Raw genomic sequence first — 49,581 nt, forward strand, 5'->3', positions numbered from 1 at the left:
CCGTACCGATCAAGAAGCAGTCGGGCGGAGGCACGCTGAAAGCGATGATCGGCATAGCGTTGACCATCGCGGTGGTCTTCTGGTTTCTCGCGAACGCGAGCCGCCTTGTCTGAGCGGTTTCAACGCTTTCGCGGTGTTTTGACCGCGAGGGCGGTCAAGGTGAGGACCGACGCGGCGACGCCCACCGCGCGGGCGAGCCGGACGGCCGGCCGCACGTCGCCCACCCCGGGCTTGCGGCCGTCGCCCATCGTGGGGCGGTGCTCGGTCCTGCCGCCGTAGACGTTCGCCCCGCCGAGTGTGACACCGAGCGCCCCGGCGAAGGCCGCCTCGCAGCGTCCCGCGTTCGGACTCGGATGCCGACGGCCGTCCCGCAGCAGGACGGCCAGCGCCCGGCCCGGCGCCGGAGCGGCGAGCACGGTCAGCAGTCCCGTGATCCTGGCCGGCACGTAGTTGGCCACGTCGTCGAGCCGCGCCGCCGCCCACCCGAACCGCTCGTAACGCGGGGAGCGGTGTCCCACCATCGCGTCCAGCGTGTTGACCACCCGGTACGCCAGCAGCCCCGGAACCCCCGCGACGGCCCCCCAGAAGAGCGGGGCCACGACGGCGTCGGAGGTGTTCTCGGCCAGCGACTCCACCGTGGCACGGGCCAGCTCGGGCGCCTCCAGCTCCGACGGGTCGCGCCCGCACAGGTGCGGCAGCCGCTCGCGGGCCCGCTCCAGGTCGCCGTCCTCCAGCGCTTCGGCCATGAGCTCTCCCTCACGGGCCAGCGTGGTGCCGCCGAGCACGGCCCAGGTGGCGGCGGCCGTCAGCACAACCCGCGCCGCCGGACGGGACACCCGCTCGGCCGCCACCCCCAGCGCTACGGCCCCGCCGACGCAGACGGCGACGTGGGCGACGCCGTTCACACGCGCGTCGCCGTACAGGCGGCGCTCCAACGCGGAGGCGGCCCGCCCGAACAACGCGACGGGATGCCCGGCCCGCGGGTCCCCGACCAGGGCGTCGACGACAACCCCGGCCGCGACCCCGGCCACCCGAGCCCACCTGCCCGCCCGCCCGTTCACCCGCCCGTTCGCATGTCCGTGCGCATGACCCCGGCCCGAGCCCGCACGACCGACCCCGCCCATACCGCCCGCCCTCTCACCTGTGAACCCATCACCGCCCCATCGCCCGAAACCCCGGCGCGCACCGGGACCCCGACGCGCCCAGAAGCCGCCGCCCGGCACCCGAACCCGACGCCACCGGACACGCCGGACCGGCGGTCAGAGCCGCGAACCGGCAGCCGGGGCTGACACGACCAGTCGACTGCGCAGCTGATCCTCGTGGGCGTCCAGCCAGGCGGCGGCCCGGCGGATGCGCTCTCCGGCCCCTCCGGCCCACATGCGCGCCCATCCGCCGCCGGTGGCGGCCCGCGCGCGCATCACCTCGTACGACCGGTGGAACCGCAGCCGGGCCAGGTCCAGCAGCCGCCGCCGGTCGCGGGCCGGCAGGCCGTACGCGTCGCAGAACAACCGCAACCGCCCGCCCACGTCCAGCCCGCGCAGCAGCGGGGGAGTGTCCACGGGATCGGCGATCGGAGCCCAGTGGCGGAGCGTGGTGACGACGTCGAACAGCCGTGTCGTGGGCCGCGCCAGCTCGAAGTCGATGAAGGCCCGCGGGCACCCGTCGCGGAAGACCACGTTGTCGGGCGTCACGTCACAGTGCCCGACGATCTCGGGGGCGGCGTCGTCGTTCGACCCGGCCTGCCACCCGCGCGTGCTCAACGGGAACCCGGCGGTCGCGTCGTGCAGCTCCCGTAACAGCTCGGCCACCCCGACCAGAGCCTCGTCGGTGGCGGTCACGGCGTTCAGCCCGGTCGTACCCGGAACATAGGTGAGGATCTCCCGCCCCAGCCCGTCCATCCCCACGACCCGCGGCGCCCCCGCGAACCCTACGTCCTCAAGATGGCGCAGGAGAGAGTGGACGGCGGGGGTGAACGATCCGGCGGGCCTGCGCACGGTGTCCCCGACGCGCACCACCCCGTCGGTCACGTCCCCGCCCTGCAAGGGAATCTCGTGCAGGAGCGTCGCGACCATGCCACGACAGCTTAGACCCATTTGTACGCCCCCCGCCTGCCATTTCGGTCGGCAACATCCCCCGGGACTGCCGGGTTGGGCGGACGAACACGGGGAAAACGTGTGCATGACAGGTCCTCGGATCATGCACAATAAGGCGGGAGCGCCCTTAGCTCAGCTGGATAGAGCACCGGACTTCTAATCCGACGGTCGCAGGTTCGAATCCTGCAGGGCGCGCTTTGATCAAGGCTTCGACCTGCGGTTCCGGGGAGACCCAGAATCCGATGGTCCATCCGAGCGGATCGGGGAGACCGAAGGGAGACCGTCAGTTTCAGACGGTCCCCCCACAACAACCGCACGGGGGACCAGAGAGACGCTCGCCTCCGCCGCCGCGCGCGCCAACTCCGGCAGCACGTTTGTGTACGTGTCCGACGTGATCGCCAAAGACGAGTGCCGCAACATCGAGCTCGTGGTCTTCATGTCGTTGCCCGCCGCGAGGCTGAGCGTCGCCGCACCATGGCGAAGATCATGCAGTCGAATCGGGGGCAGGCCGGCCGCGAACGCCAACCGCTCGAAGTACTCGCTCACCCAGTCGGGCTTCAGCTCGCTGCCGTCCTCGCGGGTGAAGATGCGGCCCGTCTCCGTCCACGAGCCGCCCCACGCCAGCTTCTCCTTCTTCTGGCGCTTACGGTGCAGCCGCAGCACCTCCAGCGTGGCCTTGTCGAGCGCAACCGGCGCGTCGCTGGACTGCGTCTTCGGCTGCCCCTCCTTCACTTCGCGATTCACGATCGTGAGCTGCCTGGCAACCGACAACACGCCGTCGTCGATGTCGAGGTCCACCCAGCGGGCGCCACACGCCTCGCCGCGGCGCAGACCCCGGAAAGCCACCAGGTGGAAGAGGGCGTACAGGCGGTCGCCGGCGGCGTGGTCGAGGAACACGCCGAGCTGTGCCGGCGTCCACACCATCACCGGCGACGGCCGCAGATCCGTGGCGCTCCACACGGCCACCGCCGACGTGGACGGCAGGTTAGGGTCCGCCCGCACCGCGGCCAGTCGCGCCTGGAACGCCTCGTTGAACGCCGCGACACGTGCCTTCGTCCACACGACGCCCTTCGGCCGGGGCGCCGACTCCAGCGCCACTAGCGCCGCCGCGTTGAACGTCACCAGGTGCTCCCGCTTCGCGTCCGACAGGACCGTCCGGATCGTCGCCTTGATGCGCTGCTTCGTCGCCGGACCCGTGAGGCGCTTGCCCCGTACCGAGGCGCGCACCGCCGGATCGTCCGACGCGCGCGCGGTCAGGATTTCCTCGTTCTTCTCGTCGATCCGCTGGAACACCCGCTCAACCGTCGGCGCGAACAGCTTGTCCAGCCGCACGCCGTCGAGCACCTCGCCGAAGTGGGCGTCGTGGTGGGAGATGTAGCCGACCAGCGTGGACTCGCGGACGTCACGCAGGCGTTTGCGCCGGGCCACCCACGTCGCCCAGTACTCGCCGAACGTCATCGACTGCAGCGGCTGCCCGGCCTTGAACTTGCGGTGCAGCTCCTCGAACGAAGGGAGCGGCGCCTGCTTCTTGTGCGCGGCCCGGATCATCTCCAGGATCTCCATGCGCGCCTCGTGGCCGTCCGGTCCGGCGTCCGGGATGTCGAGCAAGCGGTGCGCGGCCGAGTAGAACAGCTCCAGGTCCGTCACGCTTTTGAAGCCGCCCGCCCGCAGGTAAATCCTCTTCCCGTCCGGGCCGGGCGGCACCTCCGACTTGCCGTACCAGGAACCATGGGACGGATTCCAGCTCCCGTCCCTCCGGCGCAACCGTGGGCACGTGGCGCCCAGCTCCCGGCCGTTCTCGCGGCACTTGCAACGCTTGCCCATCATCATGGCTGGCCACCTCCTAGCCGCCGACGCACACCTTCGGCAGCGACTTCAGCTCCACGTCCACGAGTCCATCACAGTTGCCGGTTCTGAGTGGGGGCTCCGGCAAGGACACCCGCACGCTGGGCACCGGGCCGGACAGTCTCGTCGTGGGCTGCTCTACCTCTGGAAGCGAGGTGTCGACGTCCGGCGGGTCAGGCCGCCGCGTGACCGTGGCCAGCGGTTCCGGCCGCCGCGTGCGGGTCGCCGGCGCCACCTTCTCGGAGCCAGCGACGGCCGCTTCGTGCGTCTTCGGCGGGTTGGTGTGGCGGACTGCTTCCTGCGTCGAGCGAGTCCTCGTCGGTGTCGAGCTTGGGCGCGCCGCCTTGGGCGTCGCCCTGGCGGCCGAGCGGGTGGGATGGGGACGCGCCGGCCCGGCGGTCGCGGCCCGTACGGCTGGCCGCGCCGACGGAGTCGGGCGGGTGGTGGCGCGGGCCGGGGTCGAGGCAATAGGCGGCGGCGTGGTCGCTCTCGCTTCGGCAGTGGCCGCCGGCATCGCGAGGCGCGCACCCGGGCGCGGCCGGTGGTCCTCGTCGATCCACATCGGCGTGGAAGCGGCCAGCGACATCGCCATGGCACCGCCCGCGAGCATGACCGCCGGGCCGCGAGCGACGGGCGCGCACTCCCGTAACCGCTGCACCCACTCGGCGACCGCGGCGGCCGGAATGAGGATGTGGGTGCGCCGCTCGCGCAGCATGTGCATGCCCACCTCACGGGCCCGGCGGCGCTCCACGCGTGTCAGGCGCGCGTTGACGACGATGATGTCGCGTCCGTCCTCCTCCCTCAGCGTGACGCTGAGCCCCTCGGGGAGGTCTTCATACACGACGATCGGGATCATATTCCGTTTCCCCCTCTAACTGCTTGATGTGCTCTACCTGCTCATTCACCTTCCGGAAGATCGCTTTTAGCTGTTGCCAGTCATGCCATTCCTGAACGGGATTCGGAATGCGCGGCGCGCTGTCCACGACGACGATCCATTCGACGCCGTCGACGTCAACGGGCACAGGGGTGTAGGTCTGACTGCCGGTGTGCCAGGCGATGACGAGTTCGGCGGGCGGCGCCTCGGCCGGGTCGAGGCCCAGGGCGAACTGATACGACTGGATCAGGTGGTAGGCGGCGGTGAGATCGGCGCGCAGGCCGGCGTTCTCGGCCTCGGCCGCGGCGAGCGCCGCGCGCGTGCGCTCCTGCCACGCGAGCATGCTGTTGATCGTGCGGAGACGGTCCTGCAGACGGTGGAGCGTGTCGTGTTCTGGCTGGGGGGCGGGCACGGACATGGACTGGCACCTCGGGACGAAACCGAAAACCTTTCGGGAGCCTCCCCCACAGACGCCCCTTTTTACATCAGTGTCCCATTGTGTACCTGGCTACCGCTTTTTGTCTGCTGTTATCGGACTGTGATCCGCCGATTTTCTGACGGACCGGTTAACTGGCGTTGCGGTGCCGTGGTGAATCCTGCGTCGTGGGGGGCGTCTGGCCACTCGCTGCGGCACCTCGCAGTGCCTTGATCAGCGTGATGGCGTGGATGCGCTCCTCGGCAGCGAGCTGCGGGATCGCCTCCAAGCCGGCCCAGATGGCCCGCAGGTCCTCATCGGCTCCGAGCAGGAAGCCGGGCACGGCCGGCTCCTCCGGCTCCGGCTGAGGTTCGGCGTCCTGGACCTCCGCGACGAGCTCCGGATTGCCGCCGCGCAGTATCGCCGCCGTCGAGCCCGGCTTCCAGCCGAGGTGATCCTCGATGCGGGCGATGGTCGCGTCGCCGACCGGCCGCCGCCCCTTCTCGATGTCCCCGAGGGTGCGGGTGGACAGGCCAATGGCCGCCGCCCACTGCTCTCGGGTCTTGTAGCCGAGCGCTACGCGGCGGCGAACGACGTAGTTCGCCAACCGCTCTCGATCCTCGCCAACCATGAAGGCCATCGTCCTGGAATAGGTAGGAACAATCAAGCGAGCTTGACAGGTTCAGTTGCCGATTCTTACCTGAGCTGGGCCTGCGCCGGAGCGGCGATCAGTAACAAGTAGGTTACGGCTCTCCTCTTCTCTCCTATTCACTCTTGACTCCTATTCCTATCTATTCCTAGTCTCGCCACATGGCAGTAGGAGAGGACAGGCAAGTACCGGCGAGGCGCTCGAAGCTGCAGAACGGCAGCGCGATCAAGGACTTCCGTCGCAAGGCCGGAATCACACGCTCGGACCTCGCGGAGCGTGCCGGGATCACGTACCCCCACCTCGCCAACATCGAGAACGAGCACAAGGGCGTCACCTACGAGGTCCTCTACCGGCTGGCCGCCGCCCTCACGGTCGACATCCGATCGGTGTTGCGGAACCCGCCCAGCACCGACGAGCTGGACCGGCTTGTCTACGAGGATGCGCGAGAGCAGGTGGCCTCGTGACCGCCAACACCAGCGCCACACGCAAGACCGCCAAGCGAACGCGGCCGCTCACCACTGAGGAAGTGCTGGCCCTGCCTGCCGCCGTGGACCTGGTCACCGCCGGCCGCGCGTACGGAATAGGGCGCACCAAGAGCCACGAGCTCGCCCGAAGCGGCAAGTTCCCGTGCCGCGTCCTCCTCGTCGGCAATCAGTACCGCGTCCCCAAAACCGCCCTGCTGGAGAGCCTCGGGCTGCCCAGCGACGCCAGCCACCCCTGACACGCGGCAGGCCCACCCGACGCCACGGATGAGCCCGCCTCGACTCCATCCCTCCGAGAGCAAGGGAAAAGTCAATGACCAAGATAACCACCAATCGCGAGACGGACGTCCTCGAGCTGGGCGAGCGCGCCGCCGAGGCGCTGCAGGAGCCGCCCACGGACGTGCAGACGATGACCGTCCGGGTGCGCGACCGCTCCGCCGAGTCCCCTTGGGGAAGCGGCCCGACCAACCCCGTCGTCCGGACCGTCACCATCCCGGCTACCTGCCCGCAATGCGGCGGCACCCGAGGTGTCCCGACCAACCTCAACCAGTGCGAAGACGGCGCCCACTACTCGGTGGACGTGTGGACGAACCCGTGCGGTCACGCCGATTACTACGCGGCGGTCGTCAAGGAGGCCGCGGAGTTCGGCGCGGCGGTGACCCGGTGACGACGTTGACGAGCGACTGGGTCGCCGAGCTGGCCGCCGGATGGCCGCAGCTCCGCCACCTCCGCCACGAGTGCGGCTGGCGCAGCTTCCTCGCCTACGACCTCACCGACGACGCCACCGGCGTGCACCGCATCCTCGCCCTCCACCGCTGCCAGGGAGGCGACACCCGTGGCTGAGATCGACATCCCTACCGGACCCATCGACGCGGCTCCCTACGACGCTATCCGTGGCGACAACGGGGAGTTCGCCGGCCAGGAGATTCGGGAGGACGCCCTGCTGCAGGCGCTGGAGGGCATCCAGCTCGGCACCCACGACCGGCGCATCGTGAGCTGGCTCGCCGGGTGGGAGCCGAGCACGGTCGCCACCGTCTGCTCCTGGCTGCACCGCACCCGAGAGCGAGACGCGGCATGACCACGACCGCACCGGGCCGCCGGGTCACGCCGACCGCCCGGCTCGTCTTGCCCGCCACGGCCGACCGCGCCGACTGGCTCGCCGCCCGCCGCGGCGGCATCGGCAGCAGCGACGCGGCCGACGTGCTCGAGGTCGGATACCGAACCCCCGGCCACGTCTACTACGACAAGACCGGCGAACTGCCGCCCGAGGACGACGCCGGCGAACCCGCCCTGTGGGGCACCCTCCACGAGGAGACCATCGCCCGCGAGTGGGCCCGCCGGAACCGCTCGGTGGTGCGCCGGGTGGGTCTCGTCGCTCACGACGAGCAGCCGTGGATGATGTGCACCCTCGACCGGCGCGTCACCGACTGCCCGCTCGCCGAGGGCGGGCGCGAAGCGTGCGCCCTCGAAGTGAAGACCCGCAACGCCTGGGCCGCTTACAAGTGGCGGCGCGCCGTCCCCGACGACGTGCTCGCCCAGACGCTCTGGCAGATCGCCGTCACGGGCTACGACCACATCCACACCGCGGTGCTCATCGGCGGGTCGGACTACCGGCAGAACGTCGTCCGGCGTGCGGGCAACGAGCAGCTCATTGCCGACATCGTCACCGTCGCCGGGCAGATGTGGCAGCGCATCCAGCGCCGCACCCCGCCCCCGGCGTCCGGCCGGCCGGACGCGCTGCTCGACCTGTGGGACCGGCTCTACCCCGACCGGGAGGGCGTGGCCGACCTCGACGAGACGGCCGCCCACGAGCACCTGCTCGGCTACGAGGACGCCCGCCTCCGCGAGAAGGCCGCGAAGGCGGAGAAGGACGCCGAGAAGGCGCGCCTGATCGAGGCCCTCGGGCCACACCGCATGGGCGCATTCGGCAACGACTACGCGTACGGCCTGCAGGAGGTCGGCATCGCGCCGGAGGTCGACCTGGAGTTGCTGGCCGAGAAGTACCCGGCCGCGTACGCCGAGTGCGTCACCGAGCGGACCACTCTCAAGCTCCACATCGCCAAGCAGTTCCGCCTGACGGAGGCCCTGTCATGACCCTGGCCGACCAGGCCGCCAAGCTGGCCCGCCCCGACGAGCACACCGAGGCGCCCACCACCTCGACCGTGCCCGCCGAGCCGCTCCCCGACATCGACATCCCCGTCCCCGAGGGCGGACCCGCCAAGCTGCCCGTGCACGTCGCATGGGCCAACGTGATGGGCGTCGTCCGGGCCGTCACCAAGGGCGACAAGGTCACGGAAGGACCGGCTCGGTTCGACTACCGGGGCGTGGACCGCGCGCTCAACGTCTTCGGGCCGGCCTGCCGCGCGCACGGCGTGCTCGTCCTACCTCACCGGGTCGAGCCGTCCTACCGCGACACCACCACTTCCACCGGCAAGCCCACCCGCGAGTGCACCGTCGTCGTCACCTACCGGATCTACGGGCCGAACGGCGACCACCTCGAAGTGCAGGCCGCCGGCGAGTCGCTCGACACCGGCGACAAGGGCAGCGCGAAGGCCCAGGCCGTCGCGCTGCGCACGCTGCTCTACCACGCCGGCCTCGTGCCGACCCTCGACCCGGACCCCGACGCGCACAACCTGGAGCGCGGGGAAGCGCGCATCCGGTCGGCCGCCGAGTACGCCGACGAGGCGTGCAACCCGCGCACCTCGGTTGGGCGGCTGCGCCAGATGCACCGCGAGCTGGCCCAGTCCCGGCAGCTCGGCGAGCTGGTCACCAACGAGACCGGCGAAGAGGAGCGGATCGGCGACCTGATCAACCGGGTCGGCAGGGAGCGCGCCGGGGGTGCGAAGTGACCTACCTGCCGCAGGCCGTGTTCGTGCTTGCCGTGCTGGCCGGCCAGCACCTCGCGCTCCGTCCCGAGCTGCGCCGCTGGATCGTCGCCCGGGTCCACCGCCGGGCCCGGCTGTCCCGCCGCACCCTCGCCGCCGCCTTCCGGGCGGCGACCCTCCACCTCTACCGACCCCGCCACCTGCGGAGACACCCATGACCATCACGCTCAACCTCAGCCCCGCCGCCGTCGCCCTGGCCGCCGCCGACGTCATCGAACGGCAGGGCCTGGCCCGCGGCGACTTCTACGACCAGGAGGCGTGCCTGCCTCCGCACACCTCCCCCGTGTGCGTACTCGGCGCCGTCGCCGTCGCGGCGGGCTTCGACCCGCACGTGTGGGAGGACGACCGGCAGTGGACGCCCGCTTTTCGGCTGGCGCTGGACACCGCCGACATGCTCATCGACTGGCTCGGGCTCGACCACGACGAGTCGTACGTCGACTCGCTCGGCCGGTGGAGCGACGAGCGGGACGCGGCCACGGTGGTGCGCGAGCTGTGCAACGCCGCACTGGAGGTGCTCGAGCCGTGAGCACGTACCTCGTCTGGTCGAACGAGCACCACGCCTACTGGCGGCCCAACAAGTCCGGCTACACCACCAACTGGCTGGAAGCCGGCCGCTACAGCGAGGAAGACGCGGCCGAGTGCTGCAGCCGCCGCACCTGGGAGCCGCGCAAGCCACCGCCCGAGGTGATGATCCTCGCCCCCGACAGCAAGCAGCAGGCGTTCACCCTCGCCGAGCTGTGCGCCATCCCCGGCCAGTTGCAGGACCTCATCAGGCAGGCCACCCGCACCGCCATCCGCGAGCGCCGCGCGCAGAAGACGGAGATCGGATCGTGAGCTACAGCCACTTCAGCGCCGACTGCCACGAGTACCACGACCTCGTGCGCGACTTCATCGGACACCGCCCCACGATCGTCGCCCTCTGCGGATCCACCCGCTTCCGCGACGCCTTCTCGGCCGTGAACCGGAACCTCACCCTCGACGGTGTCATCGTGATCGCCCCCGGCGTGTTCGGCCACTCAGGCGACCCGCTCACCGACGACGCCAAACTTCGCCTGGACGACCTGCACAAGCGGAAGATCGACCTCGCCGACGAGGTGTTCGTCGTCAACCCCGGCGGCTACATCGGCGAGTCCACCCGCTCCGAGGTGAAGTACGCCGAGAAGCTCGGCAAGCCCGTTCGCTACCTGGAGCCCGCCGCTGAGGCCGCCCAGGAAGCGCAGATAGGCGGTGACGACCGTGCCTGACCTGTCCTCCGTCCTCATGCTCGTCGGCATCGTCGTCGGCCTCGTCGCGCTCTCCGTCACCGCCACCGCGACCTACCACCGCACCCGCCACGAAGCGGTCGCCGCCGCCCTCCGCTGGCTGCTCGATGCCGCCGCCGACCCCGACGCCCGCGACCTCGACAAGGCCCTAGCCCACGCCGACACGGTGCTCGGGAGGCGGACGTCATGACCGGCCACACCCTCACCGTCGCCGGCATGCTGCTCGCCTTCGGAGTCATCGCCGCGGCATACGGCGTCCGGCACCTCAAGCGGAGCCCGCAGCCCCAACCCGACCCGGCCGAGATCCTCGGCGAGGTCCGGGTGCCGGCCCTGCACCCCGAACGGTGGACCGCCCGCATCGACCCTGCCGACGTCGACCTCGCCGAGCTGCAGCGCGCGCTGTGGCCGACCGCCGAGTGGGTCTCGGCCATCACCTGCCGCCGGCCCGAGCTCGACGTCTACGCCACCTGGGCGGACGCCTGGAAGGCCACCGACAGGTCCCGCCGCAGCCGCATCACGCACTGCCGGTGCGGTGCCTTCCACATCCGCTACGGCCGCAGGAGGGCCGCCCGATGAGCGACAACAGCAGCATTGAATGGACTGACGCCACGTGGAACCCCGTCACGGGCTGCACCGAGGTCTCGCCCGGCTGCGACCGGTGCTACGCGAAGACGTTCGCCGAGCGGTGGCGCGGCACCCCGGGCCACCACTTCGAGCGCGGGTTCGACGTCCAGCTCCGCCCCGAGAGGCTGGAGCAGCCGCTGAAGTGGCGGAAGCCCCGCCGGATCTTCGTCAACAGCATGTCCGACCTGTTCCACGACAGCGTGCCGGACGAGTTCATCGCCGAGGTCTTCGCGACCATGGCTCGCGCGCCGCAGCACACCTTCCAGGTCCTCACGAAGAGGCACGGCCGGATGCGTTCGCTGCTGAACCGGCGCAGCTTCCGCGACAACCTCGCCCACCTCACCTCATGGCCGCTGCCGAACGTGTGGCTGGGGGTCTCGGTCGAGGACCAGAAGCGCGCCGAACTCCGCATCCCCGCCCTGCTGGAGACCCCGGCCGCCATCCGGTTCCTGTCGTGCGAGCCCCTCCTGGGGCCCATCAACCTCAAGCGAGCGGTGTGGACGATGGGCAGTGAGCGCGGCCACGGGCTCACCGCCTCCTTTGTCCACGCGGGCGGCTGCTGCTGCCGCTTCCACGGCATCGACTGGGTCATCGTCGGCGGCGAGTCTGGGCCCGGCGCCCGACCGATGCACCCCGACTGGGCGCGATCCCTCCGCGACCAGTGCCAGGAGGCCGGCGTCGCCTACCTGTTCAAGCAGTGGGGTGCGTGGGGCCCCACCGGCTGGGTCGGCATTGGCAGCACATCGCCCAACGGCGGCATCTACGTGGGCGAACCGATCGACGGACACGGCCACCGCGTCGAGATGGCGCGTGTCGGCAAGGGCCGCGCCGGCCGCGAGCTTGACGGCCGCACCTGGGACGAGTTCCCCACCACCGCGCTGGCAGGCACCCGATGAGCCAGCACCTTCTCGCCGCCGTGCTTCACGACGAGGCCGACCGCCTCAGCACGTGCGACTGCCTCGACAAGATCCTCGCCCGAGCCCGCCGGAACCCCCCGGCCGCGACTTCCCCCGCGGCCGGGCCCGGGCGATGCATCTACCGCACCGCCTGGCGGTGCTGGGCCGCCGGCGTGCTCGCGTCGTTCGTGGTCATCGAACTGCCCGGCCTGCGCACGGAGGGCGGCCACGGCACCCTCACCTTCCAGCTCCGACGTAACCGCCGGCTGAGCGCCGCCTGCATCGCCGCGTTCGCGATCTGGGCCATCGACCATGTCGCCCGGCAGGGATCCGAGATCAAGGAGGCCAGATCGTGCTGACCCTCATGGATTGGTTCTGCGGAGCCGGCGGCTCCTCCCAGGGCGCACACACCGTCCCCGGCGTCGAAGTCACCCGCGCCGCCAACCACTGGGCGCGCGCGATCGAGTCCCACGCCACGAACTTCCCGACCGTCGACCACTACCTCGGCGACATCCGCGAGGCGCCCGTCGACCGCTGGCCCGTTTGCGACATCTTCTGGGCCTCTCCCGAATGCCCGCAATGGTCCAACGCGCGCGGCAAGCGGCGCGACTTCGCCACCTCGATGCAGGACTCGCTGTTCGGCGAGGAGCGCGACGAGGAGGCGGAGCGGTCCCGCGCGCTCATGGAAGAGGTCCCGATGTACCTGCGGGGCGTCCAGCAGCGCGGCGGGCTCGTCCTGGCTGGCGTCGTCGAGAACGTGATCGACGTGAGGGCGTGGGATCAGTGGGACCGCTGGCTCGGCGAAATCCGGGCGCTGGGCTACAAGGTCCGGGTCATCGCGATGAACAGCATGCACGCGCCCGCCACGCGCACGCCCCGGGCACCGCAGTCCCGCGATCGGCTGTACGTCGCCTACTGGCACCGGTCGCTCGGTCGCGACCCGGACTGGGACAAGTGGCTGCGGCCCGCCGCCTACTGCCTGGCCTGCGACGAGTGGGTGGTCGCCATGCAGGTGTTCAAGCAGCCGGGCGCCGACATGGGCCGCTATCGGCAGCAGTACGTCTACCGGTGCCCCCGGTCCACGTGCCGCAACGCCGTGGTGGAGCCGGCCGCGCTGCCCGCCGCGTACGCCATCGACTGGACGATCCCCGGCCAGCGGATCGGCGACCGAGCCAAGCCGCTTGCTGACAAGACCGTCGTCCGGATCCGGGCGGGGCTGGAGAAGTACGCCCGCCCTATCGTGGTCCCGGCCGGCGGGACGTGGCGAGACGCCGCGGTCCCGGTCACCGAGCCGATGCCCACCAGGACGACTCGCGAGAACGACGGCATCGCTATCCCGCCGCTCCTCGTCCCGGTCGAGGGGCGCGAGGGCAAGGAGGCTACCTCCGCCACTGCGCCGCTCCGCACCCAGACCGCGCGCAATGAGACCGGCCTGGCGTGGCTGCCGTTCGTCGCCGAGCTCCGCGGTGGCGGCAGTGACGCGCGATCGGTCGACGAGGCGCTCGCCACCGTGACAGCGTCCGGCAACCACCACGGGCTCGTCACACCGCCCGGGTTCGTGATGCGCAACAACACCCCGCGCGGCGACGCCAGCCAGATGTGCACGCCCTTCGACGAGCCGATGCGGACGCTCACCACGGCGGGTCACCAGTCGCTCGTCACGCTCCTCGCCCCCTACTACGGCAACGGCTACGCCCGCCCGGCCAGCGAACCGATCGGCACGCTGTCGACCCGCGACCGGTACGCCATCGCTCAGGGTCTCGCCGACATCGACCTCGACGACGTGCTGTTCCGGATGCTGGAGCCGCACGAGATCGGCCGTGCCATGGCCTTCGGCCAGGACTACGTCGTGCTCGGCAACAAGAGGGAGAAGGTCCGCCAGTACGGCAACGCCGTCACCCCGCCCGTCGCCGAGATCATCGTGTCCGCGCTGGTCGAGGCCATCACCGGCGAACCGCTGGAGCGTGCAGCATGAGCACGCGCTACAGCATCCGCGAGCACGACGCCGAATGGATCATCCAGCGCGAGCTGTCCTACAACGACGGCGTTCTGCAGCAGCAGCGCCGCAAGACCCGCGCGAACAGCAGCACCTCCACCCCCGCGGCGCCCCGGCGCGTCCCCGCCCTCCCGGCCGCCAAGAAACAGCGCGCCATCGAGGTCCTCGCCGGAGTGGCCGCCGGAGTCGGCGCCACCCAGGAGGAGTTCAAGCAGGTTGCCGACATGCTCGGCCTGCGCGAGGGCGACACGCTCGTCACCGCCTACACCGCCCTCGGTAACCGGCGCGCCCCGCGGGGGGCCTGCCCGAAGTGCGAGCGGCCCACCATCGCGCTCCGCCTCGACGGGACGCTCATCTCCCACACGCCCGAACCCGGCATGCGGCTCAACGACAGCACGCGATGCCCCGGCAGCGGGCAGCCGGCCCGCGCCGCCGCCACGGTGGTACCTCTCCCCACCCGGAAGGCGAAACCGGCCAAGACCACGGGCAACGGCGGGGCGCGCATCCCCGACGCCCTGCCCGGCCGCCCCCTGTGCCAGGACGACCCGGAGCTGTTCTTCCCGCCCGCCTACAGCGAGACCTACGGCCGCCAGATCAGGAAGGCCCGCGCCGTGTGCCGTAGCTGCCCCATAGCCGAGGCGTGCCTGCGCTACGCCCTCGACCAGGGCGAGAACTTCGACGGCATCTGCGCCGGGACCACCCCCAAGGAGCGGCGCGAACTCATCGCCGCGCGCTCCGCTCGCCTCACCGAAAAGGCCACAGCATGACCGGCCGCACCTACCTCCTCGGCGGCCAGCACGTGACCGTCGTCTGCGCGTTCGTCCTGCCCTCCAAGCGCCGGCCGCTGCCGACCGCGCCGGACTGGCTGACCTGGGTCACGCCGCCGCCCGGCGCACCCCGCAACGTCGCCATCCGCTACCCCGAGGGCCACGTCGTCGTCCGGCCGTTCCGCGGGCTCCGCAAGCCGCCCGTGGAGACGTTGACGCCGACGCTCTTCGACCTCGACGGAGTCGCGCCGTGAGCGCGCCGTGCACGCGCTGGGACGCCGCCGCCGGCAAACACTGCGGCGGCACCCCCACACGCCTCTACATCTGCGGCTACCGGTGCGCCACCTGCACACCCGCGGCCCTCGCCGGCCAGCCCGAGCCCGGCCGCGGCGCGCACTGCGCACCCAACCGGCTCTACTGCCCGCCCACCAACCGCTGCGCCACCTGCACCGCCCAGCTCGGCCAGGTGACCTCATGACGCTCACCTTGCAGGACGTGCTCGACCGCGGACTCACCCCGCGCACCCTCAACTACTGGATCGACCGCGGGCTACTCCACCCCTCCACATGGGGGCACGGCATCCGCCGCGACTGGCCCCAGACCGAGCTTCAGGTAGCCGACCTGATGCGACGGCTCGTCGCCGCCGGACTCACCGCCGACGTCGCCGCCCTCGTCGCACGAGCCCACCTCAGCGGACGGCCGCTCATCAAGCTCGGCCCCGGCATCGTCCTCGCCATCGACACCGACCTCCTCGTGGAGGCCTCGTGAGCACCGAGACGAAGGGCCGTAAGTGCGCCGGCAAGCGCCGCTACCGCACACGGGAACGGGCGCTGGCCGCCGTCGCCGAGCTCGTGGCCCGGGGTGCCGCCCAGGACTGGCTGACGGCTTATGCCTGCAGCCACTGCGGCTACCACCACGTGGGCCACCGGCCCGGCCGGAGAAAGCCATGACGCCAGCACGCCCCACCCTCAACCACGCGCGACGCCGACGACGACCGGCGCCACCTCGCACATGAACCACGTCCGACCACCAGCACCAGAGGGGAACCGGGTGCCCGCTTCACAGCACGCCTCGACCATCCAGGCGCTGCTCGCCGACCTCGACGAGCAGCAGCGCCGGGAAGTCGAGGCATACGCCGCCGGCTACCGCGACGGACACGACTCCGGCTGGGACATCGGGTACGGCCACGCCCACCACGAGATGGCCACCGCCTGGAAGGTCGTCGCCGAGAAGGTCCGCGCCATGGCCGGCCACCGCACCCCTGCCGAGCACGCCGACATGGACGCGTCCGCCGCACGCGGCGAGCCCTGCCCCGCCGCGTGCGGACGCTGCTCCCGCTGCATCCGCGCCGCAGCGGTGGCCCGCAACGGCGGCGACTACCTCGGCCAGGCCGAGCCCGCACACCTGCCGAGGACCGCGTGACCGAACTCCTCAACGCCCCGCAGCCCGCCGTCGCGGACCCCCGGCCATGCATCGACATCACCCACGAAGACGATGCGGTGCGCCGCATCTCCGACGTGCTCAACGAGCGGATCATCCCCGACACCTACGTCCGCGGCGGCGCCGTCACCCAAGTCGTCGAAGTTGACCACGGCACCGGCGCCCGGCTGCTCATCCGCGCCATGGACCCGGCCGCGCTGCGCGAGCAGCTCGCCCGCCACACCCAGCCGTACCGCGTGCGGGTCGTCAAGGAAGTGCCCAAGGAGGTGCCCGGCCTGCCCAGCGTGTCCACCGCCGCCGCCGTACTGTCCCGCACCGACTGGCCCGGCCTGCAGCCGCTCGCCGGCGTCACCGCCGGCCCCGTCATCCGGCCCGACGGCACCACCCTCACCACGCCCGGCTACGACCCGGCCACCCGCCTGTTCTACCGGCCCGCCTTCCACGTCGCCCCCGTCCCGGACTGGCCGTCAGACGCCACCGTCACCAAGGCCCGCCAATACCTCCTCGAGTACGTGCTCGGCGACTTCCCCTTCGACAGCGACGCCAGCCGCGCCAACTTCCTCGCGCTGCTGATGACGCCGCTGCTGCGGCTCTACGTCGGCGGGCTGCCCCCGTTCGGGCTCATCTCGGCGACCACCCGCGGCTCCGGCAAGACCCTGCTCATGGAGGTCATGCGGGCGGCGTACGGGCTGCGCATGACCGCGTGGGTGCGTCGCGAAGAGGAGATGGCCAAGACCATCACCTCGCTGCTCATCGACACCGTCGAGCCGGTCATCGTCTTCGACAACGTCGACAGCTTCGACACGATCAGCCATGGCGTCCTCGCCGCATTGCTCACCTCCACCGAGTGGAGCTCGCGCCTCCTCGGAGCCTCCAGCATGGCCACCGCCGTCAACGACCGGCTGTGGATGGCCACCGGCAACAACCTCACCGTCGGCGGCGACATGGCGTCCCGGTCGGTGCTCACCCGCCTCGACCCGCGCATGGAGCGGCCCGAGGAGCGGACCGGGTTCGTCATCGACGACATGTGGTCGTGGTTGGAGAACCCGAACAATCGGGCCCACCTGCTGCGCGCGCTCATGATCCTGGCGCGGGCGTGGATCGCGGCCGGCGCCCCCCGCGCGTCGGTGAAGATGCGGAACTTCTCCGCCTGGGCGCAGGTCATGGGCGGGCTCGCCGACTTCCACGGCGTGACCGGGTTCCTGTCCAACCGCGACGAGCTCGAAGGCTCCGACGAGGAGGAGACCAGCACCGCGGCGTTCCTCCTGAAGTGGCACGACAAGTTCGGCACCGTGCCGAAGCGGGCCACCGAACTGGTGGACAGCGCCCGGATCGACAACGCGGGCGGCACCTGGATCGACCCGTGGGACGGCACGTTCCCGAGCACGTACAAGGACGGCAAGAGCATCCCGTTCTCGGCGAAGGGGTTGGGGAAGTTCCTCGCGGCCCGTCGTGACCGGATCTTCGCCGGGCTGGTGCTGGTGGGCGTTCACGACAAGAAGACGAAGGTCTGGTCGTACAAGGTTCTGCCCGCTGAGGCCACCAATGGTGAGCAGCTCACTACGGATGGTGTGTCGTGAGGCGGGGTTGGCGGGGTTTAGCTTCGCGGCGGCGGGGTTTGGGCGGGGTTTGGAAATCGCGTTTCTCGCTAAACCCCGCCACTGTTTCCGCAGGTCACCCCCCTGTTTTGGCCCCTAGCGGGTTTTGGCGGGGTTTGTTGTTCGGTCTATGCGTATGCGGGCGCGCGTGCGTGCACACACGCACATGTGCGTACGTGGAGTACGGCCAACAAACCCCGCTAAACCCCGCTCGGCACCTAAATGCTGCCCTGACCAGCACTAACAGTGGCGGGGTTTGGTCGGAAACTCCCTCAGCCAAACCCCGCCCAAACCCCGCCGCGCGCTCGCTAAACCCCGCCGCGCCCCCTCGCCGCCTGCTGAAGTCCCCGGGACGGCGAAGCGCTGAGAGCGATTCTGCGGCCCGCTGGACACGGTGTTACGGCCCGAGAGTCGCGCAAGGCCCGGAAAGCCCCTCCACGGCCCACACAGGCGCGTGCACAGGCAAGCCCGCGCCCACCTCCACCCCTAGGAGAGAACAGGAGAGCACCGGCATGAGCCAGTTCATCGAGATCCGCATCGCCCGACGACGGCACCTCCCCACCGGCCCGGGCGGCGGCTGCGTCGTCTGCCGGGACGTGATCGAACCGGGCCAGCACTACGAAAGGTTCACCGTCACCCCGGGAGACCGCAGCCGGAGCGCCGGCCGATGGGCGCGCATGAAGGCGCACCACCCGTACGGCGACTGCATCCAGCCCGCCCACCTCCGGCAGGAGGCGGCCCATGGCTGACGACCTCCGACAGTGCGACCCACTCGAACTCGTCGCCGAGCTGCGCCGACAGGTGTCCGGGCTGGTAGCGCACATCGACACCACTGGCAGGCCGGCACCTGACCACATCAACGACCGTACGCACCGCCTACCCGGGTCGGTGTGGCATCCCGCGCCCGGCTGGACCGTCCGCACCGTCAACGACGAGTCCGACCTCGACACGGTGTTCCTGACCACGCCACACATGTTCGACGTATCCGACTTCGACGCCTACCGCGTCGCCTCGATGAGGCGGGTCGCGATGGCGATGCTCGCGGCGTGCGACGTGGCGGAACAGCGGGTGGCTGGCGTGGTGGTGCTCGGCGGACGGGACCAACCCGAGCACGGCGAGTGTGGAGGAGCGTGCCGTGACTGACCCGCACGTGTCCATCACCCTCACCTTCCGCACCCCCGCCGCGTCGGCCATCGTCCTGGAGCACGTGCTCTACGCGATCAACAAGAGCGGCAGCATCCCGTACGAGCTGACCGGCGCCAACTGCCACGGCTTCGACCTCGACGAAGTGGACGAGGCGGACGAGGTCGAAGACCCGTGACCGAGCTCGTGCCGCCCGACGAGATGGCCCCCGACGAGTACGACGCCTGGGTCATCGACCAGCAGAGCCCCGACTACCACGGATAGCCCCGCACCGCCCCAACACCCCGGGAGGGCAGCATGACCCGACGCCGCACCGACACCGCCCTCTGCACTGCCACCCACCGACGCGACCCCGACCGGCCACGGCCCGCCGCCGACGGGCTCAACCTCTGCGCGGGATGCCACGCCGCGCTTGGCCGGCACCTGAGCGCCCTGCCCGAGCTGCACGGCGACGTGCTCGCCGAACTCCCCGCCACCCGCGACACCGCCGGCCCGGCCGTCAGCGGCAGCCGCACCCCGCCCCTGCCGTACAACCCGCGCGCCGGTGACCTGCTCTCCCAGATCCGGCACGACCTCCGCTTCGTCACCGAGCTCGTCGCCATCGAACGCGGCCTTATCGGGCCGCCGCCCAACCCGGGCGCGCAGTGCGCCTGGCTGGGGCGGCACGTCGACTGGTTGGCCGCCCACCCCGACGCCGGCGCCGTCAAGGACGTGCTCGCCGAGCTGGTGGGCAGGGCGTACAACGTGATCGACCCGGCCCGGCTGCCGCTCGTCATCGGCCGGTGCATCGAGGTGCTCGACCTGGAGGCCGGCGTGCAGTGCGACGGGATGCTGCTCGCCACCGTGCGGCGCGACGGGGATCCCCGCCCCAGCGAGATCTACTGCGACATGTGCGAGCTCGCCTTGGACACGACGCAGTGGCACCGGTTCGGGAAGCGGTACCTCGGAGCGCGGGAGAGGATGGCGGGATGAGCGTGGATGACCTGATCGCGTTCCTGCGGGCTCGGCTCGACGAAGACGAGCAGGCGGCATTGGACTGGCAGCAGCACAAGCAGGTCCTGACCGAGCAGTTCATGAACGACCCGCACAGGAAGCATGTCCGGCTCCGCCGTGAGCCGGTGACGGACGCGCGGCTCAGCGAGTACGCCTACCACGACCGATTCGAGCCGGCCCGCGTGCTGCGCGAGGTCGAAGCCAAGCGGGCCCTGGTGGGCCTCTGGTCACGGGCAAGCTCGGACGACCGTAGAGGTGGGTACAGCCTGCGAACGCTTGCACTGCCCTACGCCGACCATCCGGACTACCGCCATGAGTGGCGGCCGTGAGGGACAACCGGACCACTAGGTGACGATCCGACAGCGCAAGCCCACACCCTCCCGATCATGGACATCGGGTGTCAAAGTGGGATAGTGCGCCACCAGAAACCCCCTGAACGACAGGTCGAATCCCTCCAGCAGCACGCCGCCCGACTCGCGTTCCCCCACTGGACACCCCACCCACACGACTGGGTCAGCCTCTACACCAGCGCCGATGAGCCCAGCACGGAGGTCGCCGTGTACCGCGGGACCGAACGCATCCACTACCACCGATACGCCGGGCCAGAGGTCATGGCGTTCTGGCAGCAACTCCTCGATCAGCACGCCGAGTAGACCCGACAGGTCGGGATAGATCGGCAAGAAAGAACGGAATCCCCAGAAAAGAAAGACCGGCCATGAGCAGTTGGCTTACTGACCTGCGCTTCTGGAGCCAAACCCGAGACGGCGCCAAGCGAGAACTCGCCTGCAACCCCGACGACGCAGAGTGGCTCAGAGCCGCCATTCACCAAGCCGGACTCGACGACCTCATCAGCCTTGAGCCCATGTACATCGTCCCCCGCCGACACGCCTGGCTTATGGGTGATCAGCCCGCGAGTGACGAACTCTTCGAGATGCTCGGCATCAACAGGTGGCTTTGATGCAACGGCAAGCTGAAGGCGTGAGCACCCTCATCACCACCGGAGACGCCGCCGCCATCTACTGCATCCCCGCCCGCACCATCCGCCGCTGGCACGCCGAAGGCCGGCTCACCGACCCCCTCGTCGACCGAGGCCGGTACCTGTGGAACCGGGGCGAGATCGACCAACTCGCCCGCCTACGTTCCGGACATCGGTTGCGGCCCGCCCCAAAATGACCCATTATCACCAGTAACTTCGCATCACCTATCGGCCCGGGCCTTGTCCTGGGCCGTTCGCGTTTCCCGCACCCGGCGGCGCTCGGTATCCCCGGACCGTGCGCCGTCCCGGCCCGGCGCTGCACGAGGACTGGCGTACAGCGCCGGGCCCACCCTCTCGACCCACGGAGAGGACATGAGTCAGCGCGCACGCAAGGCCCGCGTCATCGCCGCGTGGACCCTCGTGGCCGGCACCATCATCGGCTGGCCACTCAGTGCGTTCACGTTCGCCAAGCACGAACCCGTCGTTGTGCTGTGCCTGTCCTGGCTGGCCATCCTCATCGAGGGCGTCACGCTGCTCACCACCTCGCAGGTGCACGAGGAGCAGGGCGAACAGAGCAAGGGCGATGCCACGCAGTAGAGGACGAGCAGGCCGGCCATGGCGACGAGCACGGGCCACGCTGTTCGCCACCACGCCCGACGTCTGCTGGCTGTGCGGCCACACCGGAACCCAGGACGCGGACCACGACCCGCCGCTCGTGACGCTCGAAGCGCTCGGCCTCGACCCGTGCGACCTGCAGTACCTGCGTCGTGCACACGGTGTGGACGGCTGCCCGACGTGCGGCCGGAAGTGCAACCAGGAGAAGGGCTCTCGCCCGCATCTTCCGAAGCTCGACACGTCGCGACGATGGTAAGCCGCTGACCTGCGTAAACGCTTTTTGATCAAGGGTGGCGGACGACCCGCGCCACAGTGTCCCGTTTTCTCCCCCCGAGCGGCCCCGTACCCCCTTGGAGGTGCCGAGTGCCCCCTCGCCGCAGGCTGACCTCGGTCAAGGCGGATGAGCCGCGCGAGCGCGCCCCGGACCTGCGCGACGCAGTCAGGTCCGCGGTTGAGGCGATGGACTGGCTCACCGACGCGGACCAGGCGATGAAGGCTCTCGCGCTGCGCCAGGCCGAGGAGATCGAGAAGGCGATCGGTCGCGCCGAGGTCCTCGGCGATTTGCGCCGGGACCTGTCGGATGACATGGGAGCGCTGAAACGTCTGCAGGCCCTTGAGGCGATGTGCGATGTCACGAAGACGGTCGGGTGGCTCGGCCCGCAACTGCAGGGCGTCCTGCGGGACCTCGGCGGGGCGCCGGCCGCGCGGAAGGCGTTGAAGGCGGACAAGCCGATCGGGGGGCGCCTTGCTCAGCTCCGCGCCGGTGCTGCTGGGGAGCACGACTCCTAGGATCTGGACGCCGCCGCTTGTCACGGGCCCTCCGGGGCCGTGCGGGTGTGGGTGCGCGCTGACGCCGTCGACGTCGCGCGGGTTCTCGGCGGTGGAGTTCGCGGTGGACGTGCTGGGGATCCGGCCGTTGCCGTGGCAGCGCTGGCTGCTGATCCACGCGCACGAGGTGCGGTGGGATGGCCGGTTCCGGTTCCGGACGGTGCTGGTGCTGGTGGCCCGGCAGAACGGCAAGACCTCGATTGTCGAGGTCAAGAACCTGTGGAAGATGTTCGTGCTGGGCGTCGGCCTGGTGATCGGCACCGCGCAGAACTTGGACATCTCCGAAGAGTCGTGGGACAAGGCCGTCGAGATCGTCGAGGGCACGCCGGAGCTGGCGGCCGAGGTGGCGGCGATCGACCGCACGAACGGCAAGAAGGCGCTCCGGTTGTCATCGGGTGCCCGCTGGAAGATCGCGGCAGCCTCCCGGCGTGGCGGCCGAGGGCTGAGCGGCGACGACGTGAACTTGGACGAGCTGCGCGAGCACCAGACGTGGGACGCGTGGGGCGCGGTCACGAAGACGACGATGGCCAGACCGGACCCGCAGGTGTGGGCGTTCTCGAACGCCGGCGACGACAAGAGCGTGGTGCTGAACGAGCTGCAGGCGAAGGGCCGCGCCGCGGCGGAGAACCCGACAGCGGATCCAACGTTCGGCCACTTCGAGTGGAGCGCGCCGGACGACGTGGCGTGCACGTGCGGCCGGCCGGACAGCGCACACACTCCGAAGTGCCGGCTGCAGGACCGGACGGTGTGGGCGATGGCGAACCCGTCGCTCGGCTACACGGTCTCGGAGGAGGGCCTCGCGTCGGCGCTGGCCACCGACCCGGAACCGATCTTCCGCACGGAATGCCTCTGCCAGCACGTGCCCGACATGGTGGGCGAGTGGACGGTCATCCCGCAGGACGCGTGGGCGGCGGTGGCTGACCCAGCGTCGGAGCTCGTCGACCCGGTCGCGTTCGCGCTCGACGTGACCCCCGACCGCTCGTACGGGTCGATCGCGGTCGCCGGCCGCCGCTCGGACGGCCTCGACCACGTCGAGGTGGTCGAGCACCGGCCCGGGACCGGGTGGATGGTGCAGCGGGCCCGGGATCTGGTCGACCGGTGGAAGCCGTGCGCAGTGGTTGTGGACGGCGCGGGCCCAGCCGGCTCGCTCATCGCGGACCTGGAGGCGGCCGGCGCCGAGGTGGTCAAGCCATCGGCCCGGGACTACGCGCAGGCGTGCGGCGCCTTCTACGACGCCGTGGTGCCGCGCGACGGGAACACGCCGACGCTGCGGCATATGGATCAGGCGTCGCTCACGGCGGCGCTGGCGGGTGCGGCGCGCCGGGACCTGGCTGACTTGTGGGCCTGGACGCGCCGCGGCGCCAGCGTGGACATCAGCCCGCTCGTGGCCGTCACCCTGGCTCGCTGGGGGCACGCGACCCGCGCCCATCTGATGGAGGACGTCGACCCGATGAGCAACATCTGGTGAGGGGAGCGTGATGGCTCGCCGCCTGATGGATCGCATCGCGGGGCCGGCCGGTTCGGCGTTGCGTCGTGTGCTGCTGGCCCTGCCTGGCCTGGCCGGCGTGGCGCTGCTGGCGTACGGGGCGTGGCTGGCGTGGCCGCCGCTCGGGTTCATGGTGGCCGGCGTGGCGCTGCTGGTGGACCGGGCGTGGACGCAGGCCCTGGACCGGGGGGCGCAGTGAGTCTCTTCTTCGGCGGGCGGCCGCCGGTGGAACGGCGTGAGTACACGCCTATCCCGCCGCCGAACGCTGCGGTGCCGTCGTTCGCGCGGGTGGACCTGTCGAACGCCGAAGCGTCCCTGCAGAAGGTCGCCGTCTGGGCGTCGGTGACGCTTCTCGCCGGCACGGCTTCGATGTTGCCGCTGGACGTGTTCTCGGGCGACGGGCCGGACAAGCGGGAGCGGACCCCGCCGCGCTGGCTGGCCGACCCGGCCGGCGACGGCAACGGCCTGGACGACTGGCTGTGGCAGTGGATGTTCTCCTGGCTGCTGCGCGGCAACGTCGTCGGCCTGATCGGCGAGCGTGACCCACGCACCGGCTCGCCGACGCAGATCGTGCTGCAGCACCCGGACGAGGTGTCGATGTGGCGCGACAGCCGCGACGGCGAGATCCGGGTGCGGATCGCCGGCCAGGAGGTCGACCTCGCCAAGGTGTGGCATCGCCGGGTGTACCCGGTGCCGGGCCGGCTGCTGGGCATGTCGCCGATCGCGCATCACGCGCTGACGATCGGCGTCGGCATCAGCGCGCTGCGGTTCGGGGCGCAGTGGTTCGAGGAGGGTGCCCACCCGACCGGCATCTTGTCGTCGGAGGCGAACCTGGAGCAGGCGGACGCGGCGACGGCCAAGCAGCGGTTCCTCGCTGCGATCCAGGGCCGCCGGGAGCCGGTCGTGCTGGGCAAGGGCTGGTCCTACCAGCCGATCCAGATCGCGCCGGGCGAGAGCCAGTTCTTGGAGACCAACAACTTCACCGCGGCGGAGTGCTGCCGGATCTACGGCCCGGGCATCGCCGAGATCCTCGGCTACGAGACCGGCGGCAGCCTGACCTACCAGAACATCGAGCAGCGGAACTTGCAGCTGCTTATCTACGCGCTGGACCCGTGGCTGACGCGGATCGAGCGGGTCGTGTCGCGGCTGCTGCCGCGCCCCCAGTACGCGAAGTTCAACCGGGCCGCGCTGCTCAGGACTGACCTCCTGACCAGGTACCGCGCCTACCAGATCGCGATCCGGAACCGGTTCGGCACCCCGGACGAAGCGCGCGAGCTGGAGGACCGGCCGCCGCTCACCCCCGAGCAGATCGACCAGCTGACGACGCTCCCACCGGCTGGCAGCGCAGGCACGACGGACAGCACCGAGGAGTAGAGATGGATCTCGCTGAGCGCGCGAAGATCAAGGGGCCGGAGCGCCGCGCCTTCGCGGCCCGCTTCGAGATCCGCGCTAAGCCCAACGGAACCGGCGGCACCCGTTACGACATCGAGGGATATGCCAGCGTCTACGGCGCCCCGTACGAGATGTGGGACTGGGCTGGCGCCTATGACGAAGTGGTGCGCGAAGGAGCGGGCAGCAAAAGCCTCTCGGAGAACCCGGACGTGGTGCTCGTTCTCAACCACGAGGGCATGCCGCTGGCGCGCACAAAGAACGGCTCCTTGCGCCTTTCAGAGGATTCGACCGGCCTGCTGATGAACGCCCCGGACCTTAACGGCGAGCGCGCCGTGGTCCGTGAGGTTGTCGCCGCCATTGAGGAAGAGATCCTCACGGAGATGAGCTTCGCCTTCCGCGTTATGCGGCAGGAGTGGAGCCCGGACTACATGCAGCGCGACATCGTCGAATACAACATCAACCGCGGCGACGTCTCCGTGGTGACATTCGGCGCTAACCCTGCTACCAGCGTGGCGTTGCGTGGTCTGGACCTCGACCGCATGGCTGATGACCAGGCCCGCGTCCTGTTCGAGCGGCTGTCGGCGCGCCTTGCTCCGCCGCGCCCGGCACCTGAGCCGGCAGCCGTCGAGAAGGCGCCGGAACCCGAGACTCGGCGGCCGCGGTATCCGCTGTCGCTGTACGAGGCCGAGGCGCAGCTTCTCGGCTGACCTGACCGCCTGACCCCTGACGCGCCGGAGCTCACGCCGGAGCGCGCTCGCGCGCCACCACCTGAGCCACCACCCGGACGGATCGCAGGCACGACCCATCTACCGAAAGGAGGGGCTCCGTGCTGGAGTTCCTGCGCCAGCAGCTGAAGAAGCTGCTGGAGGAGAGGGCCGCGCTGAAGACCGAGCTCGACGGCGTGCTCACCGCGCCGCGTGCCGAGCAGCGTGACCTGACGGACGAGGAGTCCGCGGCGTTCGAGGAGAAGCGCGCCGCGCTGAAGGCCAAGGACGACGAGATCGAGGAGAAGCGCGGCCGGATCGCCGAGCTGGAGGAGGACGAGCGCCGCGAGCAGCGCGTCGCGGAGCTCGCCGTCACCTACGGCCAGACCGGCGAGCAGCGCGAGCGGCCATCCGTCACCGTCACCTCGGAGCCGGAGACCTACCGCAAGGGCGGGTCGAACAGCTACTTCCGGGACCTGGTGCGGGCGCAGCTGCACGGCACCCGCGACGCGATCGAGCGGCTGGCCCGCAACGACCGTGAGGTGGCGCACGCCCTGGAGAAGAGGGCGCTCAGCACGACCGACGGCGCCGGTGGCGACTTCGTCCCGCCGCTGTGGATGGTCGACCAGTACGTGCGCCTCGCCCGCCCGTCTCGGATCATCGCCAACCGGGTGCGGCAGATGGCGCTGCCCGGCGGCACCGACTCCATCAACCTGCCGAGGCTGGCCACCGGCACCGCGGTCGCCGAGCAGGCGACGCAGAACACCGCGGTCCAGAACACCGACGCCACCACGAACAGCGTGACGGCGGCGGTGGCCACGATCGCCGGCCAGCAGGTCGTCTCACTGCAGCTGATCGAGCAGTCGCCGATCAACATGGACGAGGTGCTTCTGCAGGACCTCGCCGCCGACTACGCGGTGAAGCTGGACCTGTTCGTCATCAACTCGAACGTGGCGAACAAGCGGGGCCTGCTCAGTGTGACCGGCTCGAACGCGGTCACCTACACCGACGCGTCGCCGACGGCGGGCGAGCTGTACCCGAAGATCGCGGACGCGGTGCAGCAGATCCACACCCAGCGGTACATGCCGCCCGACGTCATCTTCATGCACCCGCGCCGGTGGGCGTGGCTGCTGTCCGCCCTCGACACGGCGGGCCGGCCGCTGGTGACGCCGGTCGCGGGCGCCCCGCAGAACGTGCTCGCCGCGGTGGGCGACGTCAACAGCGAGGGGTTCGTCGGCTCGATGCACGGCCTGCCGGTGTTCGTCGACCCGAACCTGCCGGTCAACCTCGGCGCGGGCACTAACGAGGACCGCATCGTGGTGATGCGCTCCGACGACGTGATCCTCTTCGAGGGCACGCCGCGCGCCGAGAGCTTCCGCGAGCCGCTGGCCGCGCAGCTGTCCGTGCTCTTGAGATTCTATAACTACACAGCAATCCATTCGGAGCGGTACCCGAAGAGCATTTCGGTGATCGGCGGGACCGGCCTGGCGACACCTACGTTCTAGCCGCATAAATGTCTCTCAGCGAATAGAATCTGTAAACACAGAGTTCTGCTCGCTGAGAGGTGTCAAGTGGCACAAAGAACCTGCGTCGACTGTGGAACTACCTTCGAACAGCGCACGGGACGCCCTGCCCTGCGATGCCCTGAATGCCGGCCGAAGTTCTCCAGACGGAGAGCATCGGAATGGGCCAAGGCCAACCGAGAGCGTAAGCAGGCGAAGAACCGCGAACTCCGAGCTAGGTGGAGAGCGAGGCCGGAGCCCTGTTCGGTGGAAGGGTGCACACGTCCCCGGGACTACAGCGACGCCGACCACTGCCTGATGCATGCCTGGAGACGCAGGCGTCGAGGGGATGTTGGAGGGCCAGAGCCGGAGAGGCAGAAGCGGAACAACCTGACAGAGCAGGGATATCGCCGCTTCAAGCGGGGGAAGCGTACCTTCCTGGAACACCGGGCCGTCATGGAAGTGGCGATTGGGCGCCCGCTGGAGAAGTGGGAATACGTCCACCACCGCAACGGCATCAAGCACGACAACCGGATAGAGAATCTCGAAGTCTGGATCTCTCCGCAGCCCAAGGGGCAACGCCCGGAGGATCTCGTCGAGTGGGTCGTTGAGCACTACCCGGAACTTGTGCGGGCGGCTCTGGACAGCAAGCCGGTGACGCTGTTCTGAATCAACAAGCGATCGAAAGGGGCTGACGGAAGTCGGCCCCTTTCGCTTTTGGCCAAGGAGATCTCATGGCTGAGAAGAAGGACGAGACGACCTCTCCCGAGCGGGCGGCCGAGCAGCAGGACCGATCCGACTGGCCGCGGCCTGGCGAGGAGGGCTACGTCCACCCAGACGGTACGGCCCAGTCCGAGCGGCAGCTGGAGGACAACCGGCGCGCCGCCGCCGACCGCGCCGCGGCCGGCTCGATGGTGCACGGCGCGCCGCTGGCCACCCCGGGCCCGACGCCCGGCGAGGAGACCGCGAAGGCGGTCGAGCGGGCCGAGACGTACGACGGCAAGACCACGGCTGAGGCCGAGGAGGAGCTCGCCGAGTTCGTCGAGGACAAGACCGCGGAGAAGGCCGAGGAGGCCGCCGCCGCGGCCGACACGGGCACCAGGTCACGGACCCGGGCGACCCGCTCGACCAAGTCCGACAAGTAGGGAGCAGGCCATGCCGGAGCAGATCCCGGTCCAGAGCGTGCGGACCGGCGGCACCGACTACATCGAGGTGGCCACGCCCGAGGAGGCGCACATCGAGGCGCTGCACCGCGAGCGGGACGGCTACCTGCGGGCGGGTAAGGCCGACCGAGCCGCGCAAGTGGCCGCGGAGCTGCGCCGGCTTGGCACGCAGGTGCAGGACGAGGAAGTGCCGCAGCCGCCGCCGCTGGAGGACGCAGCGGACCGGCGGCCGCGGCAGCGGGCCTCGACGCGGAGAGGCGGCCGATGATGCCGGAACGAACGATGGTCCTGCGGCGCAACCGAGACGGCAGCGTCCGCATGGCGGGCTCGCTGCCCGATGAGCACACCCTGTCGGCGCGGTTCATCCAGCGTGAGCTGGACGCCGGCCTGGTGAGCGTGCAGGTCACCCTGCACCTGGAGGGAGGCCCGATCACGTACGAGCTGGACGGGTTCGAGCCGTTCGACGGCGCAACCGACGGCGACGGCGAGCCGAAGCTGAACTTCACCGCGTGGCGGTGCCGCCTGGCCGAGCCGGCGAAGCGGCCCGCGAAGGAGGGCTGAGCCGTGGCCGACGTGGTGATGAACATCGCGCTGGGCAAGGTCAAGTACTACTGGGAGCTGCCCGCCGCCGCCGACGCGATCGTGGTCGTGCCGCTGGAGGCGACCGGCCTGGAGGCGGACGCCACGCTGCGCGACTACGACGACCTCGCCGCGCTGCTGGCCGGGCCGACCAACGAGCAGACCACGATGGGCCGCAAGACCATCACCTCCGGGATCACGATCACGGTGGACGACACCAACAACAGGCTGGACATCGACTGCCCCGACCAGGTGTGGACGGGCGCGGCCGGGAACCCGATCGGCGCGCTGCTGTTCTGCTACGACGGCGACACCGGCGCCGGCACCGACTCGGCGATTGTGCCGCTGCACAAGCACGACTTCAGCATCACCCCGGACGGGTCGGATGTGACGGCGCAGATCGCCGCGAGCGGCATCTTCAGGGCGCAGTGATGGCGCTGACCGCCGTCAACCGCACCAGGGTGCTGAACCAGTGGATGCGGGACAACACCATCGCGCTGCCTGCCGTCACCAAAGCCGATCTCGCGGCGGCGGTGGCGGCGATGGACGACTGGCTGGACGCCAACGTCACCAGCTTCAACGCGGCGATCCCGCAGCCGGCCAGGGCCCAGCTCACCACCGCGATGAAGTACGAGGTGCTGACGTACATCCTGATGCGGCGGTCGGGCCGGCTGCGGGCGGAGGAGGACGGGTAGATGGGGACCGTCTCTCGCGAGCTTCACCCGGACGAGGCCAAGTACGGCTCGGCGGCGTTTCCGCAGTTCACGAAGAACAACGGCACCAACGGGCCCGTGTCGTGGCTGGCGTACGACGCGGCGGCCACCGAGACGGCCTACTGGGAGGTGACCGCCTTCTCGTACGGGTCGGGCAACATCACCGTGGACCTGATCTGGGGTGCGGCCACGGCCACGTCCGGCGTGGTCCGGTGGGAGGTCGCCATCGCGGCGATCACGCCGGAGGCGGACAGCCAGGACCCGGAGACGAAGGCGTACGCGACCGCCGTGGCGGTCGACGACACCCATCTGGGGACGACGGCGAAGCGCCTGCACCGGGCCACGGTCTCCTTGTCGGGGGCGTCGCTGGACAGCATCGCCGCCCTGGACGAGGTGTGGGTGCGGATCGCGCGGCTCGGCGCGCACGCCAACGACACGCTGGCCGGTGACGCCTGGCTGAAGAAGGCCGTCCTGTCCTACTCCGACATCTGATCGGGGGCGGTCGTGGCGGTCCGGTTCTCGGCGGACGCCCAGGACTACACGCGCTCGCTCGCGCTAGGCGCCCAGTCGCAAGTCTCGGTCACCTGCTGGCTGAAGATCTCCGTCGATCGGAACGCGAACTCGACGATCTGGTCGGTCGACAACGGCAACACCGACTACCTGGTGCTTTGCACCCACACCGACGGCACCACGCTCCGCGTGTTCGACGAGGGCGCCGCCTCCGGCAACGGCCTGAACATGGCCGTGGGCACCTGGCACTTCGCGGCGGTCGCCGTCAACGGCGCGTCCGGCACGCTGTGGATGCGCGCCGCGACCGGTACCTCGTGGACAACCGTCACCTGGTCGACGTTCTCGACCAGCACGACCGCAGCGAACCTGCGTATCGGCGAGCATCCCGCGAACGGGCTGTGGCTGAACGGTGCCGTCGCCGCGCTCAAACTGTGGACCGGCGTCACGCTGACGCTCGCCGAGGTCGAGCAGGAGCTGTGGCAGTACCAGCCGGCACGTACAGCGGGGCTGCGCGCCTGGTATCCGCTGCTGCTGCCGGAGACCGCCGACTACAGCGGTAACGGCAATGCGCTGACCGGCGGGTCCGGCACGTCCACGGAGGATGGGCCGCCCATCTCGTGGGGGACGCGGCGCCGCGCGGTGTTCATCCCGCGGTCGGGCGTCACGGCCGCGGTCGGGCAGGCCGTCGAGGACGCCGCCGCCGCGACGCTGGCTGCGTCCAAGTCGGTCGGCCCCGGGCTGGCGGTCGAGGCCGCTACGGCACAGCCGCTCCTGCGGCAGAAGACACGGCTGCTCGGCCAGCCGGCCGAGGCTGGCACGGCCATGCCGGTGCGCGCCGCCAAGTCCCGTGCCGTGGGCCAGCCGGTCGAGGTCGAGATCGCCGCGACGCTGGCCAGGTCCAAGGTCAGACCGCTCGCCCAACCGGCCGAGACGGACACGGCCGCGGCGGTGGCCCGGGCGCACCGCCGTACGGTCGGCCCCGCCGTCGACACCTCGACGGCCACCCACCTCGGCACGGCGAAAGCGCGAACGGCGAACACAGCGACCGAGGGCGTCACGGCCCGCCCGCTCCTCGCCGGGCGCGCGGTCCCGGCGAACCCGGCGGTCGAAGCCGACGCGGCGACCACGGTGGTCGAGGCGAAGACGCGGGGCCTGAACTCAGCCGTCGAGAGCGACACCGCACAGCCGACCGGCTGCCTGAAGACCAGAACGCCCGGCGCTGCCATCGAGACCGACCTCGCTGGCCCCGTGGCCCGGGCGAGGGCGAAGCCGGTCGGCCAGGCGCCCGAAGCCTCGACCGCAGGCAGCGCCCGGCCAGGGAAGACGTCGACACCGGGCCCGGCAATCGAGGCCGCCACGGCCACACAGGCGGCCCGCAGGAAGGCCCGCACAGTCGGCCAGGCAACCGCGGACGCCCTCGCGCGGCCGGTCGGCGGTGCCGCTGCGGTGCCGCTCGGACAAGCCGTCGAGGAGAGCCTCGCCGCCGCGCTGGCCCGGCGAAAGGCCCTCACGGCCGGCGCAGCCGCCGCGGCAGAGCTCGCCCTGGCCGTCGCCGTCGGCAAGACCCGGCTGCTGAACGGTACGGCCGAGTCCAGCACGGCCAATGGGCTGGCGACCGGGCTGTACGCGACGCTCGGCCAGGCATGGGAAACGGACATCCCGTTGCCGGTGCCCAGCGCTGGAGGCGCCGCACCGCCGGCGGTCCTGTCCACGGAGTCCGGCCTGGCCGCCGCTGTGGCGGCGACCGCGACCCGCGTCGCGTCCCTGCGAGCCGGCACCAGCAAGACCGCCACCGTCACCAGCGAGAGCACCTGAGGGAAGGCACATGGCCACCTACGCGTTGGGCGCCGTTGCCCGCCTGTCGACGACCGTCCAGGACGCCACCAGTACCCTCACCGACCCGTCGGCGATCTCGCTGTCGATCCAGTTGCCGGACGGCACGGTGGACGGGCCGCTCGCACCGACCAAGGACTCGGTCGGCGTCTATCGCTACGACTACCTCACCGCGCAGCCAGGCCGTCACGTGGTCCGCTGGGTCACCACGTCCCCGACCGGCGTCAGTGAGACACCTTTCGACGTTGCGGCGCAATGGAGCGCGGCGGGGCTGGTCAGCCTGGCCGACGCCAGAGCGCACCTGAACATCACCACGGGCGCCGACGATGTCGAGCTGGCCGAGGTGGTGCGCGCGGCCACGGCGGCGGTGGAGCGGCACGTCGGCGCGGTCCTGCGCCGTGTGTACGTCGAGGAGCATCCGGGCGGCTACGCGATCGCGCTGCACCACACCCCGGTCCTGTCGGTGGCCTCGGCATCCGGGGTGCTGCCTGGCGTGCCGGATCTCGCCGCTGCTGACCTCCAGGTGGACGGATCGAGCGGTGTGCTGCGGCGTGGGACCGGCGCGTGGATCGCCGGCCCGGTGCGGGTGACGTACACGGCCGGTCGGGCCGAGGTGCCGCCGAACGTCCGCCTCGCCACGCTGATCATCATCCAGCACTTGTGGGAGACGCAGCGCGGTAGCGCTCTGCCGAGGTTCGGCGGTGAGGACACGTGGGATCCGCGGCAGGCGTTCGCGGTTCCCCGGCGCGCGCTTGAGCTGCTTGGCGAGCGCGTCTCGGGGATCGCATGACCGTCTCGACGGTGCCCGCCGCCCTGGAGGCGCTCGTGGCCGCCGGCACCCGCGCGCTGCCCGGCGTCCGGGTGTGGGACGGGTACCCGCTGGCGAGCGACACCACGATGCTGTGCGTCGGGTTCACCGGCCAACAGGACGAGGCGGCTGTCGAGTCGACCCGCACCCGCCAGCAGGCCGCCCTGGAGCCGGAGCACGAGGCGTACGCCGTCAGCTGCTACCTGTACGTGCTGAAGGGAGACACCGACGCCCGGCAGACCCGCCAGGCCCTGTACGAGCTGCTCGACGCGCTGGCCGGCGAGCTCGTCGCCGACCCGACCTTGAGCGGGGCGGTGGCCCGGGCCCAGATGTCGACCGAGTCGCTCACCCAGACGCAGACGGACAAGGGCGCCCAGGCCGAGCTGAGGTTTGTGATCCTCATCGACGCGTGGACGGACTGACCGTGCCCCGCAACAACACCGACGACCTGCGCAAGCTGATCCGGGACGTGGGCAAGCTGCCGGACGCCATCCGCCGTGAGCTGCGTCCGGCGCTGCGTCTGGCGGGCCAGAAGGCGTTGATCAAGGCGCGGGCGGATGCCTCCTGGTCGACGCGCATCCCGGGGGCGATCCGGCTGTCCGTGTCGTTCTCCCGGCGGCGCCCGGGTGTCGCCCTGGTGGTCAACAAGGCACGCGCCCCCCACGCTCGCGCGTACGAGAACCTCGGCACCCCGGGAGCCTTCCGGCACCCGGTGTTCGGCAACCGCCGCCGCTGGGTGCGCCAGCAAGCCCGCCCGTTTCTGTTCCCCGCGGCGCGGGCCTCGATGGCGCAGATCGACACAGACATCGGCGTCGCGGTGGAGGCGGCGGCGAGAAAGCACGGCTTCAGATGACCGGAGAGGGGTCGCCATGCCGCTGAGTGCGCGGCTGCTGATGCAGCTGACCGCCGAGTTGACCAGCCCGCTGGACCTGACGACGGGGTCGGCGCCGCTGTCGTTCGCGCGGCAGGTGAGTTTCGCCGACGGCGTCGGTCTGAACCAGGCCAACAGGATCTGGTCGGACGAGCGGACGCTGGCCGCGTCCGCGAACGAGGACCTGGACCTGGCGGGCACGCTGACGGACCCGTTCGGCGTGGCGATCACGTTGGCCCGGGTGAAGGCGCTGTTCGTGGCTGCGAGCGCGGCCAACGCCAACAACGTGGTGATCGGCGCAGCCGCGAGCAACGCCTTCGTCGGCCCGTTTGGGGCGGCGACGCACACGCTCGCGGTCCGGCCGGGCGGTCTGCTGGCGCTGACGGCGCCGGACGCCACCGGCTACGCGGTCACCGCCGGCACCGGCGACTTGCTGCGGGTCGCGAACTCGGGCGCCGGCAGCAGCGTGACCTACCAGATCGTCGTCATCGGCGCGGCCTCGTAAGGAGATGTGATGGCTGAGCTGGAGATGGTGTCCATCCGACACCCCCGAATCGACGACGGCCACCGGGTGATCGAGGTGCCCGTGTCGGCGTGGCCGCACCACCAGCGCGCCGGGTGGGAACTCGTCGCCCCGCCGGACCGGCAGGCCCAGGTGGCCGCCGCACTGGTGGAGACCGGCCTCACCGCCGAGGAGGCGGAGCGCGTGGCCGCTGCGGCGGTCCCCGCGGATCCGCCCGATCCGGCAGACGAGCCGACCGGTGGTTCGTCGCCGGCGGACACGGATAACGACCAGTCGCCGCGGCGTCGGCGCGCAACCCCCAAGGACGGTGAGTAATGCCTGCCACGCCGATCGCGGCTGTCACCCGGTACTACCCCAAGGGCAACCTGAAGTGGATCTTCTGCCCGAACGTGGCGAACAAGAACGCCATCACCCGGGCGGAGATCAACGCCGGTACGGACATCTCCAAGCAAGTCGCCTCCTGGGATGGGTGGACCACCACCTCGAACTTCGTGGCGACCCCGGATGTGAACAGCCGGTTCACCGGCAAGATCCCCGGCAGTATCGACGCCGAGGACTCCACGCTGACGATCTACCTCGACCCGTCCGGCAACGACGCGCGCACTCTCATGCCGCGCGACACCACCGGGTGCATGGTCCGCATGGACGCCGGCGATGTGCCCGGACGCAAGTGCGACGTGTTCCCCATCGCGGTCGGCTCCGTGGGCAAGCCGTTTGAGGACGACGAGGCCGTCAAGGCCGTGTTCTCGTTCGCCATCACCGACGAGCCCGGCGAGAACGTCATCATCCCGGCCTGACGCCTTCCCTCGGCCCGGCCAGGCATCCATCACGAAGCGCGAGAGCGAGACACCCATGCTGATCAGCAAGGACGTGCTGTTCCAGGTGACGGCGGACCTCCCGTGGGAGGACGTGCAGATCCGCAAGCCGCCGAACAACGAGGTCGTCGGGACGATCCGGTTGCGCGGTCTCACCGGCGACGAGGTCAACGAGTGGCAGGACGCCGCCGTGCACGTCAAGGGCAAGACACGGCGGCAGTCCAAGCACGCGATGGCGCTGCTCATCGTCGCCTCGGCGATCAACGAGGACGGCAGCGAGTTCTTCGACCGGCGCGACGTGCTGAAGGTCGGCCAGATGCCCGGGTACGTCCTCATGCAGCTGACCGAGGTGGCGCTGAAGCTGTCGGGTCTGGGTGACGACGAGGACGTCCGGGAGCTGGTCGAGGGTTTCGACGACGGCCCGAGCGACTCGGATATTTCCGGCTAGCGCTCGCCTTCGGCATGCCCGTCGCTGAGCTGCTCAAGCGCGTGTCGGCGCTGGAGCTGGCCGAGTGGCGGGCGTTCGAGGAGATCTACGGGCCCATCGGTGTGGAGGCGCGGCTCGACCGGACGGCGGCGGTGATCGCGCAGCAGGTGGCCAACTCGTTCCGGCCGCCGAAGACGAAACCGGCACCGCTGAGCGACTTCATGCCGCGCTGGGACGCCCGGCTGGTCGAGGGCTACGGCGAGGACGAGGAGGTGGACGCCGATGGCGGGGGTGCTGCGTAACCTGCGGATCGTCCTCGGCGTCGACTTCAACGAGTCCGGGCTGAAGAAGGCCGACCGTGCGCTGCAGCAGCTCGACAAGCGGCTCGGGGTGATCGGGCGGCGCGCCGCCACGGGTGCCGGGCTGGCGGCTCTGGCGGGCAGCGCCGTGGCGTTGACGGGGGCGCTGCTGCCCGCGGTCGGCGCGGTGGCGGCCATGCCGGGGGCGCTGGCGGCCGCCAAAACGGCCACGGCCACGCTCAAGGTGGGTCTGATCGGCATGGGCGACGCCATGAGCGCCGTTGCCGGGGGAGACGCTCAGGCGCTGGAGGAGGCGCTGAGCAAGCTGTCTCCGTCGGCGCGGGCCGTCGTGAAGGAAGCCGACCGGCTGTTCGGATCCTTCAAGGCCGTCCAGGAGCAGGTGCAAAGCCGCATGTTCCGGGGCCTGGCCCGCGAGATGGAGCCGGTGGCCGCGAATCTCCTCCCCGGGATCAGGAAGGGCATGCTCGGCGTTGCCTCCGGGTTCAACTTGGGGGCGCGGGAGGCGTTGAAGTTCGGCCAGACGCCCATGGCCAAGGGCGCGGTCAACGCCACGTTCTCGTCCACGTCGCGCATCATGGCCAACCTCGCCAGCGCGGTGCGACCCGCCCTGGCCGGGATCTCGCAGTTGACGGTCAAGAGCCTGCCGTTGGCCGAGCGGATGGCGTCGTGGGGCGTCAACGGGATCAAGGCCGCTGGCGCTTTTCTGGCGAGCGAGCGGGGCGCCGCCGTGCTGGAGCGCACCGTGGACCGGGCCGGCGACACCCTCGCCCAGCTGGGACGAATCGGCCTCAACATCGGGCGCACCGTGGTGTCCGTGTTCGGCCAGATGGACGCTTCCGGCGACGGGGTGCTCGACACCATCGAGCGGCTGACGGCGCAAGCTGCGGCCTGGGTGCGCTCGGCGGAGGGCCAGCGGCAGATCGCGGATACGTTCCGGCTGCTGCGTGACGTGGCGGCCGACGTGGCGGATGTCCTGCCGCTCGTGGCCGGCCCGCTCGGTGTGGTCGCACGCCTGCTCACCTCGCTGCCGGAGCCGCTGCGGGGGGTGGTCACGCAGGGCCTCGCCCTCGCCCTGGTGATCGGCCCGCTCGCGGGCAAGTTCGGCGGGCTCGTCTCGGGCGTGCTGCACATGGTCTCGGCGGTGAAGGGTGCCGACGGCCCGATCGGCCGTCTCCGTGACCGGCTGACCGGTGTGGGCGATGGCGTGGGGAAGGCCCGCGGTGCGCTCGCCGGCGCCGCCGGGGTGCTGGGAGGGCCGTGGGGCATCGCCCTGGCCGCCGGCATCGGCGCCATCGCGGTCTTCGCGCAGCGCCAGGCCGAGGCCGACCAGCGGGTGAAGGACCTCACCGAGACGCTCGACAAGCAGTCCGGCGCGATCACCGCCGACACCCGGGCGATGGTGGTGCAGCGCCTGGAGCAGGAGGGCCTGCTGCGGGTGGCCCAGCAGCTCGGGCTGAACCTCGGCACGGTCACCGACGCCGCGCTCGGCAACAAGACCGCCCTGGGCCAGGTGAACAGCGCGCTCGACGCGTACGGGAACCGACTGCGAGAGGCCGCCGCGAGCGAGCAGGTCGCCGGCGCGGGAACCGACGAGCTGTCGCGGGGCGCCACCCGACTGGGGATCGCGCTGCGCGGCCAGAACAGCGAGCTTGGTCAGGCGGTCGCGTCCGCGCACCGCACCAGCCAGGCCATGGGCAGGACCGCATCGGCAGCCACCCCCGCCGCCGACGGCATCCGGGACATGGGGGCGGCGGCCTCGTCGACGAGCGGCCGGATGCAGACCCTGGTGGCGCAGCTGGTCAGGTTCAACAGCCTCACGGGCGATGCGGACCTGGCGGCGCTCGGCGCCCGCGACAGCATCGACGAGCTGTCCGGCGCGATCAAGCGGGGCACCCTGCGGATCAACGAGCGCACGGGCCGGATCGACATCAACACCAAGGCCAGCCGCGAGAACACCCGCCGCATCATCGACGCGATCCGGGCCGCCGCCGACCACGCCGACAAGCTGGTCAAGGAAGGCAAGAGCACGGACGTGGCGAACGCCGCGTTCAAGCGGCACATGGACCGGCTGACGGGCGTGCTGCAGAAGGCCGGGCTGTCCAGGCAGGCGATTGACGCGCTGGTGCGCCGCTATGTGACGATGCCCGGCCAGATCAACGCCGCCACCAACCGGATCAGGGACCGGAAGGTCCGCATCGAGGTGCGCGCCGGCGGCGAGCTGATCGGCTACAAGGTCCAGGGTGGCACGCTGCTCAAGGCGTCCGGCGGCATCCTGCCTGGCTGGTCACCCGGCCGGGACATCCACATGTTCACCTCGCCGACGGGCGGCGTGCTCGGCCTGTCCGGTGGCGAGGCCGTCATGCGGCCGGAGTGGACGCGCGCTGTCGGCCCGGCCTACATCGACCGGATGAACGCGGTCGCCCGCCGCGGCGGCGTCTCGGCGGTGGCCCGCGAGATGGGCGTCGAGCGGCGGTGGCTGACCGGCCCCGACGCGCTCGGCGGCGAGGGCGCGTTCTTCGCCGACGGCGGCGTCATCGTCAAGGGCTCGGTCGGCGGCGTGTCGTCGGTGCAGAAGATGGCCAACCGGGCGAACGCGCTGTACGGGATCTGGGCCCGGAACATGGGGACCGGCATCTCCAAGGCGCTGTCGAAGCTGCTGCTCGGCGGGCCGGGCGTGCAGAAGGCGCTGGCGTGGGCGCGACGGCAGAACGGCAAGCCGTACGTGTGGGGCGGCGTCGGCCCGGGCGGATACGACTGCAGCGGGTTCATGGGCGCCATCCTGAACGTCATCAAGGGCCGCAACCCCTACCAGCGCATGTTCACCACCTGGAGCTTCGGCGCCAACGGCGGGCCGGGCGGGTTCGTCCGCAACCGCAAGTCCGGGTTCATGGTGGGTGTCAGCGACGCCGGGGTCGGGCACATGGCCGGCACGCTGGGCAAGGTCAACGTCGAGTCCCGCGGGAGCCGTGGCGTGGTCGTCGGATCCGGGGCGCGCGGCTACAACAACGGGTTGTTCTCCCGCCGGTACGGCTTGAAGTTCGACCAGGGCGGCATCCTGCCGCCTGGCTGGACGGCCGCCTTCAACGGCACCCGAGAGCCCGAGTACGTGTTCACGCAGCGGCAGATGGAGCAGGGCGGCGGCGGACGGCCTGTGGAGATCCACAACCACTTCCACATCCCGCCGCACCCGAACCGGTACGAGATCGGCAAGGAGATCTACGAGGCGCTGGGGCCGTACATGGAGCGCTCGCGCAGGAAGCTTCCGGCCTGATGCCCGCCCCCACCTATCCGACGATCATCGCGGAGGTGGATTTCGCGCTGACCGGCGCGTGGACCGACATCTCCCCGTGGCTGCGCAACGTCACGATCAAGCGCGGCTCGTCGCGGGTGGAGTCGCCCATCCTGCGCTACGACACCGGCACCGCGACGCTCGTGCTCGACAACCGGGACCGGCGCTTCGACCCGACCCACCTGTCCGGGCCGTACGTGACCGGCGGATCCGCCGACTCCGGGATCAAGCAGCTGGCGTGCAGCGTGAGCTGCGACTTCGGGCAGGGCTGGACCGTCGACGTCAAGTCGGCGCCGGGCCAGCAGGCCAGCGTGGTCAACGCCTCGTCGAAGGCCAGCGGCACGACCGGGGCGTTCTCCGCGCCGAAGCCGTCCGGGGCCGCCGCCGGCCATCGGCTGATCGTCTTCCACTTCTCCGACGTCGGCAGCCTGTCGGACATGGGCACCCCGACCGGCGGCGCGGCGTGGGGCAGCCCGATCGCCACCCGCACCGAGGGGCAGGACACCGTCCACTGCAAGGTGTGGGCCAAGACGCTCGGCGTCAGCGAGCCCAGCTCGTACGGGTTCACGCAGAACAGCGGCGCGGACGGGGTCGTCATCATGGTCGCCGTCCGCAACTGGGACACCTCCTCCACCGAGGTGGTGGCCAGCATGTCCAACCCCGAGGCGGCGGTGATGAGCACGCCGGCCACCGTGCCGCACGCCTCCAACGACCTGGAGATCCGCGCGGCCGGCGGATCGTGGGGGTCGATCGCCGGGGCCACGTGGACGCCGCCGCAGGAGGACGGCTGGGCCGAGTGGGCGGACCTGCAGTCGCAGCAGTACACGACGGCCAGCCTCGCTGTGAAGGCGTTGACGTTCGTCGGTGGCGGCACCCGGACCCGGGTGCGGCCGATGCGACCGGTGCGGATCCGCGCCAGCTTTCCGTTCACCGCCACCACCAACCTGATCCAGAACCCGTCGTTCGAGAAGGACCTGACCGGGTGGGCCGCGTCGGCCAACACCGCGATCAGCCGCGTGCCGGACGTGTCCCGGTTCGGCGGCTACGCGCTGGAGGTGCGGCGCCTGGCCAGCAACCCGCCGTTCAACCTGTACGGGCCGAAGGCGACCGGCGTGGCCGGGGGCGCGGTCGCGGGGGAGACGGTCACCTTGTCGGCGCACGTCTACATCCCCGCCGCCTCGTTCCCGAAGATCACCGGGATCATGTTGGGCGCGGCCGGCAGCGACTTCCAGTTCGTCAACACGGCAGGGCTGACCGCCGACTCCTGGTACCGCATCACCCGCACCGTCACGCTGACCGGCACCCTGGACGACGTCGAGGTGCAGTTCTGGACGGACAACAACCATGCCGACGGCCAGATCGTCGCCTACGTCGACGCCGTGCAGGCCGAGGAGAAGCCCGCAGCCACCCCCTACTGTGACGGTTCGCAGCCTGCCTGCTCGTGGACCGGGACCGCCCACAACTCCTCCAGCACCCGGTCGAGCTCGTTCACCTTCGACCTGTTCACCGGGTTCGTCGACGACTGGCTGGTGGACTGGGCCGGCTCCTACGACTCCGAGGTGACGGTGCCGTGCACCGACGCCCTCGGCGTGATCGCTGACTACGACCGGGCGCCGGGCGCCGCCGTGGGCGCGGGCGAGGACTCCGGTGCTCGCGTCAACCGGATCCTCGACTCGATCGGCTGGCCGGCCGCCGACCGGCAGATCGCGGTAGGCAACTCGACGGTGCAGGCCACCACGTTGGACGGCAACGCCCTGTCGGAGCTGCAGGTCACCGCCGACACCGAGATCGGCGAGCTGTACCAGGACGCCTCCGGCCGGGTGGTGTTCCGCAACCGGCAGGCGATCCTGACCGACGAGCGGTCCATCACGCCGCAGGCCCGCTTCGGGGCGGGCGGCGCGGCCAAGGGGCGCCTGCCGTACCACGACGTCGGCATCTCCTACGACCGGCAGCAGATGGCGAACCTGGTGCGCATCACCCGGGTGGGCGGGGCGGCCGCGCAGGTCGCCAGCGACGAAGACAGCCGGGCCGAGTACCGCACGAAGACCTACGAACGCGAAGACCTGGTCATGCAGTCGGACGCGGAGGCGCTGTCCGCGGCCCAGTGGATCCTGTCCGTCAGCCGGGAGCCCGAGCTGCGGTTCAACACCCTCGTCATCCGCGCCGAGCGTGACCCGCTCGCGCTGTTCCCGCAGGTCCTCGCCCGGGAGATCGGTGACCGGATCGTTGTCGAGCGGCTGCCCGTCGGCGGCGGCGAGACCGTTGTGCGGGAGGTGTTCGTGCGCGGCGTCGAGCACGAGATCCGCGGGCTGGCGACGAACGAACCGCGGTGGGAAACCTCGTGGGTGCTGCAGGCCGCGGCCAAGGCCGGCAACTTCTGGACGCTCGGCCACCCGCAGCTCGGCCGGGTCGACTCCAACGCGCTGGTGTACTGATGGCGTTCAAGACGTGGGGCTTCGACGAGGTCGCCTACGCGGCCGACATGAACCGGTACTGGGTGCAGGGCCTGCACGTGTTCAAGCCGGCCGACGAGACCGTCACCAACAGCATCACGGTGCAGGCCGACGACCACCTGATCCTGCCGCTGGCCGCCAACACCGACTACTGGATGGAGTGCCTGGTCATCTACAACGCGCCCACCGCGAACGACATGCAGCTCGGGTGGACGGCGCCCGCGGGCGCGACGATGGAGTGGTCGAACAACGGGATTGCGCTCGCCGCGGCGGACGCGGTGGACCGCATTTCCCGCACGGCGCTCGGCGTGAGCAGTGTGGCCACGATCGGCGGCTCTGGCGGGGACGCGATCTGCGCGATGAAGGGTCTGCTGCGGGTTGGCGGCACTGCGGGGAACCTGCAGATGCGCTTCGCGCAGGCCACTGCGGGGGCGGGCACCTCGGTCGTCATCAAGGCCGGATCCATGCTGATGCTCACCAGACTGAAGGCATAGCCATGCCGATCAAGAATTTCGTCGTCGGCTCGCCGCCCACGTCGGCGGACATCAACCGGTACTTCCAGCAGCGGGCCCACGTCATTAAGCCGGCCGACGAGTCCATCACCTCCAGCATCACGCTGCAGAACGACGACCACTTGGTGCTGTCGGTGTCGGCGAACACCGCCTACTGGGTGGAGGCGTTCATCCGCTACGACGGCGCCACCACCGGTGACCTGCGGATCGGATGGTCCATCCCGTCCGGGGCGACGCTGGAGTGGACGTCCAACGGCCTGGCCGACACCGCCACGAGCACGGCCGACGACCTGTGGCGGCGCCGGCGCAGCGCCACCCAGGACGAGATCTGCGGCGCGGTGGGCGCCGGCACCGACCTGCTCGCGCTCCCGGAGGGTCTGCTTCGGGTCGGCGCGACCGCCGGCCAGATCCGGCTGCGCTGGGCGCAGGGCACCAGCTCGGCGACCGCGACCCGGGTGTTCCAGCGCTCCATGCTGATGATCTCGCGGATGGTGCCATAGATGCCGATTAAAGACTGGGTGGACGGCGAACGCCCGCCCGCCAGCGACCTGAACCGCTACCCGCTGCAGCAGGTCCACGTCATCAAGACGGCTGACCAGACGAACAACACCACGACCCTGGCCGACGACAACCACCTGTCCATCCCGGTCGAGGCGGGCACGGACTACTGGATCCAGCTCATGCTCATCTACGAGGCGGACGACCGCGACGACCTGAAGATCTCCTTCTCGGCTCCGTCCGGCGCCACGTTCGACTGGATGTCCGACAGCCTCAGCTCCAACATCACGGCCAGCAACGGCACCGTGTCCCGCACCCTGCAAGGGCTCGGCAACACGCCCGCGCCGGGCGGCGTCGGGCAGGGCACCCTGACTCGGGTGGTGGCGCTGCCGCGCGGCGTGCTGCGCGTCGCCGCCACGGCGGGCACGTTCCGGCTGCGCTGGGCGAAGCTGGCCACCACCGCAGGCGTGGCCACCACCATCTACGCCGGCTCGCTGCTGCGGGCCCGGCGCCTGACCACGTAGGAGACGCGCGTGGACAAACGCCCCTACGAGCCCGGCACCCCGGACGAGGTGATCGCCAACATGCTGCGAGTCGCCCGGCAGAAGGGCCGGATCCGGAAGCTGTTCGGCCGCCGCGGCGGACTCGACCTCGACCGACTGGAGGATGTGCAGCGCGCCGCCGAGGAGCTTGCCGCCTCCGGCTCCGTCGTCGGCCAGGTGCTCAAGGTCGGCTTCTCCGCGACCACGCCGCACGAGGACGCCACCGAGCAGGCGGTGCGCGCGGCCCGCGAGTACGGCACGCCCATCACCGCCGAGGTGGTGGAGACCGACGAGCACCGCGCCGCCGGCGAGTTCCTGGTGAAGGTCCTCGTGGTCGACGTCGACCCCCGGCAGCGGCCGTCCTCCCAGCGCCCCGGCCGCGTGACCTGAGCGGCTCCACGATCGTGCCGCCCGTGCGGGTCTGCGCTTCGCCCGAAGGGAGCGCGGGCGGCACCCCCTACACGCGAGGAGCGTTGTGTGCCCGATTCGCCGACGCCGTGGGAGCTGCACCGCAGCATGGAGGCTCTTCGCAGGAGCCTGGAGAGCGGGTTCGCCAACCTCAACAGCCGCTTGGACAGGGTGGTGCCGACCGACCTTTTTCACGCCTACCAGGCGGCCATCCAAAGGCAGTTCGACGACTTCAAGCAGGAGATCGCCGACCTCAAGGCTGAGCAGGACGAAGAGGTCACGAAGCTGCGGGCGGAGTGGGACGCCGACAAGAAGCAGAAGCTGGCCGACCGCAAGCTGCTGATCACGAGCGTCTTCACGTCACTGATCGCCCCGTTCGTGCTGCTCCTGCTTGGGCTGTGGCTGACCGCGAGGGGTGGGACGTGATGGGCCGCCACTCCGACGGGTTCGACCCTGTGCCGCTGGGCCCCGTTCCAGACGTCGACGAGGAAGAGCAGCAAGAAGGCGCCCGCAGGGTGTGGCGGCTTCCGCTGCTCAGCGCGCTGCTGTTCACCGTGCTGTTGGCGGCCTTCATGTGGTTGAGCCTCGACGTGCGCGCCCAGCTCAACAAGGTCGAACGCGACAGGGAGATCCTGGCCGAGCAGGTGGAGCGCCTCGGTGGCGTCCCGCTCGTCTCGCCGACGCCGGCCGCGCGCGGGGAGCCTGGAGAGCCCGGCCCCGCGGGGCCCCGCGGACTCCCAGGACCGACGGGACCGCCAGGACCTTCAGGGCGCGCCGGGCCGGCGGGCGAACCAGGCCTTCGCGGATCCCAGGGCCCCGCTGGACCGTCAGGCCCTCCCGGGCCCCCAGGCCAGCCAGGCGAACGCGGAGCTCAGGGCCCGCAGGGCGAGCCTGGGCCGCGCGGCGATCGCGGCGAGCCGGGGCCGCCGCCGAGCTCGCTCACGTGGACATGGCTCGGCACCACCTACACCTGCCGGCCAGCAGAGCCGGGATCGAGCGACTACCGATGCGAATCGACCAGCTAGGAGCGTGACGTGGGCGACTACGTGTGCAGCCTGAAGGCTGACGCCCAGACCATCCCCCGAACCGGGGACGACTACTACATCGTGCGCTTCCCGTACGGCAGCGAAAGCTACGACGAACACGGCATGCACAACCCGGCCCAGCCGGACGGCGTCACCTCCGCCTACCCGGACCCGCGGTCGGGCCTGATCTGGCCGCAGCACGACGCCTGGGCGCAGGTGTACGCGCTCATGTACTGGGATCCGGGCGACTACACGGAGCTCAGGGACCGGTTCGTGCGTGACCCGCTCGGGCTGTCCACGGGCTACGACTCGACGTGCACGGAGGATCGTGCGCTGACGCCGGGCGGCCAGTACATCGCCAAGAGCTGGGCGATGTTCGTGCACCCGCAGACGCCGCTCGCACTGATGGTCAAGCACAACGCGTCCGGCCCCGTCAGGCTCTCGCTCGCCGAGTTCAAGATCGCCTACTACCACGTGTGAGGTGTCCCTATGCCGTGGCTGACTCAGCTGGCAGACGTCGCCCGCCGCACCGGCTACCCGGTGACCGAGGTGTCCGGGTGGCGGGACCGCGGGCACGGCCTACAGCCGGCCGTGCGCGGGATCGTCTGCCACCACACCGCGGGCCCGGCCGCCGGCGGCGACTACCCGTCCCTCACAGTGGTGCGGTCCGGCCGACCCGGGCTGGACGGGCCGCTCAGCCACTTCGGACTCGGCCGGTCAGGCCGCATCTACGTGGTCGCCGCCGGGCGGTGCTGGCACAACGCGCCGTCGACGTCGACGAACCACACCAACAGCGCGTCGATCGGCATCGAGGCCGAGAACGACGGCAAGCAGCCGTGGCCAGAGGCGCAGGTCGACGCCTACAAGCGGCTCTGCGCGGAACTGTGCAAGGAGTTCGGGCTGCCGGCCAGCGCGGTGAAGGCGCACCGCGAGGTCAACCGGAGCAAGCCGGACCCGCACTCGATCGACATGGATGACTTCCGGGCCGACGTGGCCGCGCTCGTCAAGGGCGGCGTGGTGTCGCGCCCATCAACACCGCGCCCGTCTTGGACGGAGGAGATCGTGAAGGACCTGCCGCTGATCCGGCCCGACGACGACAACTACGACGTCAAAACTGCCCGGGGCTGCCTGTTCGTCCGGGGCCGTGTGCCGGCTGCCCTGTACGCCACGGTGGGCCTCGAATCGTGGCTCAACCGGACCAAGGCCGACCCCGAGTTCGTCGAGGTCGTGAAGGCGTTCCAGCACGTCGAGGGACTCGACGCCGACGGCTACGTGGGCCCGAAGACCTGGCCGGCGCTGCTGCGCGTGGCGTAGCTGCGACATCCCTGTTCTCCGTCCCCGGCGTGCGGGGGCGGTCCGCTCCCTGAAGGAGGGGCACCATGAGAATCTTCGGACGCGAGCCTGTGGTGTGGCTCGGCGCTATCTCGGCGATCCTCGCCGTCCTCGTCACGATGCCTGCCGTCGGCCTGACTGAGGAGGCCGCTGGCTGGATCATGGTCATCGTCTCCGGCGTGTTCGCCGCCATCGAGGCTGCCATGACCCGGCCGTTTGTCGTCCCCGCGCTCACCGGCGCGATCCGCACCATCCTCATCGGCGCCATGTTCTTCGGTCTGCCGATCTCGGAGGAGACGGCCGGCATGCTGGTTGGCGCGCTGAACGCCGTGCTGATGCTGGTGCTGGCGAACAGCGTCACCCCGGCCGCCGACCCGGCACCTGGGTTCGTGCGCGCCGCTGTCGGCTCGCCGGAGACGGCGAAGCGGGCGGGCGGCTACCACCCGGGCGTGCACGGCGACCGGCCCCTGTAGCCCCTGGAGTCCCGGGCGGCCGGCCCCCGCCAACCTGACGGCCGCCTCGCGGACGTACGAGACCCCCGCACCCTTCAGAGGGTGCGGGGGTCTTTCGCGTGCTCACTCGTGGTCGCGACGCTCCCGGTACATGCGCCGGACGCGCTCGCGGACCTCGTCGGGAACGGGCTCGCCTTCGGCGAGCTGGTAGCGCAGCCGCTCGGTGGGAGTCATCTCCTGCCAGACGGCGGCAAGGCCCGGGTCTTCGCTGGGCAGCGTGTGCTCGTCGCTCATGAGGCAATCATGGACGGGCGGAAAGATCGCCCGCCGCGTGTTGCGGCATCGGGATCACCTCAACGAGGTCACCGAGGTCGACCCACTCGGCAACCTCCCGGACGGAAGTCGCGTAGGCCAGCACGCTGTCGCCGTATGGGCCGCGCTGGACAACGCGCAGCAGCTGCCGTGGGCCCCAGCCGCGGTCAAGCAGAATCGGTTCCACCTCGATCCCGCCAGGGCCGTACCACCTGCTCACCGCGCCAGGCTACGCCAGCGCGGCTACTCGTCCTTCGGCCAGGACTCCTGGGGTGCCACGTAAGTCCCGCGGCCCTGGATCGTCACGACCCAACCCTCCTCGCCGAGTGCCGCCATCGCGCGGCGTACAGTGCCGCGGCTCACGTCGTACTCGTTCTGAAGCGCGGACTCGGAGGGTACGAGCTGGCGCGGCTGGAGGTCGCCGGCCTGGATCTGTTCGCGCACGATCGCGGCGAGTTGCTCCCAGAGCGGTGTGGGGTCGAGGGGGTCGATCGCCATAACGCCATACGTTACGGACAGTTCTAACGGACTATTCGAGCAGCCCGTATTGCACGGACTGTACGAGCTGTACGAGCTAGACGTACAGTCGCCGTGTGGCAGGCCAGCGCGTCCCATACGTCATCGCCGTCGAGGGTGAAGCGGTCCGCCACGACCGGCTCCGCTTCGCCCACCACCCCGAAGCTGGCGGACTCCGCCTCACCTACCCCGACCCGGACCCCCGCGACTGGGACCTCGGCGTCCTCCGCGCCCGTCAGGGAGCCCGCACCGGCCGCCCCAACTACCGGCGGATGCACGTGTGGAGGCAGTGGCGGTGCATGCTCCACCAGCGCTGCCAGAACTGCGGCGGCAGCGCGGTCGACCCGGCGACCGGCCGCATCTGGTGGCTACTCGCCAACGAGTCCGGAGACGACGCCTCGGAGGGGTGGGCGAGCGCGCCCCCGATCTGCCGCCCGTGCATCCCGGCCGCTATCGCGTTGTGCCCGCACCTGCGCCGGTACGCCGCCCTCTACTCGGTCGGAGGCAGTGAGCCGTTCGCCGTGCTCGCCCACCTGTTCCGGCCAGGGCTGGCCGGGCGGGCGATCGTGACCGAGGAGAAGGTGATGGTCGGGTTGGACGAGTTCAGCCGCCTGGAGCGGGCGCTCGCGCTGGAGCTGCGGGTGAGGCTGTGGGATGCGCAGCGCGCCCCGATCCCGTGAGCTGCTTGGTGGGTAGGCTGACGTGCGTGAGCCCCGGGCCGTGGGGAAGCGGCCCGGGGCTCTCGCACGCGATGGCATACCGCTACCAGCCGCGGATGCCCTTCGTCTTGTGCCGAACCACCCGCTGCTGGGCGTGCGCCTTGGCATCCTCAGCGGTCACCTCGGAGCCGTAAGCGGTGCCTTCATAGGGCTCGGGTCGGTCGCAGCCGGGGTACATGACGACGTAGCCGTCCCCGTCGTGGGTGGGGTCTTGGACGGTGGCCTGGCAGTCAGGGTGTTGCTTGCGGCGGAACCTGCTCATTTCCCGACCCTTCGATCGTCGTCGAACATCGCTCTCCTTCAGGGACGGACCCGAGTCCACATCACGTTGTCGCTGGTGAACGGGAGGTCGTCGTAGAACGCCTCGTCCTCCGGAGAGGCCTCGACTTCGATCGGTTCGCCGTTCTTGGGGCAGATAGTGATCTTCGCCATGCTGGAATCTCTCTTCTGGATGGGGTGAGTTGGTCAGCCGAGCAGCTCGGCCAGCATCTCCTCGTGCGCGGCGAACACCCGCTCGCCGAAGGTGTCCCGCAGAGACTCCGCTAGGACGGCGTAGGAGTCGGCGCGCACCCACGCGGCGTGCTTGGCGTCGTCCGCGCCGGCCACGGCTGGGAAGGGCGCGCCGGGCGGGAGGGGGCCCAGGTCGATGAGGACAGGCAGCGTGGACATCCACGCCTCGTCGCTCGCGCGGGGGTCGTCCACGACGCGCGCTGGCAGCGCCCGCCAGGCGCCGGAGGCGAGCACGTCCGTGAGGTCGAGGCAGGTCTCCTCCATGCACTCGCGGAAGGCGGCGTGCACTGGGTCCTCGTCGGGCTCGACGCAGCCGCCGGGCACCGCGCCGCCATACCCGTCGCCGCGCACGATCATCAGGAGATAGCGGACTCCGTCCCGCCAGACGGTGACGATGGCGTCGGCGGCGGCCTGCTCGCCCCACCGGCCCAGCTCGTTCCGGCCGCGCTCGATCCCGGTCGGCGCACCTGGTTTGCGCGGCCGTCCTTCGACGACCTTGTATGGGACGAGGGCACGGGCCTGCCGCCCTGCCCAGTCGATGTTGGCGGGGTTGGTTTCGGGGTCGGCCCACCCCTCGCGGACGCCTTTCGTCAGCACGTCGGGATGCGTGTACGTGCGCATGTGGCCAGTCCTCACATCTGGATGTTGATGTTGCCGACGATGGTGTCGGCCTGGACGCCGACGCGGGCGTTGCCGCCCCGCATGTTGACGGTCCGCCCCTTGCCGGTTCGGCCCTTGGCCGGCGTCTCAGGGGTGGTGTCCGCCTGTGCCTCGTCGTCGCTGGGCGGGACGATGCGGCCGGCCTGGACGGGGGTGTAGCCGCTGCTCGCGATGTTCTTCTTGCGCATGCTGGTGTGTCCTTCCGTGGCGGGGTTGGGAGGGGCCCCGGCCGCGCGGTGCGGCCGGGGCGGCGGCATGGTTAGGCGGCAGCGGACGAAGGGGACCCCTGCGCCCGTGCCCTGCCGTGGACCGCGCTCTTGAAGCCG

Annotated in this window: 81 protein-coding genes and 1 tRNA gene (2 of these 82 running past the window's edge); 67 read left to right on the forward strand and 15 right to left on the reverse strand. The window is 70.7% G+C overall.

The window, feature by feature from the left end:
* Positions 1-113 carry the 3' end of a hypothetical protein gene (locus AB0H64_RS29190; RefSeq protein WP_357630817.1) on the forward strand. The gene continues 124 nt to the left of window position 1, outside the view, so the window shows 113 of its 237 coding nt (coding positions 125-237); its start codon lies off the left edge, out of view; it ends in the stop codon at positions 111-113.
* Between the two features lie 6 nt (positions 114-119).
* Here the strand turns inward: AB0H64_RS29190 and AB0H64_RS29195 are convergent, their stop codons facing one another.
* Positions 120-1,031: a cobalamin biosynthesis protein gene (locus AB0H64_RS29195; RefSeq protein WP_357630820.1), complete on the reverse strand. Its 912-nt coding sequence runs from the start codon at positions 1,029-1,031 to the stop codon at positions 120-122.
* A gap of 228 nt (positions 1,032-1,259) precedes the next feature.
* On the reverse strand, positions 1,260-2,072 hold the full coding sequence (locus AB0H64_RS29200) for a phosphotransferase (RefSeq protein WP_357630823.1): 813 nt from the start codon (positions 2,070-2,072) through the stop codon (positions 1,260-1,262).
* Between the two features lie 142 nt (positions 2,073-2,214).
* Between AB0H64_RS29200 and AB0H64_RS29205 the strand changes: the two genes are divergently transcribed.
* A tRNA-Arg gene (locus AB0H64_RS29205) sits at positions 2,215-2,288 on the forward strand.
* A 6-nt stretch (positions 2,289-2,294) separates the two neighbouring features.
* On the opposite strand, the gene AB0H64_RS29210 is transcribed toward AB0H64_RS29205, so the two are convergent.
* From AB0H64_RS29210 to AB0H64_RS29225, 4 genes are all read right to left on the reverse strand, one after another.
* Positions 2,295-3,797 carry a site-specific integrase gene (locus AB0H64_RS29210; RefSeq protein ID WP_357630826.1) on the reverse strand — a complete coding sequence of 501 codons (1,503 nt, stop codon included), beginning with the start codon at positions 3,795-3,797 and terminating at the stop codon, positions 2,295-2,297.
* A 139-nt stretch (positions 3,798-3,936) separates the two neighbouring features.
* Positions 3,937-4,779: a hypothetical protein gene (locus AB0H64_RS29215; RefSeq protein ID WP_357630829.1), complete on the reverse strand. Its 843-nt coding sequence runs from the start codon at positions 4,777-4,779 to the stop codon at positions 3,937-3,939.
* On the reverse strand, positions 4,772-5,230 hold the full coding sequence (locus tag AB0H64_RS29220) for a hypothetical protein (protein ID WP_357630832.1): 459 nt from the start codon (positions 5,228-5,230) through the stop codon (positions 4,772-4,774). Before AB0H64_RS29220 ends, AB0H64_RS29215 begins: the two co-directional genes overlap by 8 nt.
* Positions 5,231-5,378: 148 nt before the next feature.
* Positions 5,379-5,867 (reverse strand): helix-turn-helix transcriptional regulator, encoded by a 489-nt coding sequence (locus AB0H64_RS29225; RefSeq protein ID WP_357630834.1) that lies wholly within the window; start codon positions 5,865-5,867, stop codon positions 5,379-5,381.
* A 170-nt stretch (positions 5,868-6,037) separates the two neighbouring features.
* Here AB0H64_RS29225 and AB0H64_RS29230 point away from each other — a divergent pair, with 170 nt between their 5' ends.
* From AB0H64_RS29230 to AB0H64_RS29365, 28 genes are all read left to right on the forward strand, one after another.
* A complete protein-coding gene (locus AB0H64_RS29230) occupies positions 6,038-6,340 on the forward strand; it encodes a helix-turn-helix transcriptional regulator (RefSeq protein ID WP_357630837.1) in 303 nt (100 codons plus the stop codon).
* On the forward strand, positions 6,337-6,597 hold the full coding sequence (locus AB0H64_RS29235) for a DNA-binding protein (RefSeq protein WP_357630840.1): 261 nt from the start codon (positions 6,337-6,339) through the stop codon (positions 6,595-6,597). Before AB0H64_RS29230 ends, AB0H64_RS29235 begins: the two co-directional genes overlap by 4 nt.
* Positions 6,598-6,671: 74 nt before the next feature.
* On the forward strand, positions 6,672-7,025 hold the full coding sequence (locus AB0H64_RS29240; RefSeq protein ID WP_357630843.1) for a hypothetical protein: 354 nt from the start codon (positions 6,672-6,674) through the stop codon (positions 7,023-7,025).
* Positions 7,022-7,201 (forward strand): hypothetical protein, encoded by a 180-nt coding sequence (locus AB0H64_RS29245; RefSeq protein ID WP_357630846.1) that lies wholly within the window; start codon positions 7,022-7,024, stop codon positions 7,199-7,201. Before AB0H64_RS29240 ends, AB0H64_RS29245 begins: the two co-directional genes overlap by 4 nt.
* Positions 7,194-7,436 (forward strand): hypothetical protein, encoded by a 243-nt coding sequence (locus tag AB0H64_RS29250; protein WP_357630849.1) that lies wholly within the window; start codon positions 7,194-7,196, stop codon positions 7,434-7,436. The genes AB0H64_RS29245 and AB0H64_RS29250 overlap by 8 nt, the downstream gene beginning before the upstream one ends.
* Complete coding sequence (locus tag AB0H64_RS29255; RefSeq protein ID WP_357630852.1) at positions 7,433-8,452, forward strand: lambda-exonuclease family protein; 1,020 nt, start codon at positions 7,433-7,435, stop codon at positions 8,450-8,452. Before AB0H64_RS29250 ends, AB0H64_RS29255 begins: the two co-directional genes overlap by 4 nt.
* Entirely contained in the window at positions 8,449-9,207 is a 759-nt protein-coding gene (locus AB0H64_RS29260; RefSeq protein ID WP_357630855.1) for a hypothetical protein, read from the forward strand. The genes AB0H64_RS29255 and AB0H64_RS29260 overlap by 4 nt, the downstream gene beginning before the upstream one ends.
* Complete coding sequence (locus tag AB0H64_RS29265) at positions 9,204-9,401, forward strand: hypothetical protein (protein WP_357630858.1); 198 nt, start codon at positions 9,204-9,206, stop codon at positions 9,399-9,401. Before AB0H64_RS29260 ends, AB0H64_RS29265 begins: the two co-directional genes overlap by 4 nt.
* Positions 9,398-9,769, forward strand: a complete 372-nt coding sequence (locus tag AB0H64_RS29270) for a hypothetical protein (protein ID WP_357630861.1) — start codon at positions 9,398-9,400, stop codon at positions 9,767-9,769. The genes AB0H64_RS29265 and AB0H64_RS29270 overlap by 4 nt, the downstream gene beginning before the upstream one ends.
* Positions 9,766-10,077, forward strand: coding sequence for a hypothetical protein (locus AB0H64_RS29275; RefSeq protein WP_357630864.1), 312 nt, complete (start codon positions 9,766-9,768; stop codon positions 10,075-10,077). The genes AB0H64_RS29270 and AB0H64_RS29275 overlap by 4 nt, the downstream gene beginning before the upstream one ends.
* Entirely contained in the window at positions 10,074-10,487 is a 414-nt protein-coding gene (locus tag AB0H64_RS29280) for a hypothetical protein (protein ID WP_357630867.1), read from the forward strand. Before AB0H64_RS29275 ends, AB0H64_RS29280 begins: the two co-directional genes overlap by 4 nt.
* A complete protein-coding gene (locus AB0H64_RS29285; RefSeq protein ID WP_357630870.1) occupies positions 10,480-10,695 on the forward strand; it encodes a hypothetical protein in 216 nt (71 codons plus the stop codon). Before AB0H64_RS29280 ends, AB0H64_RS29285 begins: the two co-directional genes overlap by 8 nt.
* The gene (locus AB0H64_RS29290) at positions 10,692-11,081 is read left to right on the forward strand and encodes a hypothetical protein (protein WP_357630873.1); all 390 of its coding nucleotides are present in this window, start codon (positions 10,692-10,694) and stop codon (positions 11,079-11,081) included. Before AB0H64_RS29285 ends, AB0H64_RS29290 begins: the two co-directional genes overlap by 4 nt.
* On the forward strand, positions 11,078-12,025 hold the full coding sequence (locus tag AB0H64_RS29295) for a phage Gp37/Gp68 family protein (protein WP_357630876.1): 948 nt from the start codon (positions 11,078-11,080) through the stop codon (positions 12,023-12,025). The genes AB0H64_RS29290 and AB0H64_RS29295 overlap by 4 nt, the downstream gene beginning before the upstream one ends.
* Positions 12,022-12,384, forward strand: a complete 363-nt coding sequence (locus tag AB0H64_RS29300) for a hypothetical protein (protein WP_357630877.1) — start codon at positions 12,022-12,024, stop codon at positions 12,382-12,384. Before AB0H64_RS29295 ends, AB0H64_RS29300 begins: the two co-directional genes overlap by 4 nt.
* Positions 12,378-14,000, forward strand: coding sequence for a DNA cytosine methyltransferase (locus AB0H64_RS29305; RefSeq protein WP_357630880.1), 1,623 nt, complete (start codon positions 12,378-12,380; stop codon positions 13,998-14,000). The genes AB0H64_RS29300 and AB0H64_RS29305 overlap by 7 nt, the downstream gene beginning before the upstream one ends.
* Positions 13,997-14,788: a WhiB family transcriptional regulator gene (locus tag AB0H64_RS29310; RefSeq protein ID WP_357630883.1), complete on the forward strand. Its 792-nt coding sequence runs from the start codon at positions 13,997-13,999 to the stop codon at positions 14,786-14,788. The genes AB0H64_RS29305 and AB0H64_RS29310 overlap by 4 nt, the downstream gene beginning before the upstream one ends.
* Positions 14,785-15,042: a hypothetical protein gene (locus AB0H64_RS29315; protein ID WP_357630886.1), complete on the forward strand. Its 258-nt coding sequence runs from the start codon at positions 14,785-14,787 to the stop codon at positions 15,040-15,042. Before AB0H64_RS29310 ends, AB0H64_RS29315 begins: the two co-directional genes overlap by 4 nt.
* A complete protein-coding gene (locus AB0H64_RS29320; RefSeq protein ID WP_357630889.1) occupies positions 15,039-15,266 on the forward strand; it encodes a hypothetical protein in 228 nt (75 codons plus the stop codon). The genes AB0H64_RS29315 and AB0H64_RS29320 overlap by 4 nt, the downstream gene beginning before the upstream one ends.
* Positions 15,263-15,556 (forward strand): MerR family transcriptional regulator, encoded by a 294-nt coding sequence (locus tag AB0H64_RS29325; RefSeq protein WP_357630892.1) that lies wholly within the window; start codon positions 15,263-15,265, stop codon positions 15,554-15,556. Before AB0H64_RS29320 ends, AB0H64_RS29325 begins: the two co-directional genes overlap by 4 nt.
* Positions 15,553-15,738: a hypothetical protein gene (locus tag AB0H64_RS29330; RefSeq protein WP_357630895.1), complete on the forward strand. Its 186-nt coding sequence runs from the start codon at positions 15,553-15,555 to the stop codon at positions 15,736-15,738. Before AB0H64_RS29325 ends, AB0H64_RS29330 begins: the two co-directional genes overlap by 4 nt.
* A 100-nt stretch (positions 15,739-15,838) precedes the next feature.
* Positions 15,839-16,210 carry a hypothetical protein gene (locus AB0H64_RS29335; RefSeq protein ID WP_357630898.1) on the forward strand — a complete coding sequence of 124 codons (372 nt, stop codon included), beginning with the start codon at positions 15,839-15,841 and terminating at the stop codon, positions 16,208-16,210.
* On the forward strand, positions 16,207-17,808 hold the full coding sequence (locus tag AB0H64_RS29340) for a hypothetical protein (RefSeq protein ID WP_357630901.1): 1,602 nt from the start codon (positions 16,207-16,209) through the stop codon (positions 17,806-17,808). Before AB0H64_RS29335 ends, AB0H64_RS29340 begins: the two co-directional genes overlap by 4 nt.
* Positions 17,809-18,338: 530 nt before the next feature.
* Positions 18,339-18,575 (forward strand): hypothetical protein, encoded by a 237-nt coding sequence (locus tag AB0H64_RS29345; protein WP_357630904.1) that lies wholly within the window; start codon positions 18,339-18,341, stop codon positions 18,573-18,575.
* Entirely contained in the window at positions 18,568-18,969 is a 402-nt protein-coding gene (locus AB0H64_RS29350) for a hypothetical protein (protein ID WP_357630907.1), read from the forward strand. Before AB0H64_RS29345 ends, AB0H64_RS29350 begins: the two co-directional genes overlap by 8 nt.
* Positions 18,962-19,147, forward strand: a complete 186-nt coding sequence (locus tag AB0H64_RS29355; RefSeq protein ID WP_357630910.1) for a hypothetical protein — start codon at positions 18,962-18,964, stop codon at positions 19,145-19,147. Before AB0H64_RS29350 ends, AB0H64_RS29355 begins: the two co-directional genes overlap by 8 nt.
* A 119-nt stretch (positions 19,148-19,266) precedes the next feature.
* Positions 19,267-19,941, forward strand: coding sequence for a hypothetical protein (locus AB0H64_RS29360; RefSeq protein ID WP_357630913.1), 675 nt, complete (start codon positions 19,267-19,269; stop codon positions 19,939-19,941).
* Positions 19,938-20,291, forward strand: a complete 354-nt coding sequence (locus tag AB0H64_RS29365; RefSeq protein WP_357630916.1) for a DUF6221 family protein — start codon at positions 19,938-19,940, stop codon at positions 20,289-20,291. Before AB0H64_RS29360 ends, AB0H64_RS29365 begins: the two co-directional genes overlap by 4 nt.
* 15 nt (positions 20,292-20,306) lie before the next feature.
* Here AB0H64_RS29365 and AB0H64_RS29370 read toward each other — a convergent pair whose 3' ends face one another.
* Positions 20,307-20,642, reverse strand: a complete 336-nt coding sequence (locus tag AB0H64_RS29370) for a hypothetical protein (RefSeq protein WP_357630919.1) — start codon at positions 20,640-20,642, stop codon at positions 20,307-20,309.
* A gap of 35 nt (positions 20,643-20,677) precedes the next feature.
* Here AB0H64_RS29370 and AB0H64_RS29375 point away from each other — a divergent pair, with 35 nt between their 5' ends.
* The 36 genes from AB0H64_RS29375 (at position 20,678) to AB0H64_RS29550 (ending at position 46,559) form a co-directional block, all read left to right on the forward strand.
* Entirely contained in the window at positions 20,678-20,920 is a 243-nt protein-coding gene (locus AB0H64_RS29375; RefSeq protein ID WP_357630922.1) for a hypothetical protein, read from the forward strand.
* A 20-nt stretch (positions 20,921-20,940) separates the two neighbouring features.
* The gene (locus AB0H64_RS29380; RefSeq protein ID WP_357630925.1) at positions 20,941-21,135 is read left to right on the forward strand and encodes a MerR family transcriptional regulator; all 195 of its coding nucleotides are present in this window, start codon (positions 20,941-20,943) and stop codon (positions 21,133-21,135) included.
* 175 nt (positions 21,136-21,310) lie between these two features.
* Positions 21,311-21,535 carry a hypothetical protein gene (locus AB0H64_RS29385; RefSeq protein WP_357630927.1) on the forward strand — a complete coding sequence of 75 codons (225 nt, stop codon included), beginning with the start codon at positions 21,311-21,313 and terminating at the stop codon, positions 21,533-21,535.
* Positions 21,522-21,809 carry a hypothetical protein gene (locus tag AB0H64_RS29390; protein WP_357630930.1) on the forward strand — a complete coding sequence of 96 codons (288 nt, stop codon included), beginning with the start codon at positions 21,522-21,524 and terminating at the stop codon, positions 21,807-21,809. The genes AB0H64_RS29385 and AB0H64_RS29390 overlap by 14 nt, the downstream gene beginning before the upstream one ends.
* Positions 21,810-22,012: 203 nt before the next feature.
* Positions 22,013-22,342: a hypothetical protein gene (locus AB0H64_RS29395; RefSeq protein WP_357630933.1), complete on the forward strand. Its 330-nt coding sequence runs from the start codon at positions 22,013-22,015 to the stop codon at positions 22,340-22,342.
* Between the two features lie 91 nt (positions 22,343-22,433).
* Complete coding sequence (locus AB0H64_RS29400) at positions 22,434-23,849, forward strand: hypothetical protein (RefSeq protein WP_357630937.1); 1,416 nt, start codon at positions 22,434-22,436, stop codon at positions 23,847-23,849.
* Positions 23,850-23,859: 10 nt separating this feature from the next.
* Positions 23,860-24,066 (forward strand): hypothetical protein, encoded by a 207-nt coding sequence (locus AB0H64_RS29405; protein WP_357630939.1) that lies wholly within the window; start codon positions 23,860-23,862, stop codon positions 24,064-24,066.
* On the forward strand, positions 24,063-25,241 hold the full coding sequence (locus AB0H64_RS29410) for a phage portal protein (protein WP_357630942.1): 1,179 nt from the start codon (positions 24,063-24,065) through the stop codon (positions 25,239-25,241). Before AB0H64_RS29405 ends, AB0H64_RS29410 begins: the two co-directional genes overlap by 4 nt.
* Positions 25,242-25,243: 2 nt before the next feature.
* Positions 25,244-25,966, forward strand: coding sequence for an HK97 family phage prohead protease (locus AB0H64_RS29415; protein ID WP_357630945.1), 723 nt, complete (start codon positions 25,244-25,246; stop codon positions 25,964-25,966).
* Positions 25,967-26,085: 119 nt separating this feature from the next.
* Positions 26,086-27,468 (forward strand): phage major capsid protein, encoded by a 1,383-nt coding sequence (locus tag AB0H64_RS29420; protein ID WP_357630948.1) that lies wholly within the window; start codon positions 26,086-26,088, stop codon positions 27,466-27,468.
* Between the two features lie 315 nt (positions 27,469-27,783).
* On the forward strand, positions 27,784-28,134 hold the full coding sequence (locus AB0H64_RS29425; RefSeq protein WP_357630951.1) for an HNH endonuclease: 351 nt from the start codon (positions 27,784-27,786) through the stop codon (positions 28,132-28,134).
* 65 nt (positions 28,135-28,199) lie between these two features.
* A complete protein-coding gene (locus tag AB0H64_RS29430) occupies positions 28,200-28,610 on the forward strand; it encodes a hypothetical protein (protein WP_357630953.1) in 411 nt (136 codons plus the stop codon).
* A gap of 10 nt (positions 28,611-28,620) precedes the next feature.
* A complete protein-coding gene (locus AB0H64_RS29435) occupies positions 28,621-28,896 on the forward strand; it encodes a hypothetical protein (RefSeq protein WP_357630955.1) in 276 nt (91 codons plus the stop codon).
* Positions 28,893-29,189 (forward strand): hypothetical protein, encoded by a 297-nt coding sequence (locus AB0H64_RS29440; RefSeq protein ID WP_357630957.1) that lies wholly within the window; start codon positions 28,893-28,895, stop codon positions 29,187-29,189. Before AB0H64_RS29435 ends, AB0H64_RS29440 begins: the two co-directional genes overlap by 4 nt.
* A 3-nt stretch (positions 29,190-29,192) precedes the next feature.
* On the forward strand, positions 29,193-29,639 hold the full coding sequence (locus AB0H64_RS29445) for a hypothetical protein (protein WP_357630960.1): 447 nt from the start codon (positions 29,193-29,195) through the stop codon (positions 29,637-29,639).
* Complete coding sequence (locus AB0H64_RS29450; RefSeq protein ID WP_357630962.1) at positions 29,639-29,902, forward strand: hypothetical protein; 264 nt, start codon at positions 29,639-29,641, stop codon at positions 29,900-29,902. Before AB0H64_RS29445 ends, AB0H64_RS29450 begins: the two co-directional genes overlap by 1 nt.
* Positions 29,903-30,412, forward strand: coding sequence for a hypothetical protein (locus AB0H64_RS29455; protein WP_357630965.1), 510 nt, complete (start codon positions 29,903-29,905; stop codon positions 30,410-30,412).
* A 12-nt stretch (positions 30,413-30,424) separates the two neighbouring features.
* The gene (locus tag AB0H64_RS29460) at positions 30,425-32,245 is read left to right on the forward strand and encodes a hypothetical protein (protein ID WP_357630967.1); all 1,821 of its coding nucleotides are present in this window, start codon (positions 30,425-30,427) and stop codon (positions 32,243-32,245) included.
* 10 nt (positions 32,246-32,255) lie between these two features.
* Complete coding sequence (locus AB0H64_RS29465; protein WP_357630969.1) at positions 32,256-33,053, forward strand: hypothetical protein; 798 nt, start codon at positions 32,256-32,258, stop codon at positions 33,051-33,053.
* Entirely contained in the window at positions 33,050-33,493 is a 444-nt protein-coding gene (locus AB0H64_RS29470) for a hypothetical protein (protein ID WP_357630972.1), read from the forward strand. The genes AB0H64_RS29465 and AB0H64_RS29470 overlap by 4 nt, the downstream gene beginning before the upstream one ends.
* On the forward strand, positions 33,481-33,924 hold the full coding sequence (locus tag AB0H64_RS29475; protein ID WP_357630975.1) for an HK97 gp10 family phage protein: 444 nt from the start codon (positions 33,481-33,483) through the stop codon (positions 33,922-33,924). The genes AB0H64_RS29470 and AB0H64_RS29475 overlap by 13 nt, the downstream gene beginning before the upstream one ends.
* 16 nt (positions 33,925-33,940) lie before the next feature.
* On the forward strand, positions 33,941-34,447 hold the full coding sequence (locus AB0H64_RS29480) for a hypothetical protein (protein WP_357630978.1): 507 nt from the start codon (positions 33,941-33,943) through the stop codon (positions 34,445-34,447).
* Positions 34,448-34,456: 9 nt separating this feature from the next.
* The gene (locus tag AB0H64_RS29485; protein ID WP_357630981.1) at positions 34,457-34,780 is read left to right on the forward strand and encodes a hypothetical protein; all 324 of its coding nucleotides are present in this window, start codon (positions 34,457-34,459) and stop codon (positions 34,778-34,780) included.
* Positions 34,780-35,262 carry a hypothetical protein gene (locus AB0H64_RS29490; RefSeq protein WP_357630984.1) on the forward strand — a complete coding sequence of 161 codons (483 nt, stop codon included), beginning with the start codon at positions 34,780-34,782 and terminating at the stop codon, positions 35,260-35,262. The genes AB0H64_RS29485 and AB0H64_RS29490 overlap by 1 nt, the downstream gene beginning before the upstream one ends.
* 55 nt (positions 35,263-35,317) lie before the next feature.
* Positions 35,318-35,728, forward strand: a complete 411-nt coding sequence (locus AB0H64_RS29495; protein WP_357630986.1) for a hypothetical protein — start codon at positions 35,318-35,320, stop codon at positions 35,726-35,728.
* 14 nt (positions 35,729-35,742) lie between these two features.
* On the forward strand, positions 35,743-36,009 hold the full coding sequence (locus AB0H64_RS29500; protein ID WP_357630989.1) for a hypothetical protein: 267 nt from the start codon (positions 35,743-35,745) through the stop codon (positions 36,007-36,009).
* Positions 35,990-39,298, forward strand: a complete 3,309-nt coding sequence (locus AB0H64_RS29505; protein WP_357630991.1) for a hypothetical protein — start codon at positions 35,990-35,992, stop codon at positions 39,296-39,298. Before AB0H64_RS29500 ends, AB0H64_RS29505 begins: the two co-directional genes overlap by 20 nt.
* Entirely contained in the window at positions 39,298-41,751 is a 2,454-nt protein-coding gene (locus AB0H64_RS29510) for a hypothetical protein (protein WP_357630994.1), read from the forward strand. Before AB0H64_RS29505 ends, AB0H64_RS29510 begins: the two co-directional genes overlap by 1 nt.
* Positions 41,751-42,263, forward strand: coding sequence for a hypothetical protein (locus tag AB0H64_RS29515; protein WP_357630996.1), 513 nt, complete (start codon positions 41,751-41,753; stop codon positions 42,261-42,263). Before AB0H64_RS29510 ends, AB0H64_RS29515 begins: the two co-directional genes overlap by 1 nt.
* 2 nt (positions 42,264-42,265) lie before the next feature.
* Complete coding sequence (locus AB0H64_RS29520; protein ID WP_357630999.1) at positions 42,266-42,781, forward strand: hypothetical protein; 516 nt, start codon at positions 42,266-42,268, stop codon at positions 42,779-42,781.
* Entirely contained in the window at positions 42,782-43,303 is a 522-nt protein-coding gene (locus AB0H64_RS29525) for a hypothetical protein (protein ID WP_357631002.1), read from the forward strand.
* A gap of 9 nt (positions 43,304-43,312) precedes the next feature.
* Positions 43,313-43,711: a hypothetical protein gene (locus tag AB0H64_RS29530; RefSeq protein WP_357631005.1), complete on the forward strand. Its 399-nt coding sequence runs from the start codon at positions 43,313-43,315 to the stop codon at positions 43,709-43,711.
* Positions 43,712-43,798: 87 nt separating this feature from the next.
* A complete protein-coding gene (locus AB0H64_RS29535; RefSeq protein WP_357631008.1) occupies positions 43,799-44,155 on the forward strand; it encodes a hypothetical protein in 357 nt (118 codons plus the stop codon).
* A gap of 608 nt (positions 44,156-44,763) precedes the next feature.
* A complete protein-coding gene (locus AB0H64_RS29540) occupies positions 44,764-45,234 on the forward strand; it encodes a hypothetical protein (protein WP_357631010.1) in 471 nt (156 codons plus the stop codon).
* Positions 45,235-45,243: 9 nt separating this feature from the next.
* Positions 45,244-46,068: an N-acetylmuramoyl-L-alanine amidase gene (locus AB0H64_RS29545; RefSeq protein ID WP_357631012.1), complete on the forward strand. Its 825-nt coding sequence runs from the start codon at positions 45,244-45,246 to the stop codon at positions 46,066-46,068.
* 65 nt (positions 46,069-46,133) lie between these two features.
* Positions 46,134-46,559 (forward strand): hypothetical protein, encoded by a 426-nt coding sequence (locus AB0H64_RS29550; RefSeq protein WP_357631014.1) that lies wholly within the window; start codon positions 46,134-46,136, stop codon positions 46,557-46,559.
* A gap of 102 nt (positions 46,560-46,661) precedes the next feature.
* On the opposite strand, the gene AB0H64_RS29555 is transcribed toward AB0H64_RS29550, so the two are convergent.
* The 3 genes from AB0H64_RS29555 to AB0H64_RS29565 are packed head-to-tail and all read right to left on the reverse strand — an operon-like array spanning position 46,662 to position 47,348.
* A complete protein-coding gene (locus tag AB0H64_RS29555) occupies positions 46,662-46,832 on the reverse strand; it encodes a hypothetical protein (protein ID WP_357631017.1) in 171 nt (56 codons plus the stop codon).
* A 7-nt stretch (positions 46,833-46,839) separates the two neighbouring features.
* Positions 46,840-47,070 carry a transposase gene (locus tag AB0H64_RS29560; RefSeq protein ID WP_357631019.1) on the reverse strand — a complete coding sequence of 77 codons (231 nt, stop codon included), beginning with the start codon at positions 47,068-47,070 and terminating at the stop codon, positions 46,840-46,842.
* 23 nt (positions 47,071-47,093) lie between these two features.
* Positions 47,094-47,348 carry a GntR family transcriptional regulator gene (locus AB0H64_RS29565; protein ID WP_357631022.1) on the reverse strand — a complete coding sequence of 85 codons (255 nt, stop codon included), beginning with the start codon at positions 47,346-47,348 and terminating at the stop codon, positions 47,094-47,096.
* A 95-nt stretch (positions 47,349-47,443) separates the two neighbouring features.
* Between AB0H64_RS29565 and AB0H64_RS29570 the strand changes: the two genes are divergently transcribed.
* The gene (locus AB0H64_RS29570; RefSeq protein WP_357631024.1) at positions 47,444-48,046 is read left to right on the forward strand and encodes a hypothetical protein; all 603 of its coding nucleotides are present in this window, start codon (positions 47,444-47,446) and stop codon (positions 48,044-48,046) included.
* Between the two features lie 82 nt (positions 48,047-48,128).
* On the opposite strand, the gene AB0H64_RS29575 is transcribed toward AB0H64_RS29570, so the two are convergent.
* The 5 genes from AB0H64_RS29575 to AB0H64_RS29595 form a co-directional block, all read right to left on the reverse strand.
* Positions 48,129-48,347: a hypothetical protein gene (locus AB0H64_RS29575; protein ID WP_357631027.1), complete on the reverse strand. Its 219-nt coding sequence runs from the start codon at positions 48,345-48,347 to the stop codon at positions 48,129-48,131.
* Between the two features lie 38 nt (positions 48,348-48,385).
* Positions 48,386-48,517, reverse strand: coding sequence for a hypothetical protein (locus AB0H64_RS29580; protein ID WP_357631029.1), 132 nt, complete (start codon positions 48,515-48,517; stop codon positions 48,386-48,388).
* Between the two features lie 33 nt (positions 48,518-48,550).
* Positions 48,551-49,216, reverse strand: coding sequence for an NUDIX domain-containing protein (locus AB0H64_RS29585; RefSeq protein ID WP_357631032.1), 666 nt, complete (start codon positions 49,214-49,216; stop codon positions 48,551-48,553).
* A gap of 11 nt (positions 49,217-49,227) precedes the next feature.
* On the reverse strand, positions 49,228-49,443 hold the full coding sequence (locus tag AB0H64_RS29590; RefSeq protein ID WP_357631034.1) for a hypothetical protein: 216 nt from the start codon (positions 49,441-49,443) through the stop codon (positions 49,228-49,230).
* Positions 49,444-49,514: 71 nt separating this feature from the next.
* Positions 49,515-49,581, reverse strand: partial view of an HU family DNA-binding protein gene (locus AB0H64_RS29595; RefSeq protein WP_357631037.1) — the final stretch only. 248 nt of this gene lie beyond the right edge of the window; 67 of the gene's 315 nt are visible here — the last part of the coding sequence; its start codon lies beyond the right edge, outside the window; the stop codon is at positions 49,515-49,517.

It is taken from the genome of Nonomuraea sp. NPDC050733, assembly GCF_040654215.1.
In the GTDB taxonomy this organism is placed as follows: Bacteria; Actinomycetota; Actinomycetes; order Streptosporangiales; family Streptosporangiaceae; genus Nonomuraea.

What these genes read in the sequence shown, in the direction of transcription:
- AB0H64_RS29345 (WP_357630904.1), top strand. Translation starts at nt 18,339, where the DNA reads ATGAGCCAGTTCATCGAGATCCGCATCGCCCGACGACGGCACCTCCCC.
- AB0H64_RS29315 (WP_357630886.1), top strand. Translation starts at nt 14,785, where the DNA reads ATGACCGGCCGCACCTACCTCCTCGGCGGCCAGCACGTGACCGTCGTC.
- AB0H64_RS29405 (WP_357630939.1), top strand. Translation starts at nt 23,860, where the DNA reads ATGGCTCGCCGCCTGATGGATCGCATCGCGGGGCCGGCCGGTTCGGCG.
- AB0H64_RS29480 (WP_357630978.1), top strand. Translation starts at nt 33,941, where the DNA reads ATGCCGCTGAGTGCGCGGCTGCTGATGCAGCTGACCGCCGAGTTGACC.
- AB0H64_RS29580 (WP_357631029.1), bottom strand. Translation starts at nt 48,517, where the DNA reads ATGGCGAAGATCACTATCTGCCCCAAGAACGGCGAACCGATCGAAGTC.
- AB0H64_RS29350 (WP_357630907.1), top strand. Translation starts at nt 18,568, where the DNA reads ATGGCTGACGACCTCCGACAGTGCGACCCACTCGAACTCGTCGCCGAG.
- AB0H64_RS29490 (WP_357630984.1), top strand. Translation starts at nt 34,780, where the DNA reads ATGCCTGCCACGCCGATCGCGGCTGTCACCCGGTACTACCCCAAGGGC.
- AB0H64_RS29260 (WP_357630855.1), top strand. Translation starts at nt 8,449, where the DNA reads ATGACCCTGGCCGACCAGGCCGCCAAGCTGGCCCGCCCCGACGAGCAC.
- AB0H64_RS29385 (WP_357630927.1), top strand. Translation starts at nt 21,311, where the DNA reads ATGAGTCAGCGCGCACGCAAGGCCCGCGTCATCGCCGCGTGGACCCTC.
- AB0H64_RS29585 (WP_357631032.1), bottom strand. Translation starts at nt 49,216, where the DNA reads ATGCGCACGTACACGCATCCCGACGTGCTGACGAAAGGCGTCCGCGAG.
- AB0H64_RS29495 (WP_357630986.1), top strand. Translation starts at nt 35,318, where the DNA reads ATGCTGATCAGCAAGGACGTGCTGTTCCAGGTGACGGCGGACCTCCCG.
- AB0H64_RS29425 (WP_357630951.1), top strand. Translation starts at nt 27,784, where the DNA reads ATGCATGCCTGGAGACGCAGGCGTCGAGGGGATGTTGGAGGGCCAGAG.
- AB0H64_RS29510 (WP_357630994.1), top strand. Translation starts at nt 39,298, where the DNA reads ATGCCCGCCCCCACCTATCCGACGATCATCGCGGAGGTGGATTTCGCG.
- AB0H64_RS29200 (WP_357630823.1), bottom strand. Translation starts at nt 2,072, where the DNA reads ATGGTCGCGACGCTCCTGCACGAGATTCCCTTGCAGGGCGGGGACGTG.
- AB0H64_RS29485 (WP_357630981.1), top strand. Translation starts at nt 34,457, where the DNA reads ATGGCTGAGCTGGAGATGGTGTCCATCCGACACCCCCGAATCGACGAC.
- AB0H64_RS29415 (WP_357630945.1), top strand. Translation starts at nt 25,244, where the DNA reads ATGGATCTCGCTGAGCGCGCGAAGATCAAGGGGCCGGAGCGCCGCGCC.
- AB0H64_RS29295 (WP_357630876.1), top strand. Translation starts at nt 11,078, where the DNA reads ATGAGCGACAACAGCAGCATTGAATGGACTGACGCCACGTGGAACCCC.
- AB0H64_RS29365 (WP_357630916.1), top strand. Translation starts at nt 19,938, where the DNA reads ATGAGCGTGGATGACCTGATCGCGTTCCTGCGGGCTCGGCTCGACGAA.
- AB0H64_RS29515 (WP_357630996.1), top strand. Translation starts at nt 41,751, where the DNA reads ATGGCGTTCAAGACGTGGGGCTTCGACGAGGTCGCCTACGCGGCCGAC.
- AB0H64_RS29270 (WP_357630861.1), top strand. Translation starts at nt 9,398, where the DNA reads ATGACCATCACGCTCAACCTCAGCCCCGCCGCCGTCGCCCTGGCCGCC.
- AB0H64_RS29375 (WP_357630922.1), top strand. Translation starts at nt 20,678, where the DNA reads ATGAGCAGTTGGCTTACTGACCTGCGCTTCTGGAGCCAAACCCGAGAC.
- AB0H64_RS29520 (WP_357630999.1), top strand. Translation starts at nt 42,266, where the DNA reads ATGCCGATCAAGAATTTCGTCGTCGGCTCGCCGCCCACGTCGGCGGAC.
- AB0H64_RS29325 (WP_357630892.1), top strand. Translation starts at nt 15,263, where the DNA reads ATGACGCTCACCTTGCAGGACGTGCTCGACCGCGGACTCACCCCGCGC.
- AB0H64_RS29565 (WP_357631022.1), bottom strand. Translation starts at nt 47,348, where the DNA reads ATGGCGATCGACCCCCTCGACCCCACACCGCTCTGGGAGCAACTCGCC.
- AB0H64_RS29430 (WP_357630953.1), top strand. Translation starts at nt 28,200, where the DNA reads ATGGCTGAGAAGAAGGACGAGACGACCTCTCCCGAGCGGGCGGCCGAG.
- AB0H64_RS29505 (WP_357630991.1), top strand. Translation starts at nt 35,990, where the DNA reads ATGGCGGGGGTGCTGCGTAACCTGCGGATCGTCCTCGGCGTCGACTTC.
- AB0H64_RS29525 (WP_357631002.1), top strand. Translation starts at nt 42,782, where the DNA reads ATGCCGATTAAAGACTGGGTGGACGGCGAACGCCCGCCCGCCAGCGAC.
- AB0H64_RS29470 (WP_357630972.1), top strand. Translation starts at nt 33,050, where the DNA reads ATGACCGTCTCGACGGTGCCCGCCGCCCTGGAGGCGCTCGTGGCCGCC.
- AB0H64_RS29440 (WP_357630957.1), top strand. Translation starts at nt 28,893, where the DNA reads ATGATGCCGGAACGAACGATGGTCCTGCGGCGCAACCGAGACGGCAGC.
- AB0H64_RS29390 (WP_357630930.1), top strand. Translation starts at nt 21,522, where the DNA reads ATGCCACGCAGTAGAGGACGAGCAGGCCGGCCATGGCGACGAGCACGG.
- AB0H64_RS29450 (WP_357630962.1), top strand. Translation starts at nt 29,639, where the DNA reads ATGGCGCTGACCGCCGTCAACCGCACCAGGGTGCTGAACCAGTGGATG.
- AB0H64_RS29550 (WP_357631014.1), top strand. Translation starts at nt 46,134, where the DNA reads ATGAGAATCTTCGGACGCGAGCCTGTGGTGTGGCTCGGCGCTATCTCG.
- AB0H64_RS29255 (WP_357630852.1), top strand. Translation starts at nt 7,433, where the DNA reads ATGACCACGACCGCACCGGGCCGCCGGGTCACGCCGACCGCCCGGCTC.
- AB0H64_RS29575 (WP_357631027.1), bottom strand. Translation starts at nt 48,347, where the DNA reads ATGAGCAGGTTCCGCCGCAAGCAACACCCTGACTGCCAGGCCACCGTC.
- AB0H64_RS29395 (WP_357630933.1), top strand. Translation starts at nt 22,013, where the DNA reads ATGGACTGGCTCACCGACGCGGACCAGGCGATGAAGGCTCTCGCGCTG.
- AB0H64_RS29230 (WP_357630837.1), top strand. Translation starts at nt 6,038, where the DNA reads ATGGCAGTAGGAGAGGACAGGCAAGTACCGGCGAGGCGCTCGAAGCTG.
- AB0H64_RS29225 (WP_357630834.1), bottom strand. Translation starts at nt 5,867, where the DNA reads ATGGCCTTCATGGTTGGCGAGGATCGAGAGCGGTTGGCGAACTACGTC.
- AB0H64_RS29310 (WP_357630883.1), top strand. Translation starts at nt 13,997, where the DNA reads ATGAGCACGCGCTACAGCATCCGCGAGCACGACGCCGAATGGATCATC.
- AB0H64_RS29500 (WP_357630989.1), top strand. Translation starts at nt 35,743, where the DNA reads ATGCCCGTCGCTGAGCTGCTCAAGCGCGTGTCGGCGCTGGAGCTGGCC.
- AB0H64_RS29360 (WP_357630913.1), top strand. Translation starts at nt 19,267, where the DNA reads ATGACCCGACGCCGCACCGACACCGCCCTCTGCACTGCCACCCACCGA.
- AB0H64_RS29455 (WP_357630965.1), top strand. Translation starts at nt 29,903, where the DNA reads ATGGGGACCGTCTCTCGCGAGCTTCACCCGGACGAGGCCAAGTACGGC.
- AB0H64_RS29300 (WP_357630877.1), top strand. Translation starts at nt 12,022, where the DNA reads ATGAGCCAGCACCTTCTCGCCGCCGTGCTTCACGACGAGGCCGACCGC.
- AB0H64_RS29545 (WP_357631012.1), top strand. Translation starts at nt 45,244, where the DNA reads ATGCCGTGGCTGACTCAGCTGGCAGACGTCGCCCGCCGCACCGGCTAC.
- AB0H64_RS29435 (WP_357630955.1), top strand. Translation starts at nt 28,621, where the DNA reads ATGCCGGAGCAGATCCCGGTCCAGAGCGTGCGGACCGGCGGCACCGAC.
- AB0H64_RS29290 (WP_357630873.1), top strand. Translation starts at nt 10,692, where the DNA reads ATGACCGGCCACACCCTCACCGTCGCCGGCATGCTGCTCGCCTTCGGA.
- AB0H64_RS29555 (WP_357631017.1), bottom strand. Translation starts at nt 46,832, where the DNA reads ATGAGCGACGAGCACACGCTGCCCAGCGAAGACCCGGGCCTTGCCGCC.
- AB0H64_RS29465 (WP_357630969.1), top strand. Translation starts at nt 32,256, where the DNA reads ATGGCCACCTACGCGTTGGGCGCCGTTGCCCGCCTGTCGACGACCGTC.
- AB0H64_RS29590 (WP_357631034.1), bottom strand. Translation starts at nt 49,443, where the DNA reads ATGCGCAAGAAGAACATCGCGAGCAGCGGCTACACCCCCGTCCAGGCC.
- AB0H64_RS29240 (WP_357630843.1), top strand. Translation starts at nt 6,672, where the DNA reads ATGACCAAGATAACCACCAATCGCGAGACGGACGTCCTCGAGCTGGGC.
- AB0H64_RS29220 (WP_357630832.1), bottom strand. Translation starts at nt 5,230, where the DNA reads ATGTCCGTGCCCGCCCCCCAGCCAGAACACGACACGCTCCACCGTCTG.